General features: G+C 45.9%; 60 protein-coding genes (1 of these 60 running past the window's edge). 19 read left to right on the top strand and 41 right to left on the bottom strand.

The genetic code is table 11. The features are described from left to right. Positions 1-1,545: the 3' portion of a transglycosylase domain-containing protein gene (locus tag E4665_RS13430; RefSeq protein WP_135349309.1), read on the top strand. It extends 801 nt beyond the left edge of the window; the window shows 1,545 of its 2,346 coding nt (coding positions 802-2,346); the start codon falls outside the window, past its left edge; its stop codon occupies positions 1,543-1,545. A gap of 75 nt (positions 1,546-1,620) precedes the next feature. On the opposite strand, the gene E4665_RS13425 is transcribed toward E4665_RS13430, so the two are convergent. The 13 genes from E4665_RS13425 to E4665_RS13365 form a co-directional block, all read right to left on the bottom strand. After that, positions 1,621-2,139: a YpoC family protein gene (locus tag E4665_RS13425; protein WP_135349308.1), complete on the bottom strand. Its 519-nt coding sequence runs from the start codon at positions 2,137-2,139 to the stop codon at positions 1,621-1,623. Continuing rightward, positions 2,129-2,794, bottom strand: a complete 666-nt coding sequence (nth, locus tag E4665_RS13420) for an endonuclease III (protein ID WP_135349341.1) — start codon at positions 2,792-2,794, stop codon at positions 2,129-2,131. Before nth ends, E4665_RS13425 begins: the two co-directional genes overlap by 11 nt. Positions 2,795-2,809: 15 nt before the next feature. Further along, positions 2,810-3,508 (bottom strand): DnaD domain-containing protein, encoded by a 699-nt coding sequence (locus E4665_RS13415; protein ID WP_135349307.1) that lies wholly within the window; start codon positions 3,506-3,508, stop codon positions 2,810-2,812. Positions 3,509-3,679: 171 nt separating this feature from the next. Beyond that, a complete protein-coding gene (asnS, locus tag E4665_RS13410; protein WP_135349306.1) occupies positions 3,680-4,972 on the bottom strand; it encodes an asparagine--tRNA ligase in 1,293 nt (430 codons plus the stop codon). Between the two features lie 36 nt (positions 4,973-5,008). After that, positions 5,009-6,193, bottom strand: coding sequence for a pyridoxal phosphate-dependent aminotransferase (locus tag E4665_RS13405; protein ID WP_135349305.1), 1,185 nt, complete (start codon positions 6,191-6,193; stop codon positions 5,009-5,011). A 51-nt stretch (positions 6,194-6,244) separates the two neighbouring features. Next, complete coding sequence (locus E4665_RS13400) at positions 6,245-6,727, bottom strand: cell wall elongation regulator TseB-like domain-containing protein (RefSeq protein ID WP_135349304.1); 483 nt, start codon at positions 6,725-6,727, stop codon at positions 6,245-6,247. A gap of 136 nt (positions 6,728-6,863) precedes the next feature. After that, positions 6,864-7,247, bottom strand: coding sequence for an aspartate 1-decarboxylase (gene panD, locus E4665_RS13395; RefSeq protein ID WP_135349303.1), 384 nt, complete (start codon positions 7,245-7,247; stop codon positions 6,864-6,866). Further along, the gene (gene panC, locus E4665_RS13390) at positions 7,241-8,155 is read right to left on the bottom strand and encodes a pantoate--beta-alanine ligase (RefSeq protein ID WP_422067263.1); all 915 of its coding nucleotides are present in this window, start codon (positions 8,153-8,155) and stop codon (positions 7,241-7,243) included. Before panC ends, panD begins: the two co-directional genes overlap by 7 nt. 275 nt (positions 8,156-8,430) lie before the next feature. Further along, on the bottom strand, positions 8,431-9,414 hold the full coding sequence (locus E4665_RS13385) for a biotin--[acetyl-CoA-carboxylase] ligase (RefSeq protein WP_422067262.1): 984 nt from the start codon (positions 9,412-9,414) through the stop codon (positions 8,431-8,433). Continuing rightward, positions 9,384-10,601, bottom strand: a complete 1,218-nt coding sequence (locus tag E4665_RS13380; protein WP_135349301.1) for a CCA tRNA nucleotidyltransferase — start codon at positions 10,599-10,601, stop codon at positions 9,384-9,386. Before E4665_RS13380 ends, E4665_RS13385 begins: the two co-directional genes overlap by 31 nt. 40 nt (positions 10,602-10,641) lie before the next feature. Beyond that, positions 10,642-11,058: a methylglyoxal synthase gene (gene mgsA / locus E4665_RS13375; protein ID WP_135349300.1), complete on the bottom strand. Its 417-nt coding sequence runs from the start codon at positions 11,056-11,058 to the stop codon at positions 10,642-10,644. A gap of 41 nt (positions 11,059-11,099) precedes the next feature. Beyond that, positions 11,100-11,909: a 4-hydroxy-tetrahydrodipicolinate reductase gene (gene dapB / locus E4665_RS13370; RefSeq protein WP_135349299.1), complete on the bottom strand. Its 810-nt coding sequence runs from the start codon at positions 11,907-11,909 to the stop codon at positions 11,100-11,102. Positions 11,910-11,911: 2 nt separating this feature from the next. Beyond that, entirely contained in the window at positions 11,912-12,235 is a 324-nt protein-coding gene (locus E4665_RS13365) for a nucleotide pyrophosphohydrolase (protein ID WP_135349339.1), read from the bottom strand. 253 nt (positions 12,236-12,488) lie between these two features. On the opposite strand from E4665_RS13365, the gene E4665_RS13360 reads away from it, so the two are divergent. Beyond that, complete coding sequence (locus E4665_RS13360; RefSeq protein ID WP_135349298.1) at positions 12,489-13,376, top strand: YitT family protein; 888 nt, start codon at positions 12,489-12,491, stop codon at positions 13,374-13,376. A 128-nt stretch (positions 13,377-13,504) separates the two neighbouring features. On the opposite strand, the gene coaW is transcribed toward E4665_RS13360, so the two are convergent. Beyond that, positions 13,505-14,338 (bottom strand): type II pantothenate kinase, encoded by an 834-nt coding sequence (gene coaW / locus E4665_RS13355; RefSeq protein ID WP_135349297.1) that lies wholly within the window; start codon positions 14,336-14,338, stop codon positions 13,505-13,507. 178 nt (positions 14,339-14,516) lie between these two features. Here coaW and rarD point away from each other — a divergent pair, with 178 nt between their 5' ends. Beyond that, positions 14,517-15,446 (top strand): EamA family transporter RarD, encoded by a 930-nt coding sequence (gene rarD / locus E4665_RS13350; RefSeq protein ID WP_135349338.1) that lies wholly within the window; start codon positions 14,517-14,519, stop codon positions 15,444-15,446. A 61-nt stretch (positions 15,447-15,507) separates the two neighbouring features. On the opposite strand, the gene E4665_RS13345 is transcribed toward rarD, so the two are convergent. After that, positions 15,508-15,945, bottom strand: a complete 438-nt coding sequence (locus E4665_RS13345; RefSeq protein ID WP_135349296.1) for a ferritin family protein — start codon at positions 15,943-15,945, stop codon at positions 15,508-15,510. Between the two features lie 102 nt (positions 15,946-16,047). After that, positions 16,048-17,595 (bottom strand): amidase family protein, encoded by a 1,548-nt coding sequence (locus tag E4665_RS13340; RefSeq protein WP_135349295.1) that lies wholly within the window; start codon positions 17,593-17,595, stop codon positions 16,048-16,050. A gap of 235 nt (positions 17,596-17,830) precedes the next feature. On the opposite strand from E4665_RS13340, the gene E4665_RS13335 reads away from it, so the two are divergent. Beyond that, the gene (locus E4665_RS13335; RefSeq protein WP_135349294.1) at positions 17,831-18,634 is read left to right on the top strand and encodes an arsenite methyltransferase; all 804 of its coding nucleotides are present in this window, start codon (positions 17,831-17,833) and stop codon (positions 18,632-18,634) included. Between the two features lie 73 nt (positions 18,635-18,707). On the opposite strand, the gene E4665_RS13330 is transcribed toward E4665_RS13335, so the two are convergent. Beyond that, complete coding sequence (locus E4665_RS13330; protein ID WP_241654860.1) at positions 18,708-19,295, bottom strand: GNAT family N-acetyltransferase; 588 nt, start codon at positions 19,293-19,295, stop codon at positions 18,708-18,710. Positions 19,296-19,510: 215 nt separating this feature from the next. On the opposite strand from E4665_RS13330, the gene E4665_RS13325 reads away from it, so the two are divergent. Beyond that, positions 19,511-19,795, top strand: a complete 285-nt coding sequence (locus E4665_RS13325) for a GNAT family N-acetyltransferase (protein WP_135349292.1) — start codon at positions 19,511-19,513, stop codon at positions 19,793-19,795. A 62-nt stretch (positions 19,796-19,857) separates the two neighbouring features. On the opposite strand, the gene E4665_RS13320 is transcribed toward E4665_RS13325, so the two are convergent. The 4 genes from E4665_RS13320 to E4665_RS13310 all read right to left on the bottom strand — a co-directional run bounded on the left by E4665_RS13320 (position 19,858) and on the right by E4665_RS13310 (position 21,789). Beyond that, positions 19,858-20,394, bottom strand: a complete 537-nt coding sequence (locus tag E4665_RS13320) for a hypothetical protein (RefSeq protein WP_135349291.1) — start codon at positions 20,392-20,394, stop codon at positions 19,858-19,860. Between the two features lie 675 nt (positions 20,395-21,069). Continuing rightward, positions 21,070-21,204 (bottom strand): DUF1003 domain-containing protein, encoded by a 135-nt coding sequence (locus tag E4665_RS18550; protein WP_241654863.1) that lies wholly within the window; start codon positions 21,202-21,204, stop codon positions 21,070-21,072. A gap of 122 nt (positions 21,205-21,326) precedes the next feature. Further along, a complete protein-coding gene (locus E4665_RS18700; RefSeq protein ID WP_277752226.1) occupies positions 21,327-21,455 on the bottom strand; it encodes a hypothetical protein in 129 nt (42 codons plus the stop codon). A 37-nt stretch (positions 21,456-21,492) separates the two neighbouring features. Then, positions 21,493-21,789: a hypothetical protein gene (locus tag E4665_RS13310; protein WP_135349290.1), complete on the bottom strand. Its 297-nt coding sequence runs from the start codon at positions 21,787-21,789 to the stop codon at positions 21,493-21,495. A gap of 325 nt (positions 21,790-22,114) precedes the next feature. Between E4665_RS13310 and E4665_RS13305 the strand changes: the two genes are divergently transcribed. The 3 genes from E4665_RS13305 to E4665_RS13295 all read left to right on the top strand — a co-directional run bounded on the left by E4665_RS13305 (position 22,115) and on the right by E4665_RS13295 (position 24,121). Beyond that, entirely contained in the window at positions 22,115-22,651 is a 537-nt protein-coding gene (locus E4665_RS13305; RefSeq protein WP_135349289.1) for a phosphatase PAP2 family protein, read from the top strand. Between the two features lie 88 nt (positions 22,652-22,739). Further along, positions 22,740-22,970, top strand: a complete 231-nt coding sequence (locus tag E4665_RS13300) for a DUF3953 domain-containing protein (RefSeq protein ID WP_135349288.1) — start codon at positions 22,740-22,742, stop codon at positions 22,968-22,970. A gap of 275 nt (positions 22,971-23,245) precedes the next feature. Then, a complete protein-coding gene (locus E4665_RS13295) occupies positions 23,246-24,121 on the top strand; it encodes a pentapeptide repeat-containing protein (RefSeq protein ID WP_135349287.1) in 876 nt (291 codons plus the stop codon). A 107-nt stretch (positions 24,122-24,228) separates the two neighbouring features. Here the strand turns inward: E4665_RS13295 and E4665_RS13290 are convergent, their stop codons facing one another. Further along, a complete protein-coding gene (locus E4665_RS13290; protein WP_135349337.1) occupies positions 24,229-25,275 on the bottom strand; it encodes an alpha/beta hydrolase in 1,047 nt (348 codons plus the stop codon). 537 nt (positions 25,276-25,812) lie between these two features. On the opposite strand from E4665_RS13290, the gene E4665_RS13285 reads away from it, so the two are divergent. Beyond that, complete coding sequence (locus tag E4665_RS13285; protein ID WP_135349286.1) at positions 25,813-26,964, top strand: glycosyltransferase family 4 protein; 1,152 nt, start codon at positions 25,813-25,815, stop codon at positions 26,962-26,964. Positions 26,965-27,118: 154 nt separating this feature from the next. Here E4665_RS13285 and E4665_RS13280 read toward each other — a convergent pair whose 3' ends face one another. The 4 genes from E4665_RS13280 to E4665_RS13265 all read right to left on the bottom strand — a co-directional run bounded on the left by E4665_RS13280 (position 27,119) and on the right by E4665_RS13265 (position 30,216). Beyond that, complete coding sequence (locus E4665_RS13280; RefSeq protein ID WP_135349285.1) at positions 27,119-28,048, bottom strand: YczE/YyaS/YitT family protein; 930 nt, start codon at positions 28,046-28,048, stop codon at positions 27,119-27,121. Between the two features lie 162 nt (positions 28,049-28,210). Next, positions 28,211-28,540, bottom strand: a complete 330-nt coding sequence (locus E4665_RS13275) for a hypothetical protein (protein WP_135349284.1) — start codon at positions 28,538-28,540, stop codon at positions 28,211-28,213. Positions 28,541-28,635: 95 nt separating this feature from the next. Further along, positions 28,636-29,184 (bottom strand): DUF1003 domain-containing protein, encoded by a 549-nt coding sequence (locus E4665_RS13270; RefSeq protein WP_135349283.1) that lies wholly within the window; start codon positions 29,182-29,184, stop codon positions 28,636-28,638. 105 nt (positions 29,185-29,289) lie between these two features. Then, on the bottom strand, positions 29,290-30,216 hold the full coding sequence (locus E4665_RS13265) for a DMT family transporter (RefSeq protein ID WP_135349282.1): 927 nt from the start codon (positions 30,214-30,216) through the stop codon (positions 29,290-29,292). A 347-nt stretch (positions 30,217-30,563) separates the two neighbouring features. Here E4665_RS13265 and E4665_RS13260 point away from each other — a divergent pair, with 347 nt between their 5' ends. Beyond that, on the top strand, positions 30,564-31,973 hold the full coding sequence (locus tag E4665_RS13260) for a cytosine permease (protein ID WP_135349281.1): 1,410 nt from the start codon (positions 30,564-30,566) through the stop codon (positions 31,971-31,973). A 13-nt stretch (positions 31,974-31,986) separates the two neighbouring features. Continuing rightward, entirely contained in the window at positions 31,987-33,258 is a 1,272-nt protein-coding gene (gene codA / locus E4665_RS13255; RefSeq protein WP_135349280.1) for a cytosine deaminase, read from the top strand. Between the two features lie 126 nt (positions 33,259-33,384). Here codA and truA read toward each other — a convergent pair whose 3' ends face one another. The 4 genes from truA to hemH form a co-directional block, all read right to left on the bottom strand. After that, on the bottom strand, positions 33,385-34,119 hold the full coding sequence (gene truA / locus E4665_RS13250) for a tRNA pseudouridine(38-40) synthase TruA (RefSeq protein WP_135349279.1): 735 nt from the start codon (positions 34,117-34,119) through the stop codon (positions 33,385-33,387). 419 nt (positions 34,120-34,538) lie between these two features. Beyond that, a complete protein-coding gene (locus E4665_RS13245) occupies positions 34,539-35,477 on the bottom strand; it encodes a 3-hydroxyacyl-CoA dehydrogenase family protein (RefSeq protein WP_135349278.1) in 939 nt (312 codons plus the stop codon). Between the two features lie 340 nt (positions 35,478-35,817). Next, complete coding sequence (gene hemQ / locus E4665_RS13240) at positions 35,818-36,561, bottom strand: hydrogen peroxide-dependent heme synthase (RefSeq protein WP_135349277.1); 744 nt, start codon at positions 36,559-36,561, stop codon at positions 35,818-35,820. Between the two features lie 47 nt (positions 36,562-36,608). Continuing rightward, on the bottom strand, positions 36,609-37,553 hold the full coding sequence (gene hemH / locus E4665_RS13235) for a ferrochelatase (RefSeq protein ID WP_135349276.1): 945 nt from the start codon (positions 37,551-37,553) through the stop codon (positions 36,609-36,611). A 407-nt stretch (positions 37,554-37,960) separates the two neighbouring features. Here hemH and hemE point away from each other — a divergent pair, with 407 nt between their 5' ends. Together hemE and E4665_RS13225 are read left to right on the top strand one after the other, a co-directional pair. Next, positions 37,961-38,992, top strand: a complete 1,032-nt coding sequence (hemE, locus tag E4665_RS13230) for a uroporphyrinogen decarboxylase (RefSeq protein WP_135349336.1) — start codon at positions 37,961-37,963, stop codon at positions 38,990-38,992. 200 nt (positions 38,993-39,192) lie between these two features. Next, positions 39,193-40,830 carry an IS1182 family transposase gene (locus tag E4665_RS13225; protein WP_241654859.1) on the top strand — a complete coding sequence of 546 codons (1,638 nt, stop codon included), beginning with the start codon at positions 39,193-39,195 and terminating at the stop codon, positions 40,828-40,830. A gap of 64 nt (positions 40,831-40,894) precedes the next feature. On the opposite strand, the gene hemL is transcribed toward E4665_RS13225, so the two are convergent. From hemL to hemA, 5 genes are read right to left on the bottom strand one after another with little or no spacing between them, the layout of a single operon-like run. Beyond that, a complete protein-coding gene (gene hemL / locus E4665_RS13220) occupies positions 40,895-42,187 on the bottom strand; it encodes a glutamate-1-semialdehyde 2,1-aminomutase (protein WP_167815207.1) in 1,293 nt (430 codons plus the stop codon). Continuing rightward, positions 42,188-43,177: a porphobilinogen synthase gene (gene hemB / locus E4665_RS13215; RefSeq protein WP_135349274.1), complete on the bottom strand. Its 990-nt coding sequence runs from the start codon at positions 43,175-43,177 to the stop codon at positions 42,188-42,190. It lies immediately after the preceding gene. Then, the gene (locus tag E4665_RS13210; protein ID WP_135349273.1) at positions 43,161-43,979 is read right to left on the bottom strand and encodes a uroporphyrinogen-III synthase; all 819 of its coding nucleotides are present in this window, start codon (positions 43,977-43,979) and stop codon (positions 43,161-43,163) included. The genes hemB and E4665_RS13210 overlap by 17 nt, the downstream gene beginning before the upstream one ends. After that, positions 43,969-44,904 carry a hydroxymethylbilane synthase gene (hemC, locus tag E4665_RS13205; RefSeq protein WP_135349272.1) on the bottom strand — a complete coding sequence of 312 codons (936 nt, stop codon included), beginning with the start codon at positions 44,902-44,904 and terminating at the stop codon, positions 43,969-43,971. The genes E4665_RS13210 and hemC overlap by 11 nt, the downstream gene beginning before the upstream one ends. Positions 44,905-44,963: 59 nt before the next feature. Then, positions 44,964-46,313, bottom strand: a complete 1,350-nt coding sequence (hemA, locus tag E4665_RS13200) for a glutamyl-tRNA reductase (protein ID WP_135349271.1) — start codon at positions 46,311-46,313, stop codon at positions 44,964-44,966. A gap of 348 nt (positions 46,314-46,661) precedes the next feature. Here hemA and E4665_RS13195 point away from each other — a divergent pair, with 348 nt between their 5' ends. Beyond that, positions 46,662-47,099 (top strand): SRPBCC family protein, encoded by a 438-nt coding sequence (locus E4665_RS13195; protein WP_135349335.1) that lies wholly within the window; start codon positions 46,662-46,664, stop codon positions 47,097-47,099. Between the two features lie 199 nt (positions 47,100-47,298). On the opposite strand, the gene E4665_RS13190 is transcribed toward E4665_RS13195, so the two are convergent. Next, the gene (locus E4665_RS13190) at positions 47,299-48,972 is read right to left on the bottom strand and encodes an alpha-keto acid decarboxylase family protein (protein WP_135349270.1); all 1,674 of its coding nucleotides are present in this window, start codon (positions 48,970-48,972) and stop codon (positions 47,299-47,301) included. Positions 48,973-49,205: 233 nt separating this feature from the next. Here E4665_RS13190 and E4665_RS13185 point away from each other — a divergent pair, with 233 nt between their 5' ends. Beyond that, positions 49,206-49,646 carry a MarR family winged helix-turn-helix transcriptional regulator gene (locus E4665_RS13185; RefSeq protein ID WP_167815208.1) on the top strand — a complete coding sequence of 147 codons (441 nt, stop codon included), beginning with the start codon at positions 49,206-49,208 and terminating at the stop codon, positions 49,644-49,646. 103 nt (positions 49,647-49,749) lie between these two features. On the opposite strand, the gene E4665_RS13180 is transcribed toward E4665_RS13185, so the two are convergent. The 3 genes from E4665_RS13180 to E4665_RS13170 form a co-directional block, all read right to left on the bottom strand. Beyond that, positions 49,750-50,151, bottom strand: coding sequence for a hypothetical protein (locus tag E4665_RS13180; protein WP_135349268.1), 402 nt, complete (start codon positions 50,149-50,151; stop codon positions 49,750-49,752). Between the two features lie 70 nt (positions 50,152-50,221). After that, positions 50,222-50,749 carry a galactose-6-phosphate isomerase subunit LacB gene (gene lacB, locus E4665_RS13175; RefSeq protein ID WP_135349267.1) on the bottom strand — a complete coding sequence of 176 codons (528 nt, stop codon included), beginning with the start codon at positions 50,747-50,749 and terminating at the stop codon, positions 50,222-50,224. Between the two features lie 47 nt (positions 50,750-50,796). After that, a complete protein-coding gene (locus E4665_RS13170) occupies positions 50,797-51,249 on the bottom strand; it encodes an RpiB/LacA/LacB family sugar-phosphate isomerase (RefSeq protein WP_135349266.1) in 453 nt (150 codons plus the stop codon). A 338-nt stretch (positions 51,250-51,587) separates the two neighbouring features. On the opposite strand from E4665_RS13170, the gene E4665_RS13165 reads away from it, so the two are divergent. From E4665_RS13165 to E4665_RS13155, 3 genes are read left to right on the top strand one after another with little or no spacing between them, the layout of a single operon-like run. Beyond that, positions 51,588-52,076, top strand: a complete 489-nt coding sequence (locus tag E4665_RS13165; protein ID WP_135349265.1) for a PTS sugar transporter subunit IIA — start codon at positions 51,588-51,590, stop codon at positions 52,074-52,076. A gap of 27 nt (positions 52,077-52,103) precedes the next feature. Beyond that, the gene (locus E4665_RS13160) at positions 52,104-52,409 is read left to right on the top strand and encodes a PTS sugar transporter subunit IIB (protein ID WP_135349264.1); all 306 of its coding nucleotides are present in this window, start codon (positions 52,104-52,106) and stop codon (positions 52,407-52,409) included. Between the two features lie 41 nt (positions 52,410-52,450). After that, complete coding sequence (locus E4665_RS13155; RefSeq protein ID WP_135349263.1) at positions 52,451-53,857, top strand: PTS transporter subunit IIC; 1,407 nt, start codon at positions 52,451-52,453, stop codon at positions 53,855-53,857. 657 nt (positions 53,858-54,514) lie between these two features. Here the strand turns inward: E4665_RS13155 and pfkB are convergent. Further along, positions 54,515-55,465 carry a 1-phosphofructokinase gene (gene pfkB, locus E4665_RS13150; RefSeq protein ID WP_135349262.1) on the bottom strand — a complete coding sequence of 317 codons (951 nt, stop codon included), beginning with the start codon at positions 55,463-55,465 and terminating at the stop codon, positions 54,515-54,517. A gap of 168 nt (positions 55,466-55,633) precedes the next feature. Between pfkB and E4665_RS13145 the strand changes: the two genes are divergently transcribed. Next, a complete protein-coding gene (locus E4665_RS13145) occupies positions 55,634-56,383 on the top strand; it encodes a DeoR/GlpR family DNA-binding transcription regulator (protein ID WP_135349261.1) in 750 nt (249 codons plus the stop codon). Between the two features lie 86 nt (positions 56,384-56,469). Here the strand turns inward: E4665_RS13145 and ltrA are convergent. Continuing rightward, positions 56,470-57,671: group II intron reverse transcriptase/maturase (gene ltrA / locus E4665_RS13140; protein WP_135349260.1), on the bottom strand; the 1,202-nt coding region annotated here is incomplete at its 5' end.

Genomic DNA, 57,671 nt, shown 5'->3' with positions numbered 1-57,671 from the left:
ATGGTACAGAATAAAGCAATTACGCCTGCACAGGCGGCTCAGGCTAAAGCCGTAAGTATGAAAGAGATGACTAAGGGTCACAAAAACCTTCCGGTGAGCAACCGGAAATACGGTGCGTTCGTGGACTATGTTCGAAGAACCATCCTGGCTGATAAGAGTCTTGGCATTACGGACAAGGATTTTAGCTCGGGCGGGTTGAAAATTTATACAACACTTGATCCGGCGATCCAGCAAAAGACGCAGAATATCCTGAACAACAAGAAAAATTTTCCGACAGTCCAGAAGAACTTTCAGGCGGGTGTCTCAGTCATTGACACTCAGACAGGTGCCATCCGTGCGTTGGGCGGCGGCAGGGATTATTATTACAGTGATTTTAACTGGGCAGACCGCTCCTCGCGAAGCATTGGATCAACGGCAAAGCCGATTGTTGATTACGGGCCGGCCATTGAATATTTAAAGTGGCCGACGGATTATACGGTCGACGACAAGAAGGGAACAACTTATACCAACGGACCGACAGTCAATGACTGGGATGGAAGGTTCCTGGGGAAAATGACGATGCGGAAAGCTCTTTATCTTTCCCGTAACGTTCCGGCTGTCAAAACCCTTCAGACGATCAATCAGCAGACAGGCTCTACAAATGATGTCCTTTCTTTTGCCGGACAGCTTGGTTTCCATTGGCCGACGACCGGACCCAATGCTTTTAATGAAACATATGCGATCGGGTCTTTCGGTTCATCACCGCTTCAGATGGCCGGAGCTTATGCCGCCTTCGGCAACAATGGTGTTTATAATCAGCCTTATGCGATCAGAAAGATTGTTAAGCCGGACGGTGAAGTCATCAATTTCGATCATACCCGTCATATTGCGATGCATGATTATACGGCTTATATGATCACAAATATGCTGGAAGATGTTATGACAAAAGGAACAGGTATACACGCCGATATACCTGGCGTGGCACTTGCCGGAAAAACAGGAACTCAGAACATCGATTCCAAATATGCACAGCAATATCATATTTCGCAATCCGGTGTCAACTATGGTGCGACGGATTCCTGGTTTGTCGGTTATACCAGCCGACTGACAACTTCGGTCTGGACAGGTTATACCAATGTCGGTTTAAGCTTGAAAAACAGTAAATTGTATGGTTCCTATCTTGCTCCGAATGAGCAGGGCTATGCTTCATTAATCTTTAGAGACATAATGAGCGGTTTTATGCCTGGTGCTCCTGATTTTATCAGACCGGATTCAGTGGTCAGTCTGAGCGGCGGTGAACTGGGTGTGAGAAATTCAACAGTCAGCAATCATTTTTCAGCGACGAGCAGTTCCAGTTCATCCAGCAGCTCGACGCCCGCTTCCAGCAGTAGCTCCAGTTCATCAAGTAGCTCGGCACCTGTTTCCAGCAGTAGCTCCAGTTCATCAAGTAGCTCGGCGCCTGCTTCCGTCGGTAGCAGCAGTCCTAGTACGTCATCATCGTCTGGATTACCACCAGCAAGTGGTTCGGCTCCGATTACTTCGGCACCTCCGGCTGCGGCACCGTAAAAACCGTAACGGATAGAGAGCACTTCAATACAATAAAAAATACCGGTTCTGCAATATTTGCAGAACCGGTATTTTTTATTGCCTCTGTTTACGGTAAACTGAGAGTTTCTTCTTGAGTTCATCCTGAAGTTCATTTAATTGAATAAACGAAAGATAACGGTCAGGTTGATCTATAATGTAACCGAGCCGCTCCTTGAGGTTCAGCGGAGCGTATGCGAAGGACTGAAGGCCTGTGATCAATTGATCCGGAGAAAGCGAACGCACCGGCTGGCCGGATACCCAGAACATCTGATCAATGAATTCAGCCAGTGACAGGATCATTGGTGTTCGCGCTTCATTTGCTGAACGCCTGTGGAAAGTATCGCGAATGGCCGGTCGTCTTTTCTCCCATGAGGCTCTCAGGTAATCCGTTTCAGTTTCCCATGGCCATGGTGCACACGACGATGGATCAATGTGGTACATAATGTCGTAATAGAAAGGATACTGGGTTACCTCCGAAGAAGGACCCTGTTTTATGAGAGAAGCCTCTTCCCCATAAAAGGGAGGAAAACAGAAGGATTCGGGAACCTGGATACATGCTACATTATTTTCCAACAGGCACACCTTCACCCTTCATTCTCTTCTTCCCTTCCCGGCACAGATCAAGCAACGGACATTCCGGGCAATTCGGATTCTGTGCTTTGCAGTGGTAGCGTCCAAAAAAAATCAGACGGTGATGGGTTTCGGACCACTTATTCCTGGGCACACGTTTTGTCAGTGTCTTTTCCACTTCAAGGACACTGTCCTTCCAGCGGCAAATGCCCAGCCTTTTTGTGACACGTTCGACATGTGTGTCGACGGCGAGCGCCGGTTCCCCGAATGCCACTGAAGCGATCACATTTGCCGTTTTTCTGCCAATTCCCGGAAGCTTGACAAGCTCATCACGAGTTTCCGGCAGTCTGCCTCCATAATCGTCGATCAGGCATTGGCACATTTGCCTGATATGTTTGGCTTTATTACGATAGAGCCCGATGGAGCGAATGTCCTTCTGAAGCTCTTCCTCAGATACGGCCAAGTAATCCTCGGGTTCATGATACTTTTCGAATAGTGCTGGCGTTACCCGATTGACAAGGGCGTCCGTGCACTGGGCAGAAAGCATCACGGCAATGGCCAGTTCAAAAGGGTTTCTATGGTTCAGTTCACAGTGCGCATTCGGGAACATGTCTGCAATGGTAGCCATGACATCATCAATTTGTTTCTGATTTAGTATTTCAGACAACTCCCCTCAGTTCTGGTCCAGCCAGTCATAGGAAGGTTTTTTCGGCGCCTGATCACTGTCACCGGCTCGCGCGGTTCGCTTTGACGGCTGACGGTGACGAATCTTATCTCCGTGTTCCTTTGCCTGATCAAGAGTTTTAATTCCACTTTTCTTCCATTCAAATAAGATTCGGTCAATATATCGGAAATTAAGTTTTCCCGAGACGACAGCTTCCCGCAGAGCGGCTTTAACCAGACTCGGAGAATGATGATCCTCATCTGTCCACATCGCGAGCGTTTCGCACTCTATAGGTGACAGAGGCCTTCCGAACTCATTCTCAAATAAAGTATACAATGCGTCTTCAGTTTCACTTTGAGCGGCGGACGTTTCATTTCTGAAGGCAAACCGAATCAATTTTTCCCAAAGCGGCTGAAGCGAGTAGCTTTCAGAATATATATCATTGTCCGTTTTCTGTACAATCGAAAGGAATCCATGCTGGACAAGGCTGCGCAACATATCCGCGCAGGCAGTTTCATCGAGTGTCATGCGGTTAGAAAGATTATCAAATGTGGGGAAATGATCACCCCTGATAATAAACGAATGAATCTCAATCAGGAGCATGCACTCCTGTTCGTTAAGGCCGATAGCGTGATAATTTTCGATCAATAGTGACGGAATGCTGATGTTTCCGTCAGTCATCAGTTTCAGAATAAACTTTGTATCCATGGTCCGACACCTCTTCGTTATTATAACATGACTTCGGACTATAAAAGTTTAAAGAGCCATTAATGATTAAAAAAAGGAACAAGTGTTCCAAGATATAGAGATACAAAAAGCCGGGACTCACCCGACTCGCTGCAGAAAATCATTAACGCTGGTTTCATTGGGATCACAAAATCACGGATAGATGCGGTTCAGAAGTCTTGGGAACGGAATCGCTTCACGAATGTGCTCCAGTCCGCAAATCCACGCAATCGCTCTTTCAAGGCCAAGCCCAAATCCAGAATGCGGGACGGATCCATATCGGCGCAGCTCCAAATACCACTCATAGGACGGATCAGTCAGATGATACTGTTCATAGCGTTCTTTCATCAGATCCAGATCATCGATTCTCTGACTTCCGCCAATAATTTCCCCGTATCCTTCCGGGGCGAGAAGATCGGCGCATAGGACGACTTCCTCTCTTCCAGGAACGGGTTTCATATAAAATGCTTTTACTTTTGTCGGGTATTCTGTCACAAATACAGGTACATCGAAATGCTCGGCAATGGCCGTCTCATGCGGAGACCCGAAATCGTCGCCCCATTCGATATCATCAAAACCCTGTTCCTTTAAAAATTCAATTGCCTGATCATAGCTGATTCTCGGGAAAGGTGCTTTAATTTTCTCCAGTCTGGATGTGTCCCTGCCAATCGCCTTAAGCTCGGATCCGCAGTTTTCCAGTACTCGCTGGACAAGATAGGAAATATAGTTCTCCTGAATTTTAAGACTCTCTTCATGATCGCAGAAAGCCATCTCCGGTTCAATCATCCAAAACTCGATCAGATGGCGCCTTGTCTTAGATTTTTCCGCCCGAAAAGCCGGACCAAACGAGAATACTTTGCCAAAGGCCATGGCAGCTGCTTCCATATAAAGCTGCCCGCTCTGTGAGAGATAGGCATCGCGGTCAAAATATTTTGTGTGAAAAAGATCAGTGGTTCCTTCAGCAGAACTGCCGGTCAGTATCGGAGGATCTACTTTGATGAAATCATGGTCATTAAAAAAGTCATAAGTCGCTTTGATCACTTCATTACGAATTCTGAGGATCGCGTGCTGGCGACTGGATCTGAGCCAGAGGTGACGGTGATCCATCAGAAATTCCACCCCATGCTCTTTTGGTGTGATCGGATAGTCATGAGCCAGTTGGATAGTTTCTACAGAAGAAACAGTAAGCTCATAGCCTGATGGGGCGCGTTTATCCTCCCTGACCGTTCCGGTGACATAGAGAGAACTTTCCTGCGTCAGTTCCTTTGCTTCCTCCCAGTCTTTCTCATTGACTTCGTTTTTCAGGACAACGCCCTGGATAAATCCCGTTCCATCGCGCAGTTCCAAAAACTGAATCTTTCCACTTGACCGCTTATTTGCCAGCCATGCGCCAATGGTTACTTCGCCACCGACGTGCTTGCTCACTTCCGAAATTGTTGCTTTCATGCTTCAATGACCCCCTGATTCTGAACGTAAAGCTACTTAATTTGTATGTTTTTTAATAAAATGCTCAATTCGGTCGAGTGCACCCTCAAATTTTTCCAATGAAGTCGCGTAGGACAGCCGAATGTGTTCCGGCGCGCCGAAGCCCGCTCCCGGAACGACAGCCACCTTTTCTTCATCGAGAAGCGCTGCGACCCACGCGGAAACATCACTGAATCCGCAGGCATCGCTTGCTCTCTGAATGTTCGGGAAGAGGTAAAAGGCACCCTGAGGCTTGACACAGCTGACACCGGGAAGAGTCACAAGACGGGTGTAGACTGTATTCAGCCTTTTTTCAAAAGCCTCCCGCATCTCTTCAACACTTTCCTGCGGGCCATTGTACGCTGCTATCGCAGCATACTGAGAGACGGATGCCGGATTGGACGTGCTGTGGCTAGCGACATTGGTCATCGCCTGAATCAGCCTTGCATTTCCGGCCGCATACCCGATCCGCCAACCAGTCATAGCGTGTGATTTTGAAACACCGTTTATAATAATTGTCTGTTCTTTTACTTCATCTGACAGCTGGGCGATCGAGAAAAATGAATGACCGTTATAAATCAATTTTTCATAAATTTCATCTGAAATGATCAGAATATCATGCTTCAGGCAGAAGTCAGCAATCGGAACAAGGTCTTCTTTTTTATAAATCATCCCCGTCGGATTGCTGGGTGAGTTAAGGATCAGCGCTTTTGTTCTAGAAGTCGCAGCTTTTTCCAGATCGGCGGCTGTAATTTTAAACTGCTGCTCTTGAGTTGTTGCAATGGACACGGGCACGCCCCCGGCCAGCTTCACCTGTTCCGGATAGCTGACCCAATAAGGAGCCGGTATGATGACTTCATCGCCGGGATTAAGAAGTGCCTGGAAGAGCAAGTAAAGAACATGTTTTGCTCCATTTCCAACGATAATTTCCGAAGGTGTGTAATCAAAACCTTGGTCACGTTTCAGCTTGGCAATAATCGCCTGTTTTAGTTCGGGTAGTCCGGCAGTCGGAGTATATTTTGTATGGCCAGCCTTAACGGCTTTCAGGGCTGCTTCAATAATAAAGTCAGGTGTGTTGAAATCGGGCTGCCCGGCTCCGAGTCCGATCACGTCGAAGCCCTGAGCCGCCAGCTCACCGGCCTTCGCAGTAATCGCTAATGTACTCGAAGGCGTGATTGTTGACACTCGTTCTGCTAACTGCATCATTATTCCCCCTTTGAATGAATCACTGAAATAAATTTCTCAACCTTGGATTTAGATATTGAGGATCCGCTGAGCTTCCTTCCCATTGTCAAAATAAAAAGAGACATAATTGTAATTGTTTTGTTTATTGGTAAAAGTGATTTCCCAGACCGGATTGTTCTGAATGGCTCCCAGACGAACCGAAATAATCTTGTTCACATCAAGATTGAGTCCGGCGAGTTTCTGGAGCGCCTGACTGCCCGTAATCCCGTTTTTAACAGCACGGACAATATATTTTGCTTTATTAGGTCGGTCAGGCACCCATATGTACATCTGAATGCCATTTCTGACGCCTTTAACCACTTCATAAGACTCTGTCCCGGAATAAGAAGCCACTGTATCCACTTTCTGAATCTGATAATGCTGTCTCGCTTTCGCGGCAGCTGCCTGGGCAGCGCGGTTGCTTAAATCCATATTGCTCTTGTACAGATACCAGGATCCGAAGCCGGCCAACACGAGCACGGTAAGAACGCCCGCGATAATCCAATTTTTCAAGTGATCACCCTAAAACTCATTTTTATGTACATGCAGGGTGGCGAGGCGAACTCTCTGATACCCGCGCTTCCCACATATTCCGAGCAAACTAATCGTAAACATAAAGGCCAATAAAAGCAAGGCCGAATCTATTGAATTACAGAACGGTAAAAGGTTTTTCACCATTTAACAGCTTTACGATGTGATTCCGGTCATCAAGCAGCGCAACTCTGGGCACGAGATTCGCCCGCTCTTCATCATCCATCAGCGCGTAAGCCATGATAATCACGACATCGCCTTTTTGTGCTAACCGTGCCGCGGCACCATTCAGGCAAATGACACCGGACTCGGCTGGTCCCGGAATGATGTACGTTTCTAGCCTTGCACCGTTGTTATTATTGACGATCTGCACTTTTTCATAGGGCAGCAGATCAACCGATTTTAGAATAGCTTCATCAATCGTAATACTGCCGACGTAGTTTAAATTGGCATCCGTCACAGTGGCACGGTGGATTTTACACCTCAGAAAAGGTCTTAGCATGACTCATCCGCCTCCGATACAGTGGTGAACAGTTCAGTGTCTGAAGTGATGTTGTCAATCAGTCGGGCGTTTTGATATCTGACCGCACAGGCTATGATGAAACGTCCGCTCAGCAAAGTACCTGATCTTCTAAGATCGGGATAATTCAGCACATCGACATAATCAATTTTCCCAAGTGTCAGATGTTTCGCATAATAGGCTTTGACAGTAGCAATAAGCTGATCGAAGCGTGTTTCGCCCAGCTTTGCTCCTCTCAGGCCGGCTTGAAGGCCTTTAAAAAGTTCAGGCGCCTCTTTTCTTTCTTCAACGGAGAGACGGACATTCCGTGAGCTTTTCGCGAGTCCGTCGGCTTCTCTGACAATCGGGCAGGCGACCAGTTTTACTGGGAAGTGAAAGGATCGAACAAGGCTTGTAACAATGGCTACCTGCTGGGCATCCTTCATTCCGAAATAGGCAGTATCCGGCTTGACAATGTTAAATAATTTTATCAACACGGTCGCCACGCCGTCAAAATGGCCAGGTCTGCTTTTGCCGCAGAGCACATCGGTTTTTGAATGAACTTTAACCGTAATATCCGACCCATTCGGATAAATTGCTGATTCTTCGGGAATAAATAGAGCGTCAACTCCCGCGCTTTCAGCGAGGCCGGCATCCCTTTCAATATTTTTCGGATAGTTGATGTAGTCGTCCCTCTCACCAAATTGTGTTGGATTGACAAAAACGCTGGCAATGACACAATCCGAATTTTCCCTTGCCTTCTTAAAAAGCGATAAATGCCCTTCGTGAAGGGAACCCATCGTCGGCACATAACCGACTGTTTTTCCTTCTTGCTTTTGCTCCACCACGTACCGGGTCATTTCCGCTGGAGATGAAATGCGTTTTATCCCCTTGGCCGTCATCTTATCCATTTGTGCTCCTCCAATTTATGGTCCGGAGAAGGTCCGGTCCGGCGCACAGCTTGCAGCGTCGCCGATCCTCCGTCTATGTCCCTTGCGAGGATCATAGCGGACTTCAGTTTTATCGTCGCCATCAGGCCGTAAACTTTACGGGTGCCGCTTTCTCAGAAAGAAATGCGGCCCGTCTATAAAAGTCTGACCATAAAGCAACTATTATTATAGCAAAAGAAGCGGTAGATTTCGCTGTATACAAACTCTCTATTGTTGGAATCTCGTCTATTGCTGTTTCAGGACCATTCGATGTCTGCCGAGTATACCCTGGAAACGTGTCCTTTGCCGTCTTTGAGCAAAAGTACACCCTCATCATTGATCCCAAGCGCGGTCCCTTCAAGCACTTTCCCGCCCGGCTGGCGCACCCTGATTTGTTTCCCAAGGCTGATCGCATGCATTTCCCACAAGGGTTTAATCGCTGAGAAGCCTTCCTCAAGAAAAAGTTCATAGAGTCTTTCAAACGTTTGCAGAAAAGACTGAACGAATTCTGCGAGGTTATATTTCACTCCGGTGATTGCCCGGAGTGAAGAAGCTTTAGATTTCAATTCTTCAGGGAAGCTACTTTCCTCAGTATTGACATTCATCCCGATACCGATCACAACGGCCTTGACGAAGGTTGCCTCCGCCTGAAGTTCCGTAAGGATTCCGACAAGTTTCCGGCCTTCATATAAAATATCATTGGGCCATTTGATACCACAGGACAGGCCTGTGGTATCCTCGATAACTTTCACAGCGGCGACTGCGGTCAGCAGCGTCATCTGAGGTGTTTTTTCAATAGGGAGACTGGGCCTCAGAATCATACTCATGGCGATGTTCACTCCGCGCTCTGACTGCCAAGTATGCCCCAGACGCCCGCGGCCGGCAATCTGCTGATTCGTGATGACCAGTGTTCCATCTTCCGCGCCTTCATCCGCAAGCCGGAGCGCTTCCTTCTGGGTCGAACCGATTGTATCGTAGAAACAGATGTGTCGTCCGACTGATTTTGTCTCCAGCCCTGATGATAGAGCTGCCTCGTTTAATCCCGAAGGCGCGGCGGTCAGTCTATAGCCGCTTTTCTGAACCGCTTCGATAAGAAAACCTTGATCTTGTAGTTCACGGATATGTTTCCAGACCGCCGTTCGCGAACAGCCTAATGTTTCAGAAATCTTCTGTCCTGAAAGAAAAGAGTCCCTGTTTTCGTAAAGCATTTTTAAAATTGATTTTTTTGTTTTTCCTGCCAAGCCATGAACCACCTTTTAATTCCCTCCTGCTCATTAGGAACTTTGCCGGTCACCACTTCTTTTTCAAGTTGTTCGATAGCCGCTGACAGCCACGGACCCGGTTCTTTGCCAGACCACCGGATCAGGTTGTGTCCGGAAACGGGCAGTTCACTTCTGCTACGTATCGGACAGTCTTGCCACAGACGGTCGATCAGCCGTTCTTTTCGCTCCAGCCCTTCAACGGACGTTTTACCGAGTGCGGCCTCCAGACGCTCAACGGAATGGGCAAGCTCAGGACCAGAAGAGTAGACAGAAAACTTATCCCAGTTTAAAAGCTTGTAATTACCCTCATATTTTAAGAGCAGACCGACGCTTTTTTTTCGTGAGACCGGCCACTTCCATGCACTGGAAAAAGTGGAGATATCCGTCATGCCGAGTGTTCTAAGAAAAGCCGCCCAGCGCTCCCCTTCGGATTTCAGCAGGTCAAAGCGGACCGAAAAAAGCTCCTCACGTGCGACAGTTTTGTCCAGCAGCGGGAGCGCCCTGCTGCATCCCGTGTTGAAGAGTAACCGGAGAGCATCACTGACCGTGGCACCGGCAAGCAGCTTGTTCATTTCCTGATCAATCCGTTCAACGGAGATTTTTTTTAGCAATACAGATTTCTTGCTGAACGCTTCCCGTTCATCTTCACCGAGTGAGAAGCCGAGTTCAGAAACAAATCGGATGCCTCGCATCATCCGGAGCGGATCCTCAGTAATCCGTTCCTCTGCAATGCCCACCGTCCGCAGGTGCTTCAATTTCATGTCGTCTTGCCCGCCGAACAGATCAATCACTTTGCCTGTCCGATCCATTGCTAGCGCGTTGATCGTAAAATCACGGCGCATCAAATCCTTATCAAGTGACGTTTCAAATGTCACCTGATTCGGGTGGCGAAAATCATCATAGCCATTCTCGGACCGGAATGTAGTCACCTCAAAACTTCTGCCGTTTAAAAGGACAGCTACGGTTCCATGCTGCAGGCCGACCGGTATGGTTCGCTGAAAGAGCGTAACGACCTCATCCGGATGTGCTGAGGTGGTAATATCTATATCATGAATAGGTCGCCCGAGTAAATAATCACGGACCGCTCCGCCAACAACGTAGGCTTCGAAGCCATTTTCATTCAGCCTGTCCAGAATAGGGGTTGCTTTATCAAAAGGAAATCTCATGCATGACACCTCATTAATAACCGCAAGATTACCTGATCGTTTATCGCCGCTCATTCTTGTTGGAGCGGATCAGCTCGCGCCAGTGAAATTCACCGCGCTTCAAAGCATGCATCATGATTTCAGCCGACGCCAGGTTGGTTGCGAGCGGAATCCGGTATACATCGCCGAGCCTCAAAAGCGCATTGACATCCGGTTCGTGCGGCTGTGCCGTCAACGGATCGCGGAGAAAAATCACGAGATCCATCTCATTTGAGGCGATCATCGCTCCGATCTGCTGATCACCCCCGAGCGGACCGGATTGAAACCGGTGCACTTTTAATCCGGTGGCTTCCGAAACTTTCAACCCGGTTGTCCCTGTCGCATAAAGCTCGTGCTTTGCAAGAACAGATTGATACGCCGTCGCAAACTGAACCATCTCAGGTTTTTTCTTATCATGAGCGATCAATGCAATCTTCACTGGCCATCCCTCTTTTCAAAAAAGTGATTGCTTTGAAGCGGTTAATCCAGAATATTCTCCAGACCGTAAACCAGTGTCTCAAGAGACATCGCTGTGCGCACTGAGTAGGCGACGCCCGTCATGAAAGACGCGCGGTCCATAGAATCATGCCGTAACGTCAGCAATTCGCCCTTGCTCCCGAAAAGGACTTCTTGATGGGCAACAAGGCCTGGCAGTCGTACGCTGTGGATACGCATTCCGTCGAAATCTGCTCCTCGCGCCCCCTGCAGGGTTTCTTTTTCATCAGGTGCACCCTGTTTTTTCGGCTTTCTTGTTTTTTCAATCAGTTCGGCCGTCTTGACCGCAGTTCCGGATGGCGCATCCTTTTTCCCATCATGATGCATTTCAATAATTTCGACATCCGGAAAGTATTTAGCTGCCATCTGGCTGAATTTCATCACGAGGACGGCACCAATAGCGAAATTAGGTGCGATGATGCCGCCCAATTTTTTTTCACCCATCTGTTTCTGATAATCTGCAACTTCTTCGTTTGAGAAACCGGAAGTTCCGATGACAGGACGGACACCGAAGTCAATGGCAGCCTGAAGATTCTTTTTACCGGCTTCGGGATTTGTAAAGTCAATCAGCACATCCGGCTGTTCTGCGGACAGGCAATCTTCAATGTCTGAATAGACGCGCGCATTCAGTCCGGAAATACCGAGCAGGTCGCCGACATTTGCGCTGTCGTTGCCGTCATCGACTGCTGCGGACAGAGAAAATTCAGGTGTCCTGTGAATCATGCGGATGGTCTCAGCTCCCATTCTGCCCCTAGGGCCTGCAACCACAATCCTGATTTTTTTCGTTTCGTCCATATTTATCTTTCTCCTTCATCCTTTTTTGTCCAGCGGTCTTTGTCACGCGTACTGAACTTGTCCAATACGCGGTCAAGCGCCGATCCCAGATCAATATGTAAACTGTTTGCCATGCAGATCACAACAAACAGTAGATCCCCCATTTCCTCTTCAACCGTTTTTGCGGATTCTGTAGACTTCTTTTTCTTCTCCCCATAATAATGGTTGATTTCTCTGGCTAGTTCCCCAAGTTCCTCTGTCAGCCGTGCGGTCAGAGCCAGTGGGGAAAAATAACCTTCTTTAAACTGGCCGATGTAATCATCAACGTCCTTCTGCATCTTTTCCATTGTTTTTTCGCTCAATTTAAATTCTCCAATCCGGTAAGGCCATGATCTCTGTTCAGATTTTGTCAATACTGTTTAAGAAACATAACAAATACTTTGTAAAAACCAGACACAAAAATATCATACCACTGTTTGACAGAGGTGAAAACGCTGTTATCCGGCATAAACCACAACAGTCTGCAAATTACCTTATTGAAGGATTCTGATCATACGCTTATGATATAGATTGCGTATACGTTCTAAAGGATGTGGCACAGTGAAACTTGATTTAAAAGCAAGAAACATTCTTTTTATCCTGATCGGAGCAGCTATCTATGCTTTCGGACTGGTTAATTTTAACATGAAGAACCAATTGGCTGAAGGTGGAGTGACAGGCCTGACACTGATTCTGTATAACCTACCTCCTCATTTTGATCCGGCGATCAGCAACATTGTCCTGAACATTCCACTTTTCCTTGCAGGGTGGCGGTTCTTCAGAAGAAACGAGTTTATTTACACGCTCATCGGAACTTTTTCCCTGTCCTTCTTCTTATACATCTTTCAGCATGTGATCACTTTCAACTTCTCCCTGTCGCATGATTTGTTTCTCGCTGCTTTGTTCGCGGGTGTTTTCATCGGCGGCGGACTCGGCATCATCTTCCGGTATGGCGGAACAACGGGTGGTTCGGATATCGTTGCCCGTATCACACACAAGAAATACGGGTGGGCGATGAGCAAGACGATGCTGATCATTGACGCTGCGGTCATCATCATATCCATTATTTATCTGGATTATCGTCAGATGATGTACACGCTGGTTGGGGTCTATGTCGGTTCGAGAATGATTGACATTATTCAGAAAGGTGCCTATGCGGGGAAGGCACTCATGATCTTTTCAAGAAAGAGTGATGAGATCGCCGAAAAAATTATGAGCTCACTGAACAGGAGCGTGACTCTGATCGACGGAAAAGGCGGTTTCACGCGCCGCGAAATGAACGTCCTGTACTGTGTTGTCAGCCATAATGAAGTGTTCCGGTTGAAGAATCTAATTAAGGATATCGATCCGGACGCCTTTGTGACAGTCAATGATGTCCATGAAGTATTTGGCGAAGGATTCTCATATCCAAAATCTTCTCCTAATAAACTGGACAAAGCACAAGACTGACAGATCAACAGTCCACGCCCTGATTTTTGTCAGGGCTTTTTTACATTTGGCTTTGCTAACTTGTCTGTTGTTTTCCGCTCCAATCAAAGGAGAGGCAAACTCAACATTGAATTTAAACATAGCTTTTATTATCGATCATTTTTCTCAAGTGACAGTAGTGCACCAATGGCTCCGCTGAATTGTCCGCTTTTAGGGATTATTGGCACAATGCCGCGCAGTTTGCTGTAAGCCATCACAATTTCCCTCATGGCCGGATTTCCGGCAAATGAGCTGCCAATGTACACAACTGTTTGAACGTTTTCTTTTTCCGCCGCAAACAGACTGAGCGTTGTCACAGTTTCGGCAACAAGGCCAATGACCGATGCCACCTTGTCCGCATCAGTGATCCCCTTAACTTCCCGGGCAGCCAGACCGAAATTACTGGCAGTCAAATCGCCTGCGATTGGCGGTACGTCACCTTCGTAGATTCGGGCCACAGTCAGATCGACATGATCCCTCCTGCCGTTTTCCGCAGTATGTATCAGCGCGTCGAATCCATGGTCTTCCGTCAGAAGTTCCGACAGGCCGACTAAAGTCCCTCCGCCAATGCCTGAGCCACCGATTCGCCTATGGTTTAATCCATTCACAAAATGAATGGAGGTTCCTGTTCCACAATTGGTCAGAATAAATCGATCGGGCGTCTCTCCGGGTTCCTTATCGAGAAGATCGCGTACTCCGATACATGTCGCTTCAAATTCCGAAATGATCCTGACATTGTTCGGAAGAAGTTTTTCTCTTAGCCGAGATGCGCCGCCGCCTGTCAGACACACTTCGGCATCCGCCAAGCTCTCTTTCAGCCAGGCCGCGCATTGCGTTAGCTCTGATTCCAAGAAGCTTTGAAAGTTCAACCCGTTCTTATCTAGGATAGCGGCTTTAATCAATGTCCCGCCCACGTCAATTCCCGCTTTTCTTTTAGAAACCAATAAATGATCCTTCTTTCAAAGATTCGAAGTCTTTATTTCTTTTCATTACGCCGCATTTCAATTACAATACTAAATATTGCTTTTTAAGTATACTCGAACCATTCCGGGGTAAACAATTCAGAGAGGTTGTGGATATGCAGTGAACAGTGATTTACCATCATCAGCTGAACTAAAATCAGTGAACAATAATAAGAAAACAGGCGCGATCTATGCGATTTTAGCCTATCTGCTCTGGGGGCTTTTTCCCCTGTACTGGATTCCTCTGAACAAGGTGCCGGCTTTTGAAATTCTTACGCACCGGATTTTCTGGGCGTTGATATTTATGATCGGCCTTCTCTGGGTTACCGGAAAATTGAACGCCTCTCTGAAAAAATTGAAAGATTTATTTCTCAGCCCGCGCAATCTTCTTCTTGTTATTGCTGCAGCAGTACTGATCAGTCTGAACTGGTTTATGTATATCTGGGCTGTGACCAATGGACATATTGTTGAATCAAGCATGGGCTATTACATTAATCCGCTTGTCAGCATCATGCTGGGCATTTTGATTTTGAAGGAAAAACTGACCGTCTGGCAGGTTGTGGCGGTTTCCCTTGCGGCAGCCGGTGTTCTCGTTCAGACTTTTGAATTCGGCCAGCTTCCGCTGATTGCTCTCTCGCTCGCCTTCTCTTTTGGTTTCTACGGACTGACCAAGAAGCTGATTACACTTGATCCTTCGGTTGAACTGACCTTTGAAACCCTTTTTGTAACGCCTGTCGCCCTCTTTTATCTGATTCATGTCCAGATTTCCGGGACGGCCGCCTTTGCAAACGGTTCTGTCCTGAAAACGATACTACTTATTGGAACTGGCATTGTCACGGCTGTACCCCTGCTCTTTTTTGCCGAAGGGGCGCAGCGCATTTCCCTGACCATGATCGGTTTTTTTCAGTATATTACGCCTACGCTTTCCCTGATTATCGGAATTACAATTTACAGAGAACCCTTTACGCTAGTCCAGGTTGTCTCGTTCTCATTTATCTGGCTCGGGCTTTTAGTCTTCTCATTGTCGGGGCTGAATTTCAGAAAACGTTCGCTTCAAGTAAACAGCGCTGTTCGTTCTGAGCGTCGATAATTTTCATTTCTAAAAGAAGGCAGACAGGAAAACTGACTTCAGTTTCCTGTCTGCTTATTTTTCATCGTCTGCTCAGCGCGTAAAAGTATAAGAACCATACAGCGTGATTCTGCTCATCTTTGGCAATCCGGTAAAAAATGGATTTGATCTGCTCATTGGTTGCCATATCGCCAGTTTCCATATAAAAATCCACGGTATTCTGTTCATCTTCAATCGCGTGGCGAAGTCCTTCCATATAGGTGTTCGGACAAGCCTCAGTCTGCTGAGGTTGATAAGTTTCCCCCGTCATTTGCTGATACAGAGAGGAAAACACTTGGAAATGGTGCATCTCGTCGCCGCGAATCTCGCTGATCCGCCGCCGTTCATGATCCGTCCGAGCTTGATTCATCAGTACTTCATAACAGTGAATCGCATTATATTCACCTGTGATCGCAGTCCTGAGCCGTTCAATCAACTGGCCGTTCATCCCCGGGTCAGCGGGCCTGAATCCCTCCATCATGTTCTTAACCTCCTCATTCATCTCGTTTTCCAGTGTATGCAGGATGAATGAGAAAGGTGCCCAGATTAAGTAGATGAAGTTTGTAAAAGTTTACTAAAAAGCTTATAGAACAGGAGGTTTCCGATGATTTGTCGCCTGTTCAAACGCATAGGCCAATTCAATCAACTTCGGTTCACTGAAAGCGAGTCCGGTGAAGGTCACGCCGACAGGTTCTCCTTCACTTGTGTAGCCGGCGGGAACTGTAATCGACGGATATCCCGCTTTTGCCGCAATATCACAGCCAAGATAGTTGGCGAAAATCAATGCATCCAGATGGCGTGCCTTCAGTACGGCATCAATACCTTCTTTGCGCGAAAGGCGGATATCATCCGCCCGGTCGGCAAGATATTGGCGCTCTCCCAGATCGGCGCTCAGCGCTTCTGATTTTTCCAGTATGGCCTGTCCATAGTGTAAAGCGGTATCCGCGTGTTCTTTGTTGTACTTAATGACATCTGACAGACTGTGAACTGGGGAATCCGCAGGCAATTTCTTAAGATACCGGTTGATGTCAAATTTAAATTCACGGTACATGACCGATGACTCACGATTTTCCAGAGTTTCCGTTGATGAGATGACCACAGGATCCAGAATAGTTGCCCCTTTCTCCTTCATCACGTCCAAAGCCTGATTGATTAATTTCACTTGCTCGTCGCTCAGAGATTCCAGATAATTTCGGTCAATTCCCAGACGAGCACCCTTTAATCCTCCGTGCTTGAGATAAACAGTGTAATCTTTTTGTACATCGCCCTGGCTCCAGACCGTTTCTTCATCATCTTCATCGACGCCGGTCATGCCATTGAACAGGAGCACAGCATCCCTTACAGTGCGCGCCATCGGTCCTGGGGTATCCTGGCTGTGGGCGAGCGGAATAATACCACTGCGGCTGGCAGCGCCCACTGTTGGTTTGATGCCCACTAGTGAATTTGAAGATGCCGGACTGAGAATAGAACCGGAAGTTTCTGTTCCGACGCCTGCAGCCGCAAGGTTTGCGGCGACCGCGGCACCGGTCCCTGCGCTTGAACCGCCGACATCAAACGAAGCGCCGTATGGATTAAGTACCTGTCCGCCAAGCGAACTGTAACCATTCGGCATATCTTCAGCAATAAAGTTGGCGAACTCGGTCAGATTGGCTTTACCCAGAATGATCGCTCCGGCTTTTCTAAGCTGACTGACCACAAAAGCATCTTTTTCCGGCTGATTCCCGGCAAGGGCGACGGAGCCTGCTGTCGTATGCATCGGGCTTTCAGTTTCGATGTTATCCTTGATAATAAGGGGTACGCCAAATAGCGGACCGACATCTGGATTAACCGACCGTTTCACGTCGCTTGCTTCCGCTTCATGAAGCGCTTCAGGGTTGATTTCGAGAATTGAATTTAACTTCGGACCGCTCTTGTCAAAATTCTCAATCCGGTCCAGGTACATCTGGACGAGATCTTTTGATGTGACCTGTCCTGTTTTCATCGCCTTCTGCATTTCAGAAATCGTCGCTTCTTCGATCATGAAAGGCCTTCGTTTAACAACTTCCTGCCTCAGGTACATGCCGGCTGTCAACGCGGCGGCTGTCGCTCCTGTTAACGCGGCGGCCCATGCAAACTTCTTTTTTTTGGACATATTGCTCACTCCGTTGGATGAATTCATCGTTTGAAAAGAGAATGTTTATTAAAATTATCTACTATCTTACAGTTATATCGGGGAACTTGCAATGCTGTCAATTTATGAAAAAATACCTGAATATTCCATGACAATAATTGATCCTTGTATAAATGAATGATAATATAAATATAATGTTATATAAGCATATACGAATATATTACCACTCAGTAAACTAATAAAGGAGTGTTCCAACTTGAGTATTTCCAACGATCAGATTAGACAGAATGTGCGCCATCGTTATAAGCAAATTGCCTTGCAGGATGTCAGTTCAGGCTCAGACTGCTGTTCTACCAGCAAAGGATGTCTGTGCACGTCAAATGATTCCCAAAGCGTCTCGTCCAAACTCGGCTATTCCGATGAAGAGCTTGCAGCCGTACCCAAAGGCGCCAATCTTGGTCTAGGCTGCGGCAATCCGCAGGTGATCGCTTCTTTAAAGTCCGGGGAACATGTACTGGATCTCGGCAGCGGAGCAGGGTTTGATTGTTTCCTCGCTGCCCGTCAGGTCGGCTCCGAAGGCCAAGTAATCGGAGTGGATATGACCCCTGAAATGGTTAGCAAGGCGCGCTGGAACGCAGAAAGCGGTAATTATCATCAGGTTGATTTCCGTTTAGGTGAAATTGAACATTTACCAGTTGCCGATCAGGTAATTGACGCCATTATCTCTAATTGTGTTATCAATCTGTCACCGGATAAACAGCAGGTTTTTAAAGAGGCTTATCGTGTCTTAAAAAACGGCGGGCGCCTCGCCATTTCTGATGTCGTCCTTACTGCAGAATTGCCAGTGGAAATTAAAAACGATCTGGACGTCTCCTATTCCGGATGTGTCTCGGGTGCCTCCTCAATCGCTGATCTGGAGAAGATGCTCGCGGATGCAGGCTTTAAAGACATTGACATCCGGCCTAAAGATGCGTCGAAAGAATTTATTAAAGATTGGATTCCGGGCGTGGGGATCCAGAATTATATTGTTTCCTCAACCATTCAGGCAAATAAGCGGTAATCTTTAATAACAAATCACACAACAAAAATAGGGCAGACATCTAGTGATCCGATGCCTGCCTTATTTTATTTCGTTAGTTTACCTGAAACCTCATCATCCGCTTCCATTTGGATCGGTGTACCGTTTCCACGAATCCCGCTTTCTCAAAAGAAGCGGGGATTCCTGTCCATAGAAAAGCGCCGGGAACTTTATCCCCATACGGGAGTTCAGGGTAAGCTTCGACCGTTTCCGCACCGTGAAGCTTGCAAAAATTAACTGCGGCATAAATCAGCTCGAGCGACAATCCCTGTCTTCTGAAGGGTTTGGCAATAAAAAAACAACTGACCGACCAGACTGGCAGCTCATCCAGTCTCCTAAAAATTCTTGATTTCTCAAGTCTGAGGTATTCTTCCCTGGGCGCCGCAGCACACCAGCCGATTGGCTCTTTTCCTTGGTAGAGTAGCACGCCGACAGGCCGTCCTGCATCGACAAGGCTTTTTATGCTCTGTTTATTGTTTTCCCCTTTATTAGCATCGAAATCGGATTTTTTTAGTCTCCAACTCATGCACCAGCAACCGCCACAGGCTCCTTTTTCGCCAAAAAGTGTGACGAAATCATCCCAGTGTTCCGAATCCAGAGCAAAAGCGCTCAGACTTTTCTCGTTATTTTCGTAGACAATCATGCGCTTTCCTCCCAAATCATCCGACATCCCTTATGATACAGCCATTATACCAGCCGCATCGTTTCCGGACAAACCACGGAAACAATCACGATCCATGAAAAATGATATTCAGGGGGGCTTTTTTGACATGATTTTCCTTATTTTGTGCAGGTTTTTAATAACTCAAGGTCGAAATAATAATACAAGGTAAGCAGCACATATAGGAGGACAAGATCATGGAAATGCTTGAAGGCAAAGACAGGTACTTTATTACAGATGATGAGGGCTCCGAGATTGCTGAGGTGACCTTTACCTGGCCGTCCGATTCTGTTCTAAGCATCGACCATACATTTGTCGATCCTAAATACAGGGGTCAGAAATTGGCGCAGCAGCTGATTCAAGCGGTCATTGACAAGGCCATTAGAGAAGATAAAAAAGTCATCCCTTCCTGCTCCTACGCCCGTGCGCAATTTGACCGGGTGAAAGAGTATCAAAAATTGGAGTATATGGGTCACAATTAAAAAATGAACCTGAGAAGTCCCAGGTTCTCTTTTTTTCATTCAGTGATCAGACAACAGATCGATCAATGCCGGATCACGCGGGATAGCCAGCCCTTCTTCTTTCTACCCGCTTCGCTCATTTCCCTAAGCCGGGTCATCAGTTCCCGGTCCCTCAACTCAATGCGCCGCTCCATTTCATGATCGTACTTTCTGACAACTTCTTCAGCTGTTTTCTCCGCGGCTGTCGCGGCAACCTGTTCCACCATTAACCGGAACTGGGAGGCGGAAAGTGAGATGCCGCTCCCTGTGATTTCGGGCTCGTCCCATTCGAAAACGGACGGGTTTTCTTCAGTTGTCGTCTGGGGCATGTCGCTATTCTGGCTCAACACTTCGCCTGCAGCCGCTTCAACCGTGCGTCCCTTCCGTATCTGGGTAATCATTTGCTGCAAGGTTTGGATGTCCGATCCGAAATAGATTCGCTGATTGCTTTTGTTGCGTGTAAATGTATACCCTTGTTTCTCAAGAGCCTGCGTCAGCCGCCTCAGTTTGCTCAGAGTGATTTGCAATTTGTCAGAGACCGTCTTGGTAAAGTAACCGATATTTTCTCGCCTGGATCGCATCGCCATGCCCCGTTTCCATATAAGTATAGGCTACTTATATAGTTAGACGTGCAGCCCTTCTTTTCCTGTCACTGGTTCAATTTTTTTATTGGGCCTCCTGATCGGCCTGCTGCGCCGGTTTGATATACATGGCAAATGACATCCATACCCCAGTTTGCCTGCTATTTCACGCGGATTACTGTCTCCATATTCATGGCTTTTGAAAATAAGGGAGTTGTCTGTGCATTATAATACTGGCTGACAATCTGCGAACCCGCCAAATCTCCTGCAAAAGCGACTTTATTCATATTCAGATTATACGTATCTGCATGATTCTACAAAAATCGATAGGCCTCGCTGACTTGGAGCAGTGGTGTCGGGTACTTCGCTTCTAGGGCGAGCTCTTATACTGGTGACCGTCTCTCCCTGCTTAAATTTTTATGACTTTGATCCGATAATTATTTTGTTTACATAAATATTATTACGTTAATTATATACTTATTTCACATATATTCTTTCAAAATTGATAGTATTTCTCTAAATGTGTTTTATGGCAATTCGTTTTCTTAATCTTTCTTTTGCTCATTCAGCAGTTTTTTAATTTCTCCGATATCATTTTCGATATGTTCCAGGCGGCTTTGCATATCGTCGATTTCTGCATCAGCCTTATAGTTAATCGAGAAATCAATGATTGATTCATGCTTGCTTGTCGCGGGCTGTGGGACGGTTCTGGCTCATCATAACGAATGGCGCCTGGAACGCAGCGATAAAAGAGAGGCAAAGATTCAGCAGAATAAAAGGCGGCCTATCAAATTTAAGCACACCGGTCAGACCGATGACATTCCAAATGATCCAGAGCGCAAGAAAAATGCCAAAAGATATGATAAACCGCTAACTGCCGCCAAACCTGGCGATATAATCTTTCGTCTTCGTCTGCCGGACATATTCCGAATTCAGCTGCCGGACGATTTCCGATTCATATTCGTTACCAGTCTGTCAATCCGGTTCAGGCTTTCGTCATTCAGGTCGTTGTCAAAGCCCTGTATATTTTTATCATCCTTCACGTCGTTTCCTTTTTTCACTTCTGCTCCTCATGAGAAATTAGGCCTCTGCCTCTTGTCAGTTAAAGAAAGGAACAGCCAGCAGAATAATCAGAGCCGTAGCCAGGAGAAAGTAATAGGCACTTCCTGAGAGCTTTCTTCTGTCCTTCCCTTTGTAAAAACCATGAAATTGAAATCTGTTGCGATAGAGAATAAAAATAAGAATCAAATCGGCTGTGGAGATCATAAAATAACCTAATCGGTCAACAGTCATATCCAGTAAATGATAGATCCAGAGCACCCCTGAGCCGAACAAAATGCTCAGAATTACAATAATAAAAATAAGTCTCAGGATTTCCAGAGAAGCGCGAAGCATTGGACCATCCCCCCATTCCTAAGCTTATATGATTACAGATGCTACAATGGATCATTAAAATGACTCAGTGAATATTATTCAAGTGATAGTTTATTATCTCATATTTGTCGCGACTCTCAATGGGCTTTTAGCAGAATTCGGGAGATAGTCAGTTGCTGGATACTCAAAAGATGCAGGGATATTCATTACTGAGAATAGCTGGTATTGTCCCACAATACTTTACAAACACCTTGTCCCCGATTTACAATAACAATATCTAGATTAATATTACCCTATTAAACTATATGTATGAACCGAATTTATTTATTATTGGGGGTAACTTGGAATGTTCTCGAAATCAATAGATGGATTCCATCAGATTGAGTGCCAAATATCTAAGGGGATCAACCGTTACTTTGAAAAAAGAGCGCTGAACGTCTATTTTCGGACGATAACAAATATCGGAGGGGCTGTGGCAGAGATTCTTGCCGTGTTGTTCCTCCTCGCTTTTTCTCACGGGCGCCTGCATCAGACTGCAGTCGCCTGCGCTGTGTCGCTGACGATCAGCCATATGATCGTCCAAGTGTTGAAAAAGGTTTTCCCGCGCGTGCGTCCCTATCTTGCTTTGGAGGGAATTAAAGTTCCGGAGCACCCGCTGGCTGACCACTCGTTTCCGTCCGGCCACTCGACAGCTGTATTTTCAGTGGTTATTCCGCTGATTATGTATCACCCGTTCCTGGGTATCTTCCTTATGCCGCTCGCATTAAGCGTTGCCGTATCACGGATCTTCCTCGGTCTCCATTATCCGAGCGATGTGCTGGCCGGGATTTTCCTCGGAACCGTAACTGGTATGATCGTTTTCTCTTATATGATGCCATTCTGATGGTTGATTTGACTGAGAGGCTGTCTTTCAGATATGAAAGGCAGCTCTTGTTATATTTACCGAAAATGCCGACTGGAGTGTGAACCATTTGTTAAGAGCGCTGAGCGTTGCTTTTTCGATCCTGACCCTGATCTTCGCCATCTATGCAATGATCACTGGCAGATTTGTGAATCTGATGTTTGTTTTCCTGGGTTTCATGATGCTCGTTTCAGGCATCTCCGACCGTCAGAAAAAGAAAAAAAGGCAGCAGATGATCTTAGACTTTTCTGTTGCCGGTTTTATGTTCGTGGTAGCTATTGCTGCAACATTTTTCGGATAATCATATGAATACAAAAATCGGTTTCCCTAAGTTCAGGCAGACCGATTTTTAGTTTATAGGGTCATCTTGCTGGGGTATCTAGATGGTTATCGACAAAATCAACGTTCCCTTGAAATATATGACCACTAATTGACTGTGAAGTTATCAATGTTAATATTAGCATTAGCGAATTGAAAAGCGGTTGTAGCGCAAGTGAAGTAACAAACCAATCAATAATGCTATAATACTTACCCATACATTAATCAATGTATGGATGATACAGGGAGAAACACGTATTGTTTGAGAACCATGATTATCCAAATCCAAAACACGATATAAGTCACAACAGTCTGCGTCCTGACTGCGAGAAATGCTTCGGTTTGTGTTGTGTTGCACTGCCCTTCGCAGTTTCAGCAGATTTTGCAGTTGAAAAAAATGCTGGCAAGCCCTGCCCAAATCTGCAATCAGACTTTCGTTGCAGCATTCACAAAAATCTCAGACAGCAGGGATTTAAAGGGTGTATCGCTTTTGACTGCTTTGGTGCAGGGCAAAAGGTTTCTCAAATCACTTTCGGGGGAATCGACTGGCATGAAGGTCCAGCAACGGCCACGAAAATGTACCATGTGTTCCCAATTATGCTTCAACTCCATGAGATACTCTGGTATTTGACTGAAGCTCTTACGTTGAAAGCGTCTCATCCGATCCACAGAGAGCTCTATCTCGCGCTTCATGAGACGGAACGTTTGTCACAACTTAGTCCGGACTCACTACTGAAACTGGACGTTCCATCACATCGCACAAATGTAAATGCACTGCTCTTAAGGACAAGTGAACTTGTGTGGATAGAGTCACATCTGCAGCATAAGGGTATGAAAAAAAGCAAGAGAATCAACCGTCGAGGTGCTGATCTTATGGGCGCAAATCTTAGAGGAACTGATCTCAGCGGAGCCAACTTAAGAGGAGCATACCTTATTGCTGCTAACCTCCGAGACGCCGATTTGAGAGCAGCTGATTTTATTGGCGCTGATTTACGCGACGCCGATCTTAGTGGAGCTGATCTCACTGAGAGTATCTTTCTCACCCAAGCTCAGATTGACTCGGCGAAGGGCGATGCACACACGAAACTACCGCGCTTGCTTTCTCACCCATCACATTGGTCTGCTCTAAAATAAAATAACTAAAAAAAATCCCGCTCTCTCTATGTTATAGGGGATTCTGCAATGTTCTATCATACCGTGATCAAAGATGGCTATTCCGCTCCAGCCGCCTGTCTTTCATGTCACTGGGCCGTTTGTGTATCCAGGCGTTTGTTGACAAACTCAAAAATCTTTGAAAAGTAGAGTTCAGGGTTTACGAAGGATGATGAGGCGTGCGGCGCATCCTTAACAATCAGCAGTTCTTTTTCCACTGGAGCGGCCTCGTATACTTTATAAACCATTTCTGTAGGCACATAGGTATCTTTATCGCCATGAATAAAAAGCATCGGCACTTTCGCCTTTTTCAACTGTTCCACCGACGAAGCCTGGTAGATACTAAAGCCGGCTTTACCTCTTATCGCCTTGTCAGCCAGCGGAAGAACCGGGAAAGCCGGCAGTGAATAGAGATTGTGAAGTTCATAGGAGAACTCGTCGGCGACCGAGGTATACCCGCAATCTTCGACAATTGCGGTCACATTTTTCGGCAGATCCTCACCGGCAGTCATCATCGCCGTTGCGGCCCCCATTGAAATTCCATAGACAACTATTTTTGCCTGCTCATCATGCTCTATGATTCGATTAATCCAACTCACGACGTCCAAGCGGTCGTCCCAGCCCATGCCAATGTAATCCCCTTCGCTCTTCCCCGCGCCGCGTAGATCCGGCACAAGCGCATTAAAGCCTTGCTGAGAAAACATCGCCGCAAAGAAAAACATGTCCGAGCCCTGGTTCATGTAGCCATGCAGCGGAATAACCCACTTGTGGCTGTCAGGGTGTGTCTCAAAAAGATAAGCGTGAAGTTTCAGCCGGTCCCTTGACTCGAGAAACAGATCCTTTGGAGAATTTTGATTAATAAAATCATTTTTCATCTCCGTCTGTTTTTTTAGTGTCTGCTTCACAGACTCAGGCAGTGGTACCTTCTTCTCGCCTGAACTCAATACACCCGTCAGCTGCTCCTTATCATTGCGCGCAATCGCCAGTTTATAGAAGTGTCGGCCAACGGCGTCAGCGGCGACTTTTAAAAAAGCGGCCGTACTGGTCAGAACTACAGATGAAATGATGATCTCTTTCTTTATAAACCTTTTGACTCTTGGTGTCTTGTTTTCTTTGGACTGTACTTCAGGTGTCATAGTTTCCAATCTGTTCACCCCGCATGAATCCGGAAAAAGTTTGCCGGAATGTTTTCACAAAAACATCGCCTTTACTTACAGTCTATTACGAACAAACAGCATAGGGAAGTAATATGGCAGACATTCTTCCTAAAAAAACTTCGACGTGCCGGCAACGGACGTGACTATCGAAAGGTTCTCCCTCAACGGACTGACTCACACCGGGGTATCCTGTTAATTGAGAATCAATCTTAACACATCTTTTTCCTGGGCTTTACGTTTCCCAATACAAAATTAAAAATTTCTTATTAAAATGGATGTGTTGGATCAAAATATATTTTCATCAAAGAGGTGCAGAATTTTAATCAGATCATCAGATCAGCTTTACCTGATAGAACGACGTACTTTCAGAAGGAATAATCCTCAATTTGAAAATCTCTTCCTGCAGGATCGCAAACGTTGGGATGACACCTGCCGAAATTTGCTCACCTTATTCGCTTGTAACTCTGACTATTGACTTTTACTTGATTAAACGCCATTCAAGCGGGAGGTACTTTCATGAGAATTGCTATTTTCACAGACACCTTTACACCTCAGATCAATGGCGTCGCGAAAACCCTGGAACGTTTGACCCGGTACTTAAATAAGGAAGGGATTGATTATCTTTTATTCGCACCGCAAAATGTAAAAGAAGAAAAAAAGAACATGAATGTTCAGAAAGTGAAAAGCATTCCCTTCGCTGTCTATCCGGAATGCCGACTTGCCGTACCTAATCCTTATTATGTTAAGAAAAAGCTCCTGCGTTTCCAGCCTGATCTGATTCACGTCGCGACACCGTTCAATATGGGATTGCTGGGAAAGTATTATGCCAGAAAATGGGGTATTCCCTTAGTAGGCTCGTATCATACTGACTTCGACGCCTACCTTGCCTACTACAAGATGGATCTTTTATCTCCTGTTCTCTGGAACTATCTTCGATGGTTTCACCACTCCCTGCAGAAAACATTTGTTCCTTCAAACGAAACACTCATTCAGCTGAAAAGCAAAGGATTTCACGATCTGAGCATCTGGAGCAGGGGCGTGGACTGCAGGTTGTTTCACCCGGATTTTGATGAAAATACGATCCGGAAAAACTATGCGATCAGGGCCAGACATATTCTCACTTTTGCGGGACGGTTGGCTCCGGAAAAGGATATTGAGACCCTGCAGCGAGTGATGAAAAAAATAGATGAGCAGATGGGAGACAATGTTCACTGGCTGATTGCTGGCGACGGCCCCCTTTATTCTGAATTCAGAGCGAATGCCGGTAAACAGGTCACATTCACCGGTTACTTGAGTGCGAATATGCTGGCTCAGGTTTTCGCAGCTTCAGATCTGATGGTGTTCCCTTCTCCGACGGAAACCTTTGGCAATGTCGTGCTGGAGTCACTGGCCTGCGGTACACCGGTTGTTGGAGCGAATGCCGGCGGCGTAAAAAACATCATCCACAATAATAAGACAGGAGTACTCTGCACACCAAAATGCGTTGATGAGTTTGTTTCAGCTATTTCATACTTACTCGGAAACGAATCGAAATGGCAGGAAATGAGTTTCGCAGCCAGACATTATGCACTGGCGCAAAGCTGGGATCGGATATTCGAGAAATTGCTTAACGATTATGAGGAGGTATTGAGTACTCAACGCAGATCGTGCGCGGAGGCTAATGGTTGACCACTTCTAATAGGCGAGAAGTCAGAAAAACGGCAGTGAGAAATTTTTAGAGTCACAAGAATTGCGTTTTTATTATGTCAGTATCTTTTTTACGGTATTCATATCTGGAGCATGGATTTCCAGAGTGCAAATTTTTGTTCGCTTAATTCCTCAATTACTCTGGGTGATGCTCCTCTTTTTTCTCCAAATTTTCCCTACGCTGCTCTTCTTCTTTCAATAGTCCGTATTGAAGTGTCGTGTGATGGATCACTGCTTTTGCATCCTTTATTGTCAGTCGTGCCTGCTCCTGCTTCTGCTGCAACTGCTCATCAGAATAATGCGACAGCTTCTTTTGCACTTCCATGGTTTGTTCATAGCATTGCTTGACCAGGTGATAGGTGTATCGGCCGGCTCCGGTGAAACCATGTCCAATGCTCCTTCCGGATGGATGCGCACTGAATTCAACCACTTTCGAGACAAGACGGCTGCTTACATACTTGTCATAAAACGTGATTAACGGACCGGCAAAGAATGCGATGATGATGGTTGCGAGACCGATCGGACCGCTTGCGATCAGTGCTCCGATCATAAACGCAAGATCCTGAGCGATCCGGCAAAATCGATACTTGATGTGCAGCCTGGCCGAAGCGATTGGGGCGATGGCATCATAGGGAGCAACTCCAAGATTGGCCGACATATACAAGGAAGTGCCCAATGTGAATAACAGCAATCCTAAAATGCCATTGACCATCATCGTCAGTATTGATGGATGATAATGAAAAACGGAAATGTAAAATCGGGAAAACCATTCAATCATAAAACCGGCAAATACCATATTGATCACTGTTCCAATCCCGATCTTCTTTCGGTCTAAAAAAAATACGAGGACGATAATCAGCACATTCACGAGTAGCTGATAAATCCCCAGACTCATGTGCAGCTTATTGGAGAGCCCGATATTAAGAGCCGTGAAGGGGTCAAGGCCTATGTGGCCCTGTTTGCACAGCGTGGCCCCTATCGCAAGAATCGCCACGCCTATCAAGGAGAATATGGATTTTGAAAAAAGTTCCCGCCAATGATGATTACTACTCAGATGCACCGCCATAGCCATCCTCCGTTATGCTTCAATATATATTAACGGAAGTATTTCCCTCTTCATGCTTTGGCATACGGCTTCTCAGTTTGACCCAATGGAGAGCTGTTTTTTAATGAAGGCCCGGTTTTTTAATTTACGCATTTATTAGTGACTCGGCGGATTTCCCGGCCATTACCAAGTCTTCCTGATTCGATCTAATGTAAAATGGCGGCTAAGGGGGAGCCCCATCGCGATCAAGAGCATAATAAGCATGGCGATCCATCCTTTGTCTAATTTCCAGAAAACCATGTAAATGACAAACCCGACCGAAAAAAATAGATTTTCTAATAAGCTCACCTTTCTGACTGGCCATTCCAAAGCGTGATGCCGTGCTTCTTTTCCCAGCCGCCAGCCGATTTCCAGACTCAGCAGTTTACGATTCAGAATAAGAAAATGATTCAGTGTTGAAAAAAGAATAAGAAAAAGGGCGATTAGGAATACGACAAGTTCAAAATACATCATCCATCCTCCTCCTTGTGAAAGATTGCGCGACATAAAAGAATGAATAGCCTAACACACCATCAATCTAACCGCTTTTTAAGTCGCTTCCCGGTAGATTAATCCATTCCCTGTTTCTCTTCAAGCAGCTGCATGATTTTCGTGATTTTGGTCTCCAGATTTTGTAGCCGCGCCTGAATGTCATCAATTTCCTGCCCGTCTTTATAATTGATCGCAAAATCAATGACCGATTCATGCTTGTCGCGCGCCGCGGCACGATTCTGGCTCATCATGATAATGGGAGCTTGGAAGGCTGCAATAAACGACAGGCACAGGTTAAGCAGAATGTATGGCGGTCGATCAAATTGCACGCCATGCGTCAGAGAGATCGTATTCCAGACAATCCAAGTAATCAAAAAAACGGAAAAAATAATAATAAAGCGCCAGCTGCCGCCAAAATGAGCGATATGATCCGCAAGCCGATCGCTTCGCTTCGTTTCTTTTTTGTATTCCGAATTCAGCTGCCTGACAACGTCCGATTCATAACGGTCAACGAGCCGATCAATCCTTTCCAGACTCTCATCATTCAGGTCAACGTAAGGCCCCTGAATATTTTTGTAATCGCATTCCTTTTTTGTTTCCTTATTACCGTGTGTTTTCCAGATCATGGGTAAGCCCTCCGAATGGCCTTAGAATTTTAAAAACAAGCGCGTGTTCCAGCATAAACGATGTTATTTAGATGGCGTACCCAAAAAGGATCATTTTATGATGTCCTATTTGACCAGATTTTTTATGTTGAATGATGGATTTCTTCTTATCATATCAGATCTTTTTCTCGGGTTAATAAAATATAGAGCAATACCGGCTAATGTGACAACGCCCCCAATCACCTGCCACAGGCTGACCCCTTCACCCAGGAGCAAGATCGCGAGTAAAGAAGCGATCACCGGCTCTGCCACAACAGACATTGTGATTCGCGTTGCGTCAATATACTTCAGGCAAATATTCAGCATCGTATGCCCAAATACCGTCGAAACAAGCGCGAGCAGAAGAAAGATCCCCCACTCCTTCAAGGAATAATGACTCATATCAGTTCCAGCAGCTGAATTATACCCCATCAGCACCAGTCCCGCGATCAGAAAAACGAGAAAGCTATAGAATTCCCCAGGTATCTTTTTCACCAAAGCTTGCCCGAGAAGCAGATGGGTCGCATATGCTGCCGCTCCGAGGAGCGAGAAAGAATCACCGAGAAGCGCACTGCCTGAAATACCGATATCACCCCAAGCGATAATTAGTGAACCGATAACGGCGATCAGCAGGCTGATCATCTGTCCGAGATTCGTCCGTGAATGATAAAACAAAAGCATACCTGCCATCGTAAACGCGGGCTGCAGTGTTAAAATGACCGTTGAACTCGCTACTGAGGTCAGCTTTAAGGATTCCATCCAAAGCAAAAAATGAAGCGCCAGGAATAATCCGGAAAGAAGCAGGCGAATCCATTCTGACACGTTTAGACTCGTGTGTTTAAAAAAATATATCAACTCAATGGGCAATAGCAGCAGCACGGTCAGCAGCATGCGATACATTGCTATGACCGATGCCGGGGCCGCTGACCATTTAACGAATATAGCGGAAAAAGAAACCGAAAGCACGCCGATGAGTAAAAGAAAGTACGGTGAGAGAAAGACAGATTTTTTCACTTAATTGGATTCCTTCCTAGTGAGTCTTGTTCCGCGTTCAAATCATCATTTCTTTGGGTGTCATCGATGAATTACTGATCTTTTCTTTAGAATCAGATTACTACAAAATAATAGAATTGGCACGATCAATTCGTCGTGAAGCAGCTCTGAAAGAAATGTTAGAGAACACTGGTCAGTCAACTTTTCCATCCCTAAACTCAAAAGAACGACACGCGAATGATATTTTTTCCCCTCTTCTGAACGTCCATATTTTATCCATATTTATATTCCCTTCATCATCTAAAAGTTATATATTAAACAAGTAATGTTATTTTTTATTACATCATATTGAATTAGGAGGGTTATCTGTGTCAAAAGATCTTTCAAGCAACTTGGGCTCCATCTCCACTGAACCGGCAGCGGCATCAAAAAAGGAGTACGGGGCTACAGAAAGCGTGCCTCATTCAGCCGCGCGCAACATGTCCTTCTGGGACATGTTGGCCACCTGGGTCGGCGCTAACGCCAACAACGGCACATGGTACATAGGCGGCGTGATGGCTGGCCTCGCGTTCGGCGGGGCGATCGCTGTGACGCTGATCGCGAACCCGATTGCTTATATCTTTATGGCTCTGGTCGGCTACATGGGGTACAAAGCCGGAACGTCAACGATGGCACTGACACGTCCGTCCTTCGGCATTCGCGGTAGCAAGCTGCCAAGCGTGATCAACTTGACGTCCTTCGTTGGTTGGACAGCTGTCAATACCTTTATCGCTGCCATCTCAATCAGTTTTCTGCTAAAAGACGTACTTGGCTGGCCTGCTTTCGGTGAAAAAGGCAGCGTGAAATCGATGGCTGTTGGCATTCTGATTATGAGCGTGCTCCATCTTGTGTCAATTTCACTCGGCCACAGATCGGTCAAAATGATCGAGCGGGTCGGCATGATCCTGATTGCCGTCCTCGGCATCTGGGAAACGATCGTTGTTCTGCAGCATGTCTCCTTTAGCCAGATTCTCAGCTGGCATCCGGCTGCCTCCGCCTCACTTCCTTTCGGCGTCGCCATGGACACCATGGCCGCATTCAGTCTGGCCTGGATCCCGGCAATCGCTGAATTCACTCGTTATACAAAACGGAAGTCAAGTGCCACTGTTGCGCCGATGATCGGCGCTAATGTTGGCCTTTTCTGGTTCGCTTTTGTCGGCATCATCGCGACGATCGCGAGCGCTGTTGCCAGCGGCGTGTTTGATCCGAATACCTCGGATCCGAGCACGATCGCCAGCAAGCTTGGCCTTGGCTGGCTGGCCATGCTTGTGATCATTCTGACCAGTACTACCGCCAACGCCGTCAATCTCATGGCCGCAGGTATTACCCTGACCAACCTGTCCAAAAAGATCAAGCCAATGGTTGCTTTGTGGGTATCAACGATCGGTGCCGTTCTGCTAACCTTTGTACCGCTGTTTTTCGGCACATTTCTTGATTCGTTCATCTCATTCCTGGATTATCTCGGCATGGTACTTGGGCCGCTGATCGGTATTATGGTTACCGACTTTTTCATTGTGAGAAAACGGCACTATGACGCGCCTGCCTTTGAAGAGGTAAATGGGAAGTACTGGTATTCAGGCGGTTTCTACTGGGCCGGTCTGATAGCCTGGGCGATCGGTGTTGTCGCCTATTACTTCCTGCACAATGCTGAATTCTTAAAAGTCAGTGTGGGCGCAACGTATCCGGTCCTGATCTTGTCCGGACTTCTTTATTGGCTGTTCACGCGAATCCATAAATAATGAGGTCTTGAATATGCTTGTACGCAATGCGAAGTTAAGGAACCATGAAGGGTTATGGCAGATACTTGCCGAAGACGGGCTGATCAAAAAGATTGAGCCCATTAAGGAAACGGAGTCCGCTTATTCAGGAGAAGTGATCGACGCGGCTGGCGGGCTCGTCGTCCCTCCGTTTGTCGAGCCGCATGTTCATCTCGATACTGTGCTAACCGCCGGCGAACCGAAATGGAATATCAGTGGCACGCTTTTTGAAGGGATTGAGACATGGGCTCTAAGGAAGAAAGTACTATCGCATGAAGATGTGCTTACGCGTGCGAAAACAGCACTCACATGGCAGGCGGCCCAGGGCATCCAGTTCGTCCGCACACATGTCGATGTCGACGATCCTGAATTGACGGCGTTGAAAGCCCTTCTTGAGCTTAAAGAAGCTGTGTCCGATTGGATGGACATTCAGATCGTTGCTTTTCCTCAGGAGAGTATCCTAGGCTATCCGAAAGGAAAAGAGCTCATTGAGGAAGCAATGAAACTCGGCGCGGATGCAGTCGGCGGCATTCCACATTATGAACTGACACGCGAAGACGGCGTCGACTCAATGAAAATTGTTTTTGATCTGGCCGAGAAATATGACCGTCTGATCGACGTGCACTGCGATGAAATTGACGACGAACAGTCGCGGTTTGTCGAAGTGATCGCTGCTGAAGCTTATAAACGGGGAATCGGTGAACGGGTGACGGCCAGTCATACGACCGCGATGCATTCCTACAACGGAGCCTACGCTGCGAAGCTGTTCCGAGTACTTAAAATGTCCGGAATCAACTTTGTCTCCAACCCGCTTGTCAACACACATCTGCAGGGACGCTTCGATACCTATCCGAAGCGTCGCGGTGTCACGAGAGTCAAGGAACTGCTTCAGGCAGGCATCAACGTCTGCTTCGGACATGACGATATTTTTGATCCGTGGTATCCGCTCGGCACCGGAAATATGCTTCAGGTCCTTTTCATGGGTCTGCACGTCTGCCAGCTGATGGGTTACAAGGAAATCACAGAAGCCCTGGATCTGATTACCGTCAATAGCGCCAAAGCGCTGCACGTTTCAGAACAATACGGCATCGAAGAAGGCAAACCGGCCAATTTCCTGATCATGTCGGAACCTGACAGCTATAATGTGATCCGCAAACTGGCGCCGGTTTGCTATTCAGTGCACAAAGGTAAAGTGATGGCGGAAACGAAGCCAGCTGAGACAAAAATCATGCTAAATGGTGAAAAAGTGCCTGTTGATTTTAACTGATTCATTTAAAACTTTAGGAACTGCTGAAATCTGGCAGTTCCTTTTTTCTACTGTAAAAAATTATAAAAATTTTTTCTACGATCAGCCAGAGCTACAATTAATAATTTAGACGTCATAAAAAATGTTTTAAAAATCTATTTTTTCTAGATACAGTCCGCATGCATCCGCCATTCGCCCTGTTTGAATTCGTTCTTTTGAATCTAAGATGCCAGGAATATTCTCGGCATCTATTTCATTCAACCCAACTTCGATTAACGTTCCGACAATTTTTCTGACCATGTTATAAAGGAATCCATTACCGCTGACTCTGATTTGGATGAAGCCAGCATTTTCTTCGATATTCATAACATATATTTTGCGCACCGAAGTCTTTTTCTTGGATTTGGCGTTTGAATAAGCCGTAAAATCATGTTCACCGATAAAGTATTGACATGCTTTTTTCATCTGGTTAATATCCAGCTCTTTCTCAACATGCATACTATACTTTCGCATGAATGGATGCGAATAGTCCTTATTCCATATCTGATACAAATAGGTCTTCCCCTTAGCATTATAGCGTGCATGAAAACGTTCCGAAACAGGCACTACTTCGGTAATGCTAATATCCTGAGGCAAAGATCTATTTAAATAACTTTTGATTTCAGAATCAGTCACATTCTTTTTCAGCTTAACATTAGCAACCTGAGCCAATGCATGAACCCCGGCGTCTGTTCGACTGCTCCCGATAATCTCAACCTTTTCCCCTTCCAACTGCGATAAAACATGTTCTATTTTCCCTTGAATCGTATCTTCACTATTTCCAAGCCGTTGCCAGCCTTTATAACGTCCACCATCATATTGAATGATCAATTTATAATTCATGGTTTGCTCCTTTATTGAAAACTAAATGGTTCACTGATGCCTGAAAGGTGTCTGCGCACCGAGCATTAGAGGTTTTGATCTGTCAGTTTTTCAATTATTTGCTCCACATCCATTTTTTCGGTGTTGCATTTCGTCTCATGGTACCTTCTTCTCTTCAAAAACAGGTGCTCAAATATTCGTCATTTATCGTTAGTTTAAAAAATCGTTGGTTGCCCTCTCTTATCTAATACATACATTTATAGTTATACACTTATTTTTAAAAGAGTCACTACTTTCCGATATGATCGAACCGGTCTCTTTTCTTGCAGCGATTTTGGTATTATCTGCTTATATCTTAAAGAATCCAAAGGGCATGAATGAAATATCTATGAAAAAAAGGGGGCGGCAAGTGCACCGCTCCCTTTCATGAATCTTTTCTATTATTCATTCACCTTTTTTATCCGTCCAAGTTTCAGAAAATAATTATCCCGTGTTTTCAGTTGCGACTGGACTTCGTCTCCTGAATATTTAAACAGCCCTTCGCCAGTCTTCGTTCCAAGTTTATTTGTTTTGACCAGCTGATTGATCAGTTCAGGTGCGCCTTCGCTCTTGTCCAGGTCAGGGGCAATATTATCAAAGACTCGCTTCCATGTATCCAGTCCGCCGAAATCAGCAATCCGCGTAGGACCAACAAACGCCCAGCGGAATCCCGGTCCGGCAGTGATCGCTTTATCGACATCCTCAGCATCAGCAACTCCCTGCCCAACAAGTGAGAAAGCTTCGCGCATCAAAGCCGTCTGCAGCCGATTGGCAATAAATCCATTGATCTCTTTTTTCAGAACAACCGGTGACTTCCCGATGCTCAGAAGTAAGTCCTTGATTGACTGAACGAGTTTCGGATTGGTATCCTTCTTTTTCACAATTTCTACCAATGGTACCAGATTTGCAGGATTAAAGAAATGCGTGATGATAAACTTCCCTTCAAATGACTCATGGGCGGTCAACTTTGAGATAGGGAAAGTTGAGGTATTTGATGAAACAATAGCATCCTTCTTTTTACATCTTGCCAGTTCATTATACAGATCCCATTTCAACTCAATCACTTCCGGAATCGCTTCAATGATCAAATCTGCGTTTTCTGCTGCACTTTTGAGATCGGTTGTAAAATGAATGCGTTCACCGGCTGCGTCTCGCTCTTCGGAAGATAATTCACCGGATTTGGATAGCAGATCAAGATTCTCGCCGATATTTTTCTTTGCTTTGTTCAGAAACTCCTGTTTGATATCATTGACAATCACGCTATAACCACCGACAGCAAAGGATTGTGCAATTCCGCTTCCCATCACACCCGAACCAATTACAGAAATTGTTTTGAACATTTAGAAGGCCTCCAACATAGTTTTGTAAGCGCTATTATTTTGATCACCTATAGTGTAACTTTATGTGTCTGTTTTGTGAACATTAATGCTTTTGGATTTTATTTTTTTCACTAATGACGATTCATAAAGCATTCTGATTGACGGATAAATATCGAAGAGGAGCGGATAGGAGTTATTCAGTAAGGAAAAAGAGCCATCATCGAAAAGATGATAGCTCTCGTTTTGGTATTAAGCAGAAGAAGGATGGGATAAACGAACTTTTGTGTTAGCAAGATACGCAGGATAAGAGAAACGCCACATATGTGCAGCGCATTCGCATGCCATCACGCTACTGAAATGGTTACTCCAACAGCTTCGCGAATCGATCCTCGTCTAAACGCGTGCCGACATAGAACGAACCAAATTCTCCAAAACGGGCACTGACTTCATCGAAACGCATTTCATAGACGAGTTTCTTGAACTGCAGCGCGTCATCAGAAAACAGGGTGACTCCCCACTCCCAGTCATCAAGACCGACGGATCCGGTAATCACCTGTTTAATTTTACCGGCATAGCTTCGGCCGATCCGACCATGGCTTTTCATCATCTCTCGGCGCTCGTCCATCGAAAGCATGTACCAGTTGTCCTGCTGATCCCGCTTTTTGTTCATCGGGTAGAAACAAAAATAGTCCGTCTTCGGAAGGGTCGGATACAGCCGTGCCCGAAAGCGTGGATTAGCGTATGGATCCCCGGCGTCTTTGCCCAGATAATTACTTAATTCAATCACTGAAACGTAGGAATAAGCCGGTTTGGTTACTTCCGCAAACTTCGTTTTGTTGAACCGTGTTTTCAGTTCATTAAGCTCATCCATGGTCGGCCTTAACCACATCAGGGCAAAGTCCGCTTTTTGACCGACAATGGAGTAAAAGGCGTAACTTCCTTCTTTTTTTTCTTCATTTTGATTTAATTGATCCACGAACTCTGTGAACTCCTGCATGGCTGCCTGTTGTTCCGTACCGGAAAGAGCCTTCCATTTTGACCAGTTGATTGATCGAAAGTCATGCAGGCAATACCAGCCATCCAGCGTTTCTGCTGCTTCTGCCATATACTGTTCATCCTCCAGAAAAAATTAATGTTAAAATGTGCAATTACTTATGCATTGATTTGATCCAGTTCAGCCATTTTCTTAGCCACCACGTCAGCAAGGCTCTCAATGAACTTCGGATTAGCGTTGGGCATTTCCGGACGGTAGTAGTGAACGCCGAGTTTAGCGGTTAGATGCTTACATGTCTGATCGTTATCGTAAAGCACTTCCAAGTGTTCAGCAACGAAACCGATCGGGCAATAAATATAGGATTCATAGCCCTTTTCTTGATAAAGACGCCGCGTTAGATCCTGTACATCCGGTCCAATCCATGGTTCGCCGGTCTTTCCGGCGCTTTGCCAGCCGATCGCGAAGTCTTTAAGCTGTGCCTGATCCGCAATTAACTGCGCTGTTTTTCCGACTTGATCTGGATAAGGATCACCGTTAGCCAGAATTTTCTCCGGCAGACTGTGTGCGGAGAAAATAACCACTGTTTTTGTAACATCTTCTACCTTTGCTATCACTTGATTCACTTGTTCCGACCAGAAAGAGATAAATTTTGGTTCATCGTACCAAGAATTGATGGCATGAATTTTCGGTCCGCCCGATTTCTGAGACGCTGCCAGTGCCCGATCATTGTAAATCTTGACGCTGAACACTGAATAGTGCGGTGCGAGAATGAGGCTGACCGCCTCTTCAATCCCGTCTTCCGCCATTTGTGCCACCGCGTCCTCGATGAAAGGTGCTGTATGTTTTAATCCAATATATAATTTGAAAGTCACGCCATTGGTCTTTTGTTTCAGCAAATCGGTTAACTTCTCTCCTTGCTCACGGGTAATCCGGGCAAGAGGAGAAACACCGCCTATTGTCTGGTAGCGATCCTTCAAGTCATGCAGCAAAGCTTCCGACGGCTTTCTTCCATGTCGGATGTGTGTGTAATAGGCCTCTATCTGCTCCGGATTTTCCGGAGTCCCATAAGCCATGACAAGCAGTCCTATCGTTTTATTTTCCACAAGAAAAATTTCACTCCCCAAATGCAAAGATATATTCCAAATTCCAATTTCCATAAATAATATATTTATTATCACATTATAATAAATTTAAATTAATCATTCTGTCATGTCAAGTAAAGCAGACTTTACCTATTGCCAGTAGATACTTGTTTAGAATTAATCAATAATTTTTTCAATAAGTCATTAATCTTATTTTTCGTGGTTAAATATTAAAGCAATCTCCTGGTGTCACAGAGTCCATTGAACCATCCAAATCACTATTTTTTTAGGTGAAATAAAGAAAATTTTCACGTAAAATAAATGATGAGGTAAGGCGTACGAGAAAATCGTCAATGATGGAGATATCCTGCTTTGTCTCCTGGCCTCTATTGAATCAAAAAGAATACATATGTTTCTTTGAAATGGGGATGAGTCTGCTGTTTAATGATGTTTTTCTAAAAGCGTGCCGAAAAGAGACTGTTCCTTACACGCCGGTCTGGTTCATGAGACAGGCCGGGCGCTATCAGGCGGAGTACAGAGCGATTCGTGAACGCTATTCTTTTTTTGAAATAAGCCATCATCCGGAGGTTTGCGCAGAGGTGACACGGCTTCCGGTTGAGAAACTGGGTGTTGACGCGGCTATTCTTTTTGCTGATATCATGACACCAATCAAAGCAAGAGGAATTGACGTTGAGCTGGTTGAGGGCGTCGGACCCGTATTGAATCACCCGGTTCGTTCGGGAGCAGACTTTGCTCACTGGAGGCAACTCGATCCTGCCCGAGATCTGTCCTTTGTCCTGGATTCAGTCGAATTGCTGCATCAGCAGCTGAATGTGCCGTTGATTGGTTTTGCGGGGGCTCCTTTCACCTTGGCTAGTTACCTGATTGAAGGCGGTCCCTCAAGGAACTATCATCAGACAAAGGGATTTATGTACGCACATCCCGATGACTGGATGGCACTGATGGATGACTTGGCCGAGATGACACTAAATTATTTACGGGCACAAATCCGTGCCGGTGCCCAGGCAGTGCAAATCTTTGATTCCTGGGTAGGCGCACTCAGCGAAGAAGATTATCAGATCTACATTGCGCCAACAATGGAAAAAATCTTTTCCGAACTGCAAAAAACCGGAGCTGTGAGCCTGTATTTTGCGGCCGGGGCTGGACATCTGCTAAGAGAATGGAATAAACTCCCTGTCGATGTCCTGTCATTCGATTGGCGGACCTCTGCGAGCGATCTTGAAGGACTGGAAATCACGAAGGCCGTACAAGGAAACCTTGATCCTTCGCTGCTTCTTGCACCACAATCGGTGCTAGAGGCCCGTGCTAAATCTCTTTTAGATCAAATAGGTGATCGGTCGGGCTATATTTTTAATCTTGGACATGGCGTTTTCCCTGAAGTCCGGGAAGAGACATTAAAAGCGCTGACGGATTTCGTGCATACCTATTCAAAAAAATAAGAGTAATGAAAATGTAGTGAATGAAATCTTACCTATAAGAGATGCAAAAGAGGCTGTCTCAAAAGGTCAGTCTGTAGTGAAAAACGAGAGGGACATTTTTTCCCTCTCGTTTTTCGCTCATCCTTGAAAGATCACAGAAAAAAATCGCCTCTTTTTATATAATGAAAAGGACCAGTTCCCATTATACGGAGGCGATTTTTTTGATTGACATTTTCTTTAAAGAGTATAACATGAATCAGCTCGTTCTACCAATGGATTTGAACGACTCCATCCCTGAAGACCACGTGTCACGGGCTGTCAACGACTTCGTGAATCGCGTGGATCACCAGGTCTTTGTGCAGGCCTATAAAGGCGGCGGCCGTCCGGCTTATGATCCGCGTCTGATGACCAAAGTGCTCCTCTACGCCTATACGCAGAAATGGTATTCCTGCCGACAAATCGCACGCGCCCTACGTGAAAACCTGCCGATGATGTGGCTGGCTGCCCGACAGATGCCGGATTTTCGTACGATCCAGCGCTTCCGTGCCCATCACATGAAAACCGTGCTGCAGGATGTTTTTGAATCCTTTGTCAGTCAGCTGCTGAACGATGGCTATGTCACCGGTGAAGACTACTTTATCGATGGCACAAAAATGGAGGCGAACGCGAATCGGTACACCTTCGTCTGGAAGAAATCGGTCAGACACTATCAGACCGGAGTTCAGGAAAAGGTCCGCACAATTTTTCGTGAGATCCAGGAGCAGATGACCCTAGATGATCAATCGCTTCAAGACTTTGCCGGGGATCCAAAGAAAAAGGTCTCAGCCCAAGAAATGGAAAACTGGACGGAAAAAGTTGAGGAACAAATGAACGAGAAACAAGCCGAACCAAACGATTCCTCTTCGAAACGACAGCTGAAAAAGCAACTCAAAGCACTGAAAACCGACCTCATCCCTCGTGAAAAAAAGTATGAAAAACAACTGGCTACCTGCGGTGAGCGCAACAGTTATGCCAAAACCGATCCGGACGCCACCTTCATGCGGATGAAAGAGGATCACATGAAGAACGGCCAGCTCAAAGCTGGATACAACGTGCAGATGGGGACAGAGAACCAGATGATTCTGTTCTACACCCTGCATCAGAATCCAACGGATACACGAACGCTGATTTCCCATTTGAAGCAGCTGGCGGATTCACCTGTCGGCCATCCCGAAAGCATCATCGCCGACGCGGGATACGGCAGTGAGGAAAACTATGTGCATCTCTTGGAAGAACAGTACCAGGCACTCATCCCCTATAATCAGCTGAGGAAAGAGGAACAGCGCAAGTTCAAGAAGGATCTCAGTAAAGTTCAGAACTGGGATTACGATGAGAAAAACGATCGGTTTATCTGTCCCAACAAACAGAGGGTCCTTTTCAGGAAATACATGACACGCACCGATCATTATGGCTATAAAAGGGACTTCAAGATCTATGAATGCGAGGACTGTTCCGGCTGTCCATTCAAGGCGAAGTGTACCAAGGCCAAAGGAAATCGTCAGGTTCACTACAATCCGGTTTATGAAGAAGTCAAAGCCAAAGCAAGACAGGCCCTCTATTCGGAAGAAGGCCGAGCGAAGTACCGGCAACGAAAACTGGAAGTCGAACCGGTCTTTGGCAATCTGAAACAGAATATGGATTTCCGCCGATTTCATCTGAGAGGACTGGACAAAGTCTCGATTGAATTCGGCCTGTTAGCGTTGGCCCACAACCTCATGAAGAAAGTCCGAAGGGATTTCACCCAGGAAGGAGGCCCTCATTTTCGCACAAAGAAGAACCGGAGAGAAATTTTTTTACAAATTTTCTCTCCGGTTCTTTAACAGGGCTTTTGAGACAGCCTCTTTTAATCGATAGTCATTGAATTTGCCTGACATGAGGATCCCTTCAGGACTCGGCAATTTTGCGAAATGCATGTTCGGCGGCATCAATTGTTTTCTCGACGTCATTCATTGAATGTCTTGTTGAAAGGAAAACTGATTCAAATTGCGAAGGCGGTAGCGAGATGCCCTGCTCGATCATCGCTGCAAAATATGTTTTGAAGCGGTCCAGATCCGATGATTTGGCCGATTTGTAATCCGTCACCTTCTGATCCGTGAAGAAGAAGGACATCATAGCACCTACCTGGTTAATCGATAAAGCAATACCATACTTTGAGGCCGCTGCCTTGAATCCCTCAGTGAGGATCTTCGCCTGCTCGTGGAAAACGGTATAGTCTTCCGGTTTCAGTTGTGACAGCGTCATATAACCGGCAGCCATGGCCAAGGGATTTCCTGACAGTGTGCCAGCTTGATAGACAGGTCCCTCCGGCGCTACCATCTTCATGATTTCACTTTTTCCACCGTATGCGCCGACCGGCAGGCCGCCGCCAATCACTTTTCCAAGCGTCGTCAGGTCGGGGATGACGCCTAAATAGCCTTGCGCGCAATGGTAATCCACACGGAATCCGGTCATTACTTCATCAAAAATAAGAAGTGACCCGTATTCTTTCGTGATCTTTCTGAGAGACTCCAGAAAACCCGGCATCGGAGGAACCACACCCATGTTGCCTCCCACAGGCTCAACGATGACACAAGCGATGTCCTGTCCAAACCGTTTGAAAACTTCAGCAACACTCTCCGGGTCATTATAGGGAACTGTGAGAGTATCCTTTGCCAGTTGGGCCGGTACTCCCGGGCTATCCGGCAAACCAAGCGTTGCCACCCCGGAACCAGCTTTGATCAGCAACGAATCGGAACTTCCATGGTAGCAGCCCTCAAATTTTAGAATCACGTCACGGCCTGTGTAACCACGAGCAAGTCGTATCGCGCTCATCGTGGCTTCTGTTCCGGAATTAACCATCCGGATCATTTCAATCGATGGCACGCGATTCTTCACCAATTCTGCCAGTTGTGTCTCGAGCACATGAGGGGCGCCAAAACCGAACCCTTTGTCAGCCGTCTGCTTAACAAATTCCAGAACCCTCTCATCGGCATGGCCCAGAATCAGAGGCCCCCACTCCAGCACGTAATCGATATATTCATTTCCATCCAGATCGTAGACCTTCGAACCTTTGCCATGATCCATATAAATCGGATTCAGGTCGACGGCCGGGAAAGAGCGGACCGGACTATTGACACCACCCGGCATCGAGAGCCTTGCTTCCTTATATGCGGCGGCGGATTTGCTGAAGTCCATCATTCATCCTTCTTCCAGGAGCCAGCGACAGGCATCTTTGGCATGATACGTAATAATCATATCGGCACCGGCACGTTTCATTGCGGTCAGTGACTCCAAAACAACCGCCTTCTCATCGATCCAGCCGTTCAGGGCGGCGGCTTTAACCATCGCATACTCTCCGCTCACATTATAAGCGACAAGTGGAAGTTTCACCTCATTGCGCACGTCACGGAGCACATCAAGATAAGGAAGCGCCGGTTTGACAATAATCATATCAGCACCTTCCTGGACATCGGATTCGGCTTCTCTGAGTGCCTCCAGACGGTTGGCTGGATCCATCTGATACGTTTTCCGGTTACCGAACTTCGGCGCGCTCTCGGCGGCGTCGCGGAATGGGCCAAAGTAAGCCGATGCATATTTTACCGCGTAGGACATGATCGGAATCTGCGAGAAGCCCGATTCATCAAGGGCCTCGCGGATCGCAGCAACAAATCCGTCCATCATATTGGAAGGAGCGATGATGTCGGCACCGGCTTTCGCCTGTGACACGGCCGTTTTCGCAAGATAGGTCAAGCTTTCATCATTGTCGACATCACCATCGTGAATGATGCCGCAGTGACCGTGATCCGTGTATTCGCACATACAGGTATCGGCAATAACAACCAGGTCCGGATAATCTTTCTTGGTCTGGCGAATTGCCCGCTGGACGATACCCTGATCATCATAGGCACCTGAACCAACGGCATCCTTTTCTTTCGGAACACCAAAAAACATAATTGATGGGATACCGAGCGAGGTCACTTCTTTCAATTCCTCATCAAGACGGTCAAGCGAATACCGATACACGTTCGGCATTGATTTGATTTCCGACTTGATGTTGCTGCCCTCTTCTGTCACAAAAATAGGATAGATGAAGTCCGATGGCTGAATAAAAGTTTCCCGCACCATTTTTCTGATGGCAGGGGTGCGTCTTAGCCGGCGGTGACGGTCAAATTTAAGATTGCTGTTCATTACGATGACTTCCTTCGTTGTTAGAGTAGTAGTTTGCCAGCGCGTCAATCATTTCGGAGGCTGTAAATCGTGCCGGAATAACGTCCGGCGGATATCCAAGTGCTTTTAGTACCTGCGCAGTGGTCGGTCCAATTACTGCAATCGCACACCTTTTCATTGCTCCGCGCCATACGCTCTCAGGCAAAAGTTCTGTAAAAAAGCGTACAGCTGATGGGCTCGCAAAAGTAATTGCTGACAACTCGCTTGATGCAACAATTTCTTCGAGAGGAACCTTACTCAAGGTGTTCGGCACAGTCTGATAGAGAACACAGCTTGTGACCTTGATCCCCAGGTCTTTGAGCTTCTCAAGCCATAATCCGTCTGATAAAGAACCCAGTGGAGCGACAATACGCTCGGCATGGAGTTGTTTACTGGAAAAGGCGTCCAGCAAACCCTGAGCACTAAACGTTTCAGGGATAAAATCGGCACGTAATCCATAACTTTTGAGATACTCACCGGTCTTTTTGCCGACTACGGCGATTTTTGAGGCATGTAACCGCTCACGGCGATCCAAAACTTGCATAAAAAAATCCAGGCTGTTCTGGCTTGTCAAGATGACCCAGTCTGCCTGTTGAACAGCCTCAAGCCAGTTTCTTCGCTCTTCAGGGGAAAGCGGAGCCTGACAGTAATCAATCAGCGGCACATGAACTGCCTCACCTCCATACTTGCGGATTCTGGCAGACATGGCTGCAGACTGATGCGGCGCTCGCGTAACCAGCACCCGTTTTCCTTTCAGGGGTGCCGGCAGGAGTTCACCTGGCATCGGGATCACTTTCTATTCCAAGGTCAGACAGAATTTCGCCTGCACCTTGAGCTAGTAAATCTTCTGCGGCCAGAGTCCCGAGCGCATCAGGCTGGTTACCTGAGCGAACGGTTTTCAGTATCTTCGTCCCGTCCACTGAAGCGACGAGGCCGCTCAGTGTCAGTATGCCATCGTTCCCGCGCTCGCAGAAAGCGGCGATTGGTACCTGACAGCCACCATTCAAGCGTTTCAGAAAAGAACGCTCCGCGCGCACAGTGACCGCTGTTTCATCATGATTGATTGTGTTCAGAAGCGCTTTTAACTCATCATCCGAAGACCGGCACTCAATTGCCAGCGCACCTTGTCCGACTGCGGGTAGCACACGATTGAAGGGCAAGTTTTCACCTTTTTCGCTGACACCCAGCCGTTTCATTCCGGCCGCTGCCAGCACGATGGCATCAAAGTCACCCGATTTCAAGCGGCCAATCCGCGTATCTACATTCCCACGCAGCGAGCGGATGTTAAGATCTGGACGGACATTCAGAATCTGAGCAGCACGGCGAAGACTGCTTGTCCCGACAACGGCACCCGGTGTAAGCTCCTCCAGCCTTTTGTGTCCTTGTGACAGCAGGACATCATGCGGATCTTCACGCAAAGGGATTGATGCAATCTCCAGACCCTCAGGCAGTTCAGCAGGCATGTCCTTCATACTGTGAACCGCAAAGTCAATCTCGCCATCCAGCAGCGCACGCTCAATTTCTTTCACGAACAATCCTTTTCCGCCGACCTTTGACAACGTCACATCCAGGATCCGGTCGCCCTTCGTTACGATATGCTGGACAGCAAAAGAAAAGCGATCCGATTTGTTCGACAGACTTTCGATGACTAGGCCACTCTGAGTCAGAGCCAGCGTGCTCTTTCTTGATCCAACACGAATTGTTCTCATTCTATATCCCCGTTTCTCTCTTGACAGGTATCTCTGAAAGTGATCATGAGGCAAGTCGACTATTGACGAGTGTCCTCCTCAAACTGTCCATCTGGAAGTACTTTCGCCTTCTCCCCCTTTATAGGATCGCCTGAAAGTTTCGCTTCGTCTGCGATATTAAAAATTTCAGCGAAATGATCAATTGCGTGTTTGCCATGCTCACTTCCGGCCAATTCTTTAATTTTGTTGATCGGATCGCGCAGCAGCTGATTGATCATGCTCTTAGCCTGCTTGCTGATCACCTTGCGCTCCTGTTCGGTCATTTCAGGCAGTTTATTTTCAATTCGTTTCATCATTTCCGAATGAATCGATAATGCTTTTCTTCGCATCGACGAAATCACTGGGACGACACCAAGTGTGTCCAGCCATTCTGAGTATCTCGCGATCTGCGAATCAATCAGTGGTTCAATCCGAAGTGCTGCTTTGCGGCGCGCTTCCAGATTTTCATCGACAATTCGTTCCAAGTCGTCAATATCAAACAGATGAACCCGATCCATCACAGCAATTTCCGGATCAATATTTCGCGGAACGCCGATATCGATCAAAATCAGCGGACGGATTCCGCGTGCCGCAAGAAGCGGTGCAAGTCTTTTCTTCGTAATCAGAAAGTCAGGAGCTGAGGTTGATGCAAAGATAATATCGCTTCTGTCAATCCAAGTATTCAAATCGCTAAGCGGGGCCACCTTTCCGCGAAATTGCTGCGCCAGCAGTTCGGCTTTGTTTTTCGTTCGGTTCATCACCGTCAGATTGCGGACACCGCTGCTGGTCAAATGCTTCAGCGCGAGCCTGCTCATATCGCCAGCCCCGATCACAAGAACCGATTGGTCTTTAAGTACACCGATCGTGTCCTGAAGCAGTTTAACCGCTGCATAACTGACTGATACCGGATGATCATTGATCTGTGTTTCATCCTGCGCACGCTTCGCAACGGTGAGGGCTTCTTTGAACAGTTCATTGAAGAATGTTCCGGTTGTCCCGACTTGCTGGGCAGTCAGAAAGCTTGTCCGTACTTGCCCGAGAATCTGCGTCTCACCAAGGATCATTGAATCGAGTCCGCAGGTAACACGAAATAGATGACGAATCGCTTCCTGATCTTCTTTAATGATAAGAAAAGACTCAAGGGTCTCCGGTGTACTGCGAAACCAGTCGGCAAAGAACTTCTTACTATAATAACGACCCGTGTGCAGCTGATCGCATACAACGTAGATTTCTGTCCGGTTGCACGTTGACAGGATTACATCCTCAAAAATGCTTTTCGTATTTCTTAAATCAGTAAGTGCTTGTTCCAGAGCTGAAGGTTCAAAAGCCAGTTTTTCTCTTATTTGCACTGGTGTATTTTTATAATTGACTCCAATAGTCAGGATGTGCATAAAACGACTCCCTCCTTTCTCTCTCGTATAAGTAATGAAGCTTTATCGAACAGCCCGGCACGAGCTTACTCATGTTTAGCCGCTTTCTTAAAAATACCAAATCAGAACGTCTAATTAAAGTATGTAGCACAAAAAAGCAATATTTGTCACAGTGGTGTCACAAAATAGTCAAATATAAATGGAGCATTGTCCTCCTTACATCTATATTCAATGTCCACGTAGTTATTTCAGGAGACATTTGGAGCATTTAACTTGAGGCAGCTGCCATAACTGTTTAAAATGAATTGTTCCATTAACGGGTTTATAATAATGGAGTATCGAATAATGGATAAAGGGACGATCCGGCACATGAACAATCTGACAAAAATGAAAATATTGAAACCTGCGAGCGAAATTTTTGAAGCTTTCGTAGATCCTTTAAAAATAGGAAACTTCTGGTTTTCTTCCAGTTCAGCACGATGGGAACAAGGAAAGACGATCACCCTGAAGTTTGATGAATACAAAGCGCAGCTGGATCTTCATGTGATCGAAATAGAGAAAAACAGAAAGATTGTTTTCAAATGGGGTCCGGCGATTGAAAATTTTATCGTGACGATCACTCTGAAAGAGCTGGAGCACTCGAAAACAATCATTGAAATTAATGAAGAGGGCTTCGATGAAAATGGCGATCAGCTGATCAATCACCTGGTTGATGATAAAGAGGGCTGGGTATTCATGCTGACGTGTTTGAAGGCTTATCTCGAATCCGGTGTGACTGACCTCAGAACGGGATTGGTAAAAGACTAATAACGTAAATTTTCATGGTTAGCGACAAACATGATTTCTAGTTTTACATGATAACCACTGCAAAACGATTGTCTCGATAGCGGCTTTATTAATTATTGATGCGTGTTCGAGTCAACAAGAATGATTTATGCCCAAGTAAAAGCACCTGCCACCCTACAAAGGTGTCAGGTGCTTGCAATCTTTAATTTTTGTGTTCAGCTTAGTCGTTCTGAGCAGCAAATACTTTGCCGAGAACGGTCAGTAATTCGGGCATATCCATTTTCTCCATGACAACTTCGATAAATCTTAGTGCATCCGGATGAGCAATCATATCTTTGAGGGCATCCGCAAGTTCCCCCTCCGTTGTCGTTTTATAGCTTTTGAAGTTCTTGTTTCCGCCAAGTACTGCGGGGATAGCCTCATAGTTCCACATTTTAATATCATTGTAGGCCTGGTTCGGACCGTGAATCGATCGCTCGACCGTGTAGCCATCGTTATTGATGACAAAAATGATTGGGTGAAGATCTTCGCGCATCATTGTCGAGATTTCCTGGAACGTGAGCTGGAAAGCTCCATCACCGATCAGCAGGATGTTGCGTCTCGACAAGTCGGCAAGCTGTGTGCCAAGTAGAGCTGGCAGCGTATATCCGATAGATCCCCACAACGGTTGGCCAACGTAGGTAACTTTATTTTTCAATGGAACCGTCTGGGCGCCAAAGAATGAAGTTCCCTGATCAGCAATGACCACATCATTCTTCTGAATAAAGAGCTGCATCATTTTCCAAAACCGTTTCTGGTTCAGAGGATGGTCGGATTCCACGTAAAATGGATTTTCTTTTTGCTGGCTTACCAGTGGGATGATATTCAGAGATTCCGGTTGCCGCGTGGAAAGTTTTCCAGCAAGATGGGTCAGGGCTTCTGCCATCGATATATCTGAAAAAGATTGATTCTGGTAGCGCACATCTTCCGGATTGATATGAATGACTGCATGTTCCTTAAAATCCTGAGAAAATCCGCTTGTGATCGAGTCGGTGAGTTTAACACCAACACTGATGATGCAGTCCGCTTCATCGATTCGCTTTCTCAGGTAATCAGGGCTTGTTTTTCCACTGTAGACACCGATAAATTGAGGATGTTCTTCGTTAAAAACACTTTTACCCATGCTTAGTGTCGCAACCGGAAAACCGGTCTGCTCAGCGAACCGTGCTAATTCTTTTTCTGCGTGGAACCGGTTGACCTGATAGTCTGACAGAATGACCGGCGACTTCGCATGTTCGATGACCGGAACCAGCGCTTCAAGCATTTCGCCAAGAGCTTCTTCGGAAGCGGCAGATGTTTCACTAAGCAGTGGTTCGGAAGGCGGCGCAGCTGGCAGGCTATGAACATCAACCGGCAGATTAATGTAGACCGGCCCCTTCTCCTGCCAGCAGGCCCTCAACACGCGATCAATTTCTTCAGTCGCGTTATCTTGAGTCAACAAAGCCTGCGCGACAGTGACTTCCTTGTACATTTTAGAAAAGTGATCAAATTCGCCGTCACCCAGCGTGTGATGCACCAGGCGCCCTTCTTCTGCGACCTTGGTCGTCGGGGAACCCGTGATCTTGACAACCGGTACCTGTTCGGCACGAGAGCCGGCAATTCCGTTAATGGCGCTAAGTTCTCCAACACCAAAGGTTGTTACTAACGCGGAAATACCATGAATGCGCGCATAACCGTCCGCCGCATACGCAGCGTTCAGTTCGTTGCAATTTCCTACCCATTCAAGTGCCGGATGTTCGATAATCTGATCCAGAAAAGAAAGGTTGTAATCACCAGGCACGCCGAAAATATGACGGATGCCAAGTTCTGCAAGCCTGTCAATCAGATATCTTCCAATTGTGTAAGATTCGCTCATTGTTTGAAGCCGCCTCACTTTGTTTATAAATTTAATAGATTCACATGGCCCAGTTAATTAGGTCAACCATATTGACCTATATGGCAAGTATAGCGCGGAAAAATAATTAGGTCAACAAAATTGACCTATAAACAGTGAGGAAGATATCTATAATTTGTGATATACTACAGTTCCATGACGAAGGGAGTCGAACGGTCTTGAATGAGGAAGAACAAAAATTGAATGAAGTTTTAATGTTGTTTTATTTCGGTTACCGAACCTTTACAGAGAAGCCCGATCAGATGATCGAAAAATATGGCATTCAGCGTGTGCATCACCGCATCTTGTTTTTTATTGCTCGCATTCCGGGTATTACGGTGAATGACCTGCTCTCAATTATTGAAGTCTCGAAACAGGCGTTGAACGCTCCCCTCCGACAATTGTATGAGAAAGGCCTGATTACGATGGTTCAGGCAGACTATGATAAACGCTATAAGCAACTGTACCTGACTGAAAAAGGAAAGCTGCTGGAAAGCGAGTTAAGCCATGTTCAACACGAACAAATGAAGAACATTTTTACTTCTTTGGGGGGCAATCATCAGGAAGCGTGGATAGATGTCATGAAAGAATTATCCAGGGTCAGGCCAGGACAAAAACAATTTCAGGCTTTATTGAAGGAAAACTTGGAAAAATAAAACATCTGCCTTTTGACTTCCTTTGCATGAATTGAGTGGGCTTGCAAATGAACGACATAAAAACAATCCTTCATATTGCGAAGGACTGCTTGAAAACGTTCATTCATTTTTTAGCATTGCCTACTTTTGAAGATCTTGGCGGAGACAGGTAGAGATAAACGAATGAGGAAGGAACGGCCATCATGAATCCAACGAGGCTGAATATGAGCTGCCCGATGAATCCGATCGGGGCAATCACCCCTGAGAGCAGGATAATGATACCGATCAGCACCATTGTTTCAAGCCTTAATCGCGTTCGTTCGGACAGATATTTGCCTTCTCTGCGCCACTCGCTGTGACCAAGAAGGACGACCGAAGGAGCGACTGTGCCGAGCATCAGGTAACACCAGCCAAACACTGTATAGATGCTGCCGTTCACAAGGAACGCTTCAATTCCCCAGTAAATGAATACCAGACAGGCCCCTACAAAGATCACTTTCAATGTGTTTGATAAAAATTTCGGCATGTTGTCCGCATCCCCATTTCGTTATCTTTTTCCTGTCATCGCTGTGTTTTAAGCTTAGCTCTCAGAGCCATCAATCGTGATAATAGCCCTCTTCCCATTTCTTTTCAAATTCATCGAAGAAATGTTCGTTACCGGTTTGTTCAGGTTTTGGTCCTTCAAGCGCATCAATTTTCTTAATCAGCGCTTCATGTTCGGGTGTCTCTTCATATTCAGTCGTCAGAAATTTGTCAACGATCGCTTTAATCAGGTCAACCCCTGTGATGTGGCCACCTACCGCGACAACGTTCGCGTTTAGCGCCTTGCGCGCGTATTCCGCTTCCGCGACGTCACGGACCAGAGCGACGCGGGCTCCGGGAACTTTATCCGCTGATGAACTGATGCCGACGCCGGTCCCACACAGGACAACGCCAAGTTTCGCTTCTCCGCTGACGACTTTCTCTGCAGTTTTCTTTCCGTATATCGGGTAATGCGTCCTCAATTTGTCATACGTGCCGTTATCGATGACTTCGTAGCCTTCCTCTTTCAGATGCTCCGTAATCCGTTCCTTAATGTCTGTCACAATATGATCATTACCAATTGAAATAACCGTCTTTGCCATTTTCTTTCACTCCTTCACCTGTTCACTAGTTATTGTCTTTCAGGCGGTCAGGCCATTTTATTTACCATATCGATACGCACCATGTGGCGGCCGCCGTCAAACGGTGCCTCCAGATATGCCTTTGCGCAGCTTTTCAGCAGCGCAGGACCGACAACAGCCGTTCCAAGAGTAATCAGCAGTGCTCCGTTGTGGCGCCGCGTCATTCGGGCAGAATGTTCATCAGATACATTGGCGCAAATGACATATTTCAGTTTATTTGCCGCCATAAATGCGTCGGTTCCCCATTTATCAATGACAATGCCGCGCGGTGCGTTTTCACTCTTATCTTTTCCGTTGTCCGTTTCCTTCAGAGTTTCTTTCGCCACCGCAACGGCGACATCTACGAAATCCTGTCCTTCTTTTGAAAGATCAAGAATTTCGTAGCCTTCTTCCTTTAGTTCCCTGACCAGTTCATCCTTTGCCTGTGCTCCATCTTTGTCTGCCCCAATAATGACTTTCACCGAACTTACCTCCTTATGATAGAAAACTGAATGCCCATTAATGTTTTATAATGTTTGTTTCTGTTTACATGAACAATGTATCACCATATATCTTTTGTGTCAACGCTTACATTATTAATATATTTAATACATGATTCGCACATTTATAACAAACCTGTCAGACCCACAAATAGATGATTACTGTCAGTATTCCTGATAATTACCTATATATAAAGTATTTTATCATTAGGAAACACACTTTTTAAAAAAATATATATTGACAACGCTTACAATAAGTTTTACATTAAACATGTCAAAAAGAACACAAAGGAACATATTAGAACCAAGGAGGTATAACAATGACTATTCAGATAGGCTTTCAAAGCAGCGACATTTATTCACTGTCCGCAGCTAATCAACAAGAACTTTTTAATCTTCTGGGTGAAGAACTGGTAAAGCGCGGCGACGTAGTTGAAACATTCTCTGAAGCCGTCTATAACCGTGAAAAACAATATCCTACAGCTCTGGATATGCAGCCGGTGTTCGCAGGTGGACCAAATATCGCCATTCCGCACACCGAACCGAGGTATTGTAAGAGTCGAAAGGTGGTCGTTGTCAGACTCAGCCAACCTATTGACTTCTATAATATGATCAATCCAAAGCAGAATCTGCCGGTTCAGTACCTGTTTGCGATTCTGAATAATGATCCGTCGACCCAGACAAATATACTGGCAAGTCTGATGGACTTGTTTAAGAGCGACCATTTCCTAGAGAAGTTAGGAAAAGCCGCGAATTCTAATGATGTTTATGATGTTTTAAAACAATATGCCAATGTTGTATGCGCTTAATCAATTAAAATCTGGGAGGAATTTACAATGATTAAAATTTTAACTGCCTGCGGTGCCGGTGTGAATTCAAGCCATCAGATCAAGGATGCGCTCGAAGAAGAAATGAAAAATCGTGGCTTTGATGTGAGCTGTGAAGCGGTCATGATCAAGGATGTGACCGAAGAAATGGTTTCGAAATTCGACATCTTCGCACCGATTGTAAAGCCGGATTTGGGTTTTAAGGTCACTATTCCGACTGTCGACTGCGGACCGATCCTCTATCGGATTCCGGTGATGGCTCAGCCAGTATACGATCAAATGGAAGAAACAATCAGAACTTTGAATAAAAAATAAACATATTCCGGCGTGCTAAAACTAAACAGAGGTGAAAAGTCATGGGTTCAATTATTCACTTTGCAAACAGCATTTTTAATCCGATTATCGCGTTAGGCGCTGCTCCTGTCATGCTTATCGTTCTGACCGTCATCGCCCTTCTCTTCCGTGTCAAATTTACAAAAGCTCTGGAAGGCGGCATTCGGCTGGCGATCGCCCTGACCGGTATTTCTGCAGTCATCGGATTGCTGACAACCGCTTTTTCAGCTGCTCTCACGGGTTTTGTTAATTCAACGGGTATCCAGTTGAGTATCACCGATGTTGGTTGGGCACCTTTGGCAACGATTACATGGGGTTCTCCATACACCCTGTTCTTCCTGCTCGTTCTTGTCGTTCTCAATATCGCTATGATTTTACTGAAAAGAACGAATACACTTGATGTCGATATCTTTGATGTCTGGCATTCGGCATTTGTCGGCTTGCTGTGTATTTTCAGTGGTGCGAACCTTTTTATCGCTACCTTGCTAGTTGTGATGATTGGTGTCATGAAGATCATCAATTCCGATCTGATGAAACCGACGTTCAACGACCTGCTGCATAATGACAATAACCCGATGACCACCACTCATATGAACTATATGATGAATCCGGCCATCATGGTTTTGAATAAAATATTTGATGTTGTGTTCCCTTGGCTGGATAAATTCGATTTCGACGCTGCAAAGCTGAATAGTAAAATTGGTTTCTGGGGCAGCAATTTCTCGATCGGCATTTATCTTGGCGTCTTTATCGGCTTAATGTCCCATCAGGATATGAAAGCCATTTTCGTTCTGGCGTTTACAGCAGGCACTTGCCTGGAGCTCTTCTCGCAAATCGGAAACTGGTTTATTAAAGCGGTGGAACCCCTTTCTCAAGGTATCTCCAATGTGGCGACGAAGTATCTGAAAGGTCGTAAATTTAATATCGGATTGGATTGGCCCTTCCTCGCAGGCCGTGCGGAAATCTGGGCGGCGGCTAATGTCCTTGCACCGATTATGCTTGGCGAAGCGCTGATATTGCCTGGCAACCATCTGCTTCCACTTGGCGGTATCATCGCCATGGGCGTCACACCTGCCCTGCTGGTGGTCACTCGAGGTAAGATTATCCGCATGATCGTTATCGGTGCTTTGGAACTGCCGATCTTCCTCTGGGCTGGCACGCTGGCTGCACCATTTGTGACACATACGGCTAAATTGGTCGGCGCATTCCCGACGGGCGTTCCGAAGGGCCAGCTGATCTCGCAGACTACCATGGAAGGCCCGATTGAGAAGTTCTTGGCCTATCTGGTTGGTCATGCCACCTCTCAGGCCGGCATGTACATTGTCTATGCCCTGCTCGCCATCGCCGGTTATATCCTGCTCTTTGTATGGTACGCGTTCCAGATGAAAAAACGGAATCGTGCCTATGCCGATGCCAAGGCAAATGGCTGATTCTACTGATTAAAAAACTGTCTAAGAAAGCCGGTACAAAACCCATTTGTCTCGGCTTTCTTTTTTTATAAAGTTTTTATAGAATAACGTATTCTTTATGCGCTAAGGGTAAGAAAATGATACGCGGTTTTGAGCAGCTTTATTATTACTTGTCAGGAACATCGTCTGCATTCATTGTTCCATTCCAGAAATCAGTGGAGATAAAAAATTCGTCATCTATAGTTTGAATATAAGCATTTTGGAAAAGATGTTTAACCGGCTATCCCATTAATAAAACTATCAGCTATCACGATTGCTTGATCATGATTCAAATCTACAGTCTCATGTAACAAAGAGGCCAGTCCCCTCGTCCAGTTAGAGCAACCCCTCATTCATACCGATTGTTCTTAAAATTGAACCCCCTCCACGACCTTAGTTTAGCAGACCACTTCAAAAATTTTTGCCTGTAAAGTCACCATCTTATTGATAAGTGGTAATGAACGATCAAAGGCAGTTAAGGCATTGGAACAGGTGAAAACCAAAGGAATCACCGAATGTTAATCGAGTGATTCCTTTGGTCATTTTTTGATTGAAATCAATGGGAAATACTCTAGCTTTGAAGGATCTGTTCCAGACACCAAAGCCGGGTATTTCCGCCTAGCTGCCGATCAATTTTTTTTAATTATTCTTCTTAAGATTCTTCTCCCCCAATCCAGTGACCGAAACCTTTTTCATAAACTCGTCGATCCGCTCCATGTTAATCAATCCGGTCGCCGATTCCAATGCATTTAAGGTCCCGAACGTGCTTCCAAGCGCAAGAATTTTTTCTGCGTTGTATCCGCGGTCTGTGCCCAGAGCCAGTCCTGCAAGCATCGAATCGCCTGATCCAACCGCACTGACAGCACTGATTTTAGCTGCATGGATCCGATAAAACGTCCGGTTAAGATAGGCCAAAGCTCCTTTGCTGCCCAGTGAAACAACGATATTTTTCGGACCATTCGACGTTAATTCTTTTATGGCTTCAACTAGCTCCTTTTGAGAATCAACTGTCCTTCCGATCAGGGCTTCAATCTCGTACTGATTGGGTTTGATCAGAAAAGGCTTTGCCTTGATTCCCTCTTTCAGAGCTTCACCACTAGAATCGAGGATGAACTTTTTCCCATTTTTGTTGGCCAATTCAATCAGTTGACGATAAAAATCTGTGCCTAATCCCTTGGGAATACTGCCCGAAGCGGTGACCACATCTGCCTGTTTTAGCAATTTTTCATATTGTTGAAGAAAGGCAGATTTTTCCTCCGGTGAGATTTCCGGACCGTTTTCCAGCACCTCCGTCTGATTGCCATCGTGCATCAATGCAAGGCAATGACGGGTGCTCTGTTTAATCGGCACGAAATGATGCTCTATTCCTTGTTGATCTAGCTGCTGCTGGATAAAAGTTCCTGTCAGTCCACCGAGAAAACCGGTTGCGATGACTGGCGCGTCATTCTGGTGGATCACACGGGTGACATTCAGTCCCTTGCCTCCTGCTGTCAGGATTGGATTGCTGCTGCGGTTCACTTCATTGATTTTGAGCGTATTCAGCTGATAGTTCATATCAATGGAAGGATTTAATGTGATTGTAATAATCAAAAAAGAACACCTCGTTTTGTTTACATATGTTTTGTAATGTTCTATTATGTTAATAATAATCGTGTATAATAATATTGTCAACGCTTTCAAAAACAACTATTTTGTCATTTTATCCGATATCAGTAACAATATATATACCGACTGGTCAGCAGAAAGGAATGAACAGGAATGTTAAAAACGAAACGGCAGGAAGCCATTCTCTCGATGCTGGAAGCGACCAAAGTTGTAGAAGTGGTACAGCTTGCGAAAGATCTCAGGGTCACAGAGATGACGATCAGGCGTGACTTGAAAGAACTGGAAGATGATGGACAACTCGTGCGTGTTCATGGTGGGGCTAAAAAAGCCGGCTTCTCATCCTACACGGTGATCAGCCATGAGAAAAAGGCAAAGATCCATACTGAGGAAAAGAAAGAAATTGCGCGCAAATGTGTGGGCTTAATTGAGGAGAATGATATCATTTTTCTCGGAAGCGGAACAACCATTGAATATATTGTCGATATTTTACCGGCAATTGATCTCACTATTATTACAAACTCGCTTTCTATCTTTAATCGTCTGCAGGGTCTCAATTTTCGATCAACGATTCTGATCGGGGGAAGATACCGCCACAGCACCGATACGTTTTATGGTGTATTCTCAAATGAGATGATCGATAAGATCAAAGTAGCCAAAGCTTTTATCGGAACGAACGGGATCGCCGGCGTCAATGTCACGACAACCTATGAGGATGAGGGCCAGGGGAATCAATTAGTTTTAAATAACGCAGAGCATCGCTATATTGTTTCCGACTTCTCAAAATTAGAGATCAGCGCTCTGTACACTTTCTATAACTTGAAAAACATTGATGCGCTGATCACCGACAGCAGAATCGCGGAGTCGCAAAGACAGTATTATGAACGATTTACGAGAGTGCTGTAATATGCTTCATCTTCACAAATCGAGTAGGAGGAGATAATTTCTCCGACCTCTCACACCACCGTACGTACGGTTCCGTATACGGCGGTTCAATAGTTTAAGTGTGCACGCTCGAACAGACAGGTAAGATTTTTAAGGCCTGTCTGTTCGAGTATTTTATTAGTTATTGCCCGATGTAGGATGTAGCTACAGGCGATACGCCAGTAGCCTTTTCGTGTATTTGCCCATTCCCACGCTTTTTGTTTGGGCACGTTAAGTTGAACAAGGCTTTTGTATTTCGTCCTGATCTTCTTCCAACGTTTCCAAATGATCTGTCGAATTCTACGCCGGAGCCATTCGTCTAAGTGATGGATGTAACTTTTCATATAGCTAATGCCATAGTAATTGATCCAACCCGTGGTTACTTTATTTATTTCTTTGATGATCTCACGGATGTTACTGCTTTGACTTCTTTTGGTCAGTTGTTTGAGCTTACGCTCAAAGGATTTTTTCGACTTTTGATGTGGGCGAAATCCGACCCCTTGCCAGGTCGTATGCAAGCAGAATCCAAGAAATTTAAGTTTCGTTGGACTACCCACCTTGGTCTTGTCGTGATTGACCGTCAGTTTTAGTTTCTTTTCCAGAAATACAGTGATACTTTTCATGACTCGTTCTCCTGCTTTTCTGCTTTTGACATAGATGTTACAGTCATCGGCATACCGGACAAATTTGTGCCCTCTTCGTTCCAGTTCCTTATCCAGTGGGTCGAGGTAGATATTACCTAGGATAGGGGAGAGATTTCCTCCTTGTGGAACGCCTTTTTCAGTAGGCACGACCGTTCCGTTAATGAGTACGCCACTGCGCAGGAACTTACGAATGAGTCGGAGAACGATTTTGTCCTTGATCTGTTGTTCCACACCATGCATCAGCTTATCGTGATTTACCGTGTCAAAGTAGGATTTCAGATCAAGATCCACCACGTATCTGTAGCCTTCCTCGTAGTACATCTTGGCGCGTTTCATTGCGTCATGGGCACTACGATTAGGTCGAAATCCAAAACTGTTGTCTGAGAATGTCGGATCAAAGATCCGTTCCATCACTTGGAGGATCGCTTGTTGGACCAGTCGATCGCTCACGGTCGGAACACCGAGTTTTCGCTTTGATCCATCGGGTTTCGGAATTTCTACACGCCTTACGGGCTGTGGCTCGTATGAGCCATTCCTCATCTGTTTGATGAGTTCATCCCTGTTCCGTATAAGGTAGGGGAATAACTCCTCAACAGTCATCCCATCACTACCTGCTGATCCCTTAT

It is taken from the genome of Sporolactobacillus shoreae (assembly GCF_004684935.1).
In the GTDB taxonomy this organism is placed as follows: Bacteria; Bacillota; Bacilli; order Bacillales; family Sporolactobacillaceae; genus Sporolactobacillus; species Sporolactobacillus shoreae.
The sequence above is the reverse complement of the archived record's forward strand: the minus strand, read 5'-3'. Positions and strand labels throughout refer to the sequence as shown.

Bases quoted from the DNA above. Each gene is read 5' to 3' on its own strand.
- E4665_RS13290 (WP_135349337.1), bottom strand. From the start codon at position 25,275: ATGACACCTGAAGTACAGTCCAAAGAAAACAAGACACCAAGAGTCAAA.
- E4665_RS13330 (WP_241654860.1), bottom strand. From the start codon at position 19,295: ATGATTGTCTACGAAAATAACGAGAAAAGTCTGAGCGCTTTTGCTCTG.
- E4665_RS13210 (WP_135349273.1), bottom strand. From the start codon at position 43,979: ATGCCAGGTGAACTCCTGCCGGCACCCCTGAAAGGAAAACGGGTGCTG.
- panD (WP_135349303.1), bottom strand. From the start codon at position 7,247: ATGCTAAGACCTTTTCTGAGGTGTAAAATCCACCGTGCCACTGTGACG.
- E4665_RS13270 (WP_135349283.1), bottom strand. From the start codon at position 29,184: ATGATCTGGAAAACACACGGTAATAAGGAAACAAAAAAGGAATGCGAT.
- E4665_RS13340 (WP_135349295.1), bottom strand. From the start codon at position 17,595: ATGTCCAAAAAAAAGAAGTTTGCATGGGCCGCCGCGTTAACAGGAGCG.
- hemB (WP_135349274.1), bottom strand. From the start codon at position 43,177: ATGAACAGCAATCTTAAATTTGACCGTCACCGCCGGCTAAGACGCACC.
- hemL (WP_167815207.1), bottom strand. From the start codon at position 42,187: ATGATGGACTTCAGCAAATCCGCCGCCGCATATAAGGAAGCAAGGCTC.
- E4665_RS13195 (WP_135349335.1), top strand. From the start codon at position 46,662: ATGAACAATCTGACAAAAATGAAAATATTGAAACCTGCGAGCGAAATT.
- lacB (WP_135349267.1), bottom strand. From the start codon at position 50,749: ATGGCAAAGACGGTTATTTCAATTGGTAATGATCATATTGTGACAGAC.
- E4665_RS13305 (WP_135349289.1), top strand. From the start codon at position 22,115: ATGTTCTCGAAATCAATAGATGGATTCCATCAGATTGAGTGCCAAATA.
- E4665_RS13190 (WP_135349270.1), bottom strand. From the start codon at position 48,972: ATGAGCGAATCTTACACAATTGGAAGATATCTGATTGACAGGCTTGCA.
- E4665_RS13145 (WP_135349261.1), top strand. From the start codon at position 55,634: ATGTTAAAAACGAAACGGCAGGAAGCCATTCTCTCGATGCTGGAAGCG.
- E4665_RS13310 (WP_135349290.1), bottom strand. From the start codon at position 21,789: ATGCTTCGCGCTTCTCTGGAAATCCTGAGACTTATTTTTATTATTGTA.
- E4665_RS13155 (WP_135349263.1), top strand. From the start codon at position 52,451: ATGGGTTCAATTATTCACTTTGCAAACAGCATTTTTAATCCGATTATC.
- hemQ (WP_135349277.1), bottom strand. From the start codon at position 36,561: ATGGCAGAAGCAGCAGAAACGCTGGATGGCTGGTATTGCCTGCATGAC.
- hemE (WP_135349336.1), top strand. From the start codon at position 37,961: ATGAGTCTGCTGTTTAATGATGTTTTTCTAAAAGCGTGCCGAAAAGAG.
- truA (WP_135349279.1), bottom strand. From the start codon at position 34,119: ATGAATTATAAATTGATCATTCAATATGATGGTGGACGTTATAAAGGC.
- E4665_RS13165 (WP_135349265.1), top strand. From the start codon at position 51,588: ATGACTATTCAGATAGGCTTTCAAAGCAGCGACATTTATTCACTGTCC.
- E4665_RS13415 (WP_135349307.1), bottom strand. From the start codon at position 3,508: ATGGATACAAAGTTTATTCTGAAACTGATGACTGACGGAAACATCAGC.
- E4665_RS13245 (WP_135349278.1), bottom strand. From the start codon at position 35,477: ATGTTCAAAACAATTTCTGTAATTGGTTCGGGTGTGATGGGAAGCGGA.
- codA (WP_135349280.1), top strand. From the start codon at position 31,987: ATGCTTGTACGCAATGCGAAGTTAAGGAACCATGAAGGGTTATGGCAG.
- E4665_RS13180 (WP_135349268.1), bottom strand. From the start codon at position 50,151: ATGCCGAAATTTTTATCAAACACATTGAAAGTGATCTTTGTAGGGGCC.
- hemA (WP_135349271.1), bottom strand. From the start codon at position 46,313: ATGCACATCCTGACTATTGGAGTCAATTATAAAAATACACCAGTGCAA.
- E4665_RS13285 (WP_135349286.1), top strand. From the start codon at position 25,813: ATGAGAATTGCTATTTTCACAGACACCTTTACACCTCAGATCAATGGC.
- E4665_RS13185 (WP_167815208.1), top strand. From the start codon at position 49,206: ATGTTGTTTTATTTCGGTTACCGAACCTTTACAGAGAAGCCCGATCAG.
- E4665_RS13345 (WP_135349296.1), bottom strand. From the start codon at position 15,945: ATGATGGAGGGATTCAGGCCCGCTGACCCGGGGATGAACGGCCAGTTG.
- dapB (WP_135349299.1), bottom strand. From the start codon at position 11,909: ATGGACGAAACGAAAAAAATCAGGATTGTGGTTGCAGGCCCTAGGGGC.
- hemC (WP_135349272.1), bottom strand. From the start codon at position 44,904: ATGAGAACAATTCGTGTTGGATCAAGAAAGAGCACGCTGGCTCTGACT.
- E4665_RS13380 (WP_135349301.1), bottom strand. From the start codon at position 10,601: ATGAGATTTCCTTTTGATAAAGCAACCCCTATTCTGGACAGGCTGAAT.
- E4665_RS13365 (WP_135349339.1), bottom strand. From the start codon at position 12,235: ATGGAAAAGATGCAGAAGGACGTTGATGATTACATCGGCCAGTTTAAA.
- E4665_RS13160 (WP_135349264.1), top strand. From the start codon at position 52,104: ATGATTAAAATTTTAACTGCCTGCGGTGCCGGTGTGAATTCAAGCCAT.
- E4665_RS13280 (WP_135349285.1), bottom strand. From the start codon at position 28,048: ATGGCGGTGCATCTGAGTAGTAATCATCATTGGCGGGAACTTTTTTCA.
- E4665_RS13320 (WP_135349291.1), bottom strand. From the start codon at position 20,394: ATGCGATCCAGGCGAGAAAATATCGGTTACTTTACCAAGACGGTCTCT.
- panC (WP_422067263.1), bottom strand. From the start codon at position 8,155: ATGGATAAGATGACGGCCAAGGGGATAAAACGCATTTCATCTCCAGCG.
- E4665_RS13325 (WP_135349292.1), top strand. From the start codon at position 19,511: ATGGAAATGCTTGAAGGCAAAGACAGGTACTTTATTACAGATGATGAG.
- asnS (WP_135349306.1), bottom strand. From the start codon at position 4,972: ATGAAAGCAACAATTTCGGAAGTGAGCAAGCACGTCGGTGGCGAAGTA.
- E4665_RS13275 (WP_135349284.1), bottom strand. From the start codon at position 28,540: ATGATGTATTTTGAACTTGTCGTATTCCTAATCGCCCTTTTTCTTATT.
- E4665_RS13405 (WP_135349305.1), bottom strand. From the start codon at position 6,193: ATGCAGTTAGCAGAACGAGTGTCAACAATCACGCCTTCGAGTACATTA.